Source organism: Rhizobium sp. BK591 (genome assembly GCF_014195045.1).
Classification (GTDB): Bacteria; Pseudomonadota; Alphaproteobacteria; order Rhizobiales; family Rhizobiaceae; genus Rhizobium; species Rhizobium anhuiense.
On record NZ_JACIAZ010000007.1, the window covers coordinates 286,866 to 342,324 of the forward strand.

General features: G+C 61.3%; 56 protein-coding genes and 1 other RNA gene (1 of these 57 running past the window's edge). 25 read left to right on the forward strand and 32 right to left on the reverse strand.

Annotation, left to right across the window (positions count from 1 at the left end; translation table 11 throughout):
- The first annotated feature begins 2 nt into the window (after positions 1-2).
- Positions 3-224, forward strand: coding sequence for a 50S ribosomal protein L31 (rpmE, locus tag FHX10_RS28380; protein ID WP_028755512.1), 222 nt, complete (start codon positions 3-5; stop codon positions 222-224).
- 208 nt (positions 225-432) lie between these two features.
- Here the strand turns inward: rpmE and FHX10_RS28385 are convergent, their stop codons facing one another.
- The 3 genes from FHX10_RS28385 to FHX10_RS28395 form a co-directional block, all read right to left on the reverse strand.
- The gene (locus tag FHX10_RS28385) at positions 433-948 is read right to left on the reverse strand and encodes a DUF1465 family protein (protein ID WP_028755513.1); all 516 of its coding nucleotides are present in this window, start codon (positions 946-948) and stop codon (positions 433-435) included.
- Between the two features lie 388 nt (positions 949-1,336).
- Positions 1,337-1,528: a DUF1192 domain-containing protein gene (locus FHX10_RS28390; RefSeq protein WP_028755514.1), complete on the reverse strand. Its 192-nt coding sequence runs from the start codon at positions 1,526-1,528 to the stop codon at positions 1,337-1,339.
- 76 nt (positions 1,529-1,604) lie between these two features.
- On the reverse strand, positions 1,605-2,903 hold the full coding sequence (locus FHX10_RS28395; RefSeq protein WP_028755515.1) for an MFS transporter: 1,299 nt from the start codon (positions 2,901-2,903) through the stop codon (positions 1,605-1,607).
- A 173-nt stretch (positions 2,904-3,076) separates the two neighbouring features.
- On the opposite strand from FHX10_RS28395, the gene FHX10_RS28400 reads away from it, so the two are divergent.
- Complete coding sequence (locus FHX10_RS28400) at positions 3,077-3,241, forward strand: hypothetical protein (protein ID WP_088930352.1); 165 nt, start codon at positions 3,077-3,079, stop codon at positions 3,239-3,241.
- A 37-nt stretch (positions 3,242-3,278) separates the two neighbouring features.
- Here FHX10_RS28400 and FHX10_RS28405 read toward each other — a convergent pair whose 3' ends face one another.
- The 8 genes from FHX10_RS28405 to tkt all read right to left on the reverse strand — a co-directional run bounded on the left by FHX10_RS28405 (position 3,279) and on the right by tkt (position 13,104).
- The gene (locus FHX10_RS28405) at positions 3,279-4,202 is read right to left on the reverse strand and encodes a PhzF family phenazine biosynthesis protein (RefSeq protein ID WP_028755516.1); all 924 of its coding nucleotides are present in this window, start codon (positions 4,200-4,202) and stop codon (positions 3,279-3,281) included.
- Between the two features lie 135 nt (positions 4,203-4,337).
- Positions 4,338-5,363 (reverse strand): class I fructose-bisphosphate aldolase, encoded by a 1,026-nt coding sequence (locus FHX10_RS28410; protein WP_028755517.1) that lies wholly within the window; start codon positions 5,361-5,363, stop codon positions 4,338-4,340.
- A 224-nt stretch (positions 5,364-5,587) separates the two neighbouring features.
- On the reverse strand, positions 5,588-6,787 hold the full coding sequence (locus tag FHX10_RS28415; RefSeq protein WP_028755518.1) for a phosphoglycerate kinase: 1,200 nt from the start codon (positions 6,785-6,787) through the stop codon (positions 5,588-5,590).
- A 69-nt stretch (positions 6,788-6,856) separates the two neighbouring features.
- Positions 6,857-8,731, reverse strand: coding sequence for a potassium/proton antiporter (locus tag FHX10_RS28420; RefSeq protein ID WP_028755519.1), 1,875 nt, complete (start codon positions 8,729-8,731; stop codon positions 6,857-6,859).
- Between the two features lie 493 nt (positions 8,732-9,224).
- Positions 9,225-9,404, reverse strand: coding sequence for a hypothetical protein (locus FHX10_RS28425; RefSeq protein ID WP_028755520.1), 180 nt, complete (start codon positions 9,402-9,404; stop codon positions 9,225-9,227).
- A 90-nt stretch (positions 9,405-9,494) separates the two neighbouring features.
- Positions 9,495-9,809: a hypothetical protein gene (locus tag FHX10_RS28430; protein WP_028755521.1), complete on the reverse strand. Its 315-nt coding sequence runs from the start codon at positions 9,807-9,809 to the stop codon at positions 9,495-9,497.
- Positions 9,810-10,037: 228 nt separating this feature from the next.
- Positions 10,038-11,048, reverse strand: coding sequence for a type I glyceraldehyde-3-phosphate dehydrogenase (gap, locus tag FHX10_RS28435; protein WP_028755522.1), 1,011 nt, complete (start codon positions 11,046-11,048; stop codon positions 10,038-10,040).
- Between the two features lie 82 nt (positions 11,049-11,130).
- Positions 11,131-13,104: a transketolase gene (gene tkt, locus FHX10_RS28440; RefSeq protein ID WP_028755523.1), complete on the reverse strand. Its 1,974-nt coding sequence runs from the start codon at positions 13,102-13,104 to the stop codon at positions 11,131-11,133.
- Positions 13,105-13,437: 333 nt separating this feature from the next.
- Here tkt and FHX10_RS28445 point away from each other — a divergent pair, with 333 nt between their 5' ends.
- The 3 genes from FHX10_RS28445 to ssrS all read left to right on the forward strand — a co-directional run bounded on the left by FHX10_RS28445 (position 13,438) and on the right by ssrS (position 14,444).
- Positions 13,438-13,713, forward strand: a complete 276-nt coding sequence (locus FHX10_RS28445) for a DUF4164 domain-containing protein (RefSeq protein ID WP_012758879.1) — start codon at positions 13,438-13,440, stop codon at positions 13,711-13,713.
- Positions 13,714-13,838: 125 nt separating this feature from the next.
- A complete protein-coding gene (locus FHX10_RS28450) occupies positions 13,839-14,216 on the forward strand; it encodes a cell division protein ZapA (protein WP_028755524.1) in 378 nt (125 codons plus the stop codon).
- A 69-nt stretch (positions 14,217-14,285) separates the two neighbouring features.
- Positions 14,286-14,444: non-coding RNA, 6S RNA (gene ssrS, locus FHX10_RS28455), on the forward strand.
- Positions 14,445-14,871: 427 nt separating this feature from the next.
- Here the strand turns inward: ssrS and FHX10_RS28460 are convergent.
- The 3 genes from FHX10_RS28460 to FHX10_RS28470 all read right to left on the reverse strand — a co-directional run bounded on the left by FHX10_RS28460 (position 14,872) and on the right by FHX10_RS28470 (position 16,899).
- On the reverse strand, positions 14,872-15,855 hold the full coding sequence (locus tag FHX10_RS28460) for an NAD-dependent epimerase/dehydratase family protein (protein ID WP_063475345.1): 984 nt from the start codon (positions 15,853-15,855) through the stop codon (positions 14,872-14,874).
- Positions 15,856-15,953: 98 nt separating this feature from the next.
- Entirely contained in the window at positions 15,954-16,490 is a 537-nt protein-coding gene (locus FHX10_RS28465) for a helix-turn-helix transcriptional regulator (protein ID WP_063475346.1), read from the reverse strand.
- 76 nt (positions 16,491-16,566) lie between these two features.
- Complete coding sequence (locus FHX10_RS28470) at positions 16,567-16,899, reverse strand: ArsR/SmtB family transcription factor (protein ID WP_063475347.1); 333 nt, start codon at positions 16,897-16,899, stop codon at positions 16,567-16,569.
- 69 nt (positions 16,900-16,968) lie between these two features.
- Here FHX10_RS28470 and FHX10_RS28475 point away from each other — a divergent pair, with 69 nt between their 5' ends.
- Positions 16,969-17,451: an SRPBCC domain-containing protein gene (locus FHX10_RS28475; RefSeq protein ID WP_063475348.1), complete on the forward strand. Its 483-nt coding sequence runs from the start codon at positions 16,969-16,971 to the stop codon at positions 17,449-17,451.
- A gap of 134 nt (positions 17,452-17,585) precedes the next feature.
- A complete protein-coding gene (gene gnd / locus FHX10_RS28480) occupies positions 17,586-18,617 on the forward strand; it encodes a phosphogluconate dehydrogenase (NAD(+)-dependent, decarboxylating) (RefSeq protein ID WP_063475349.1) in 1,032 nt (343 codons plus the stop codon).
- A gap of 36 nt (positions 18,618-18,653) precedes the next feature.
- Here the strand turns inward: gnd and FHX10_RS35295 are convergent, their stop codons facing one another.
- Positions 18,654-18,986 (reverse strand): hypothetical protein, encoded by a 333-nt coding sequence (locus tag FHX10_RS35295; protein ID WP_246781265.1) that lies wholly within the window; start codon positions 18,984-18,986, stop codon positions 18,654-18,656.
- On the opposite strand from FHX10_RS35295, the gene FHX10_RS28485 reads away from it, so the two are divergent.
- Complete coding sequence (locus tag FHX10_RS28485) at positions 18,973-20,937, forward strand: mechanosensitive ion channel family protein (RefSeq protein WP_246781266.1); 1,965 nt, start codon at positions 18,973-18,975, stop codon at positions 20,935-20,937. The genes FHX10_RS35295 and FHX10_RS28485 overlap by 14 nt on opposite strands.
- Positions 20,938-20,941: 4 nt before the next feature.
- Here the strand turns inward: FHX10_RS28485 and FHX10_RS28490 are convergent, their stop codons facing one another.
- A complete protein-coding gene (locus tag FHX10_RS28490) occupies positions 20,942-21,319 on the reverse strand; it encodes a DoxX family membrane protein (RefSeq protein ID WP_028755532.1) in 378 nt (125 codons plus the stop codon).
- A gap of 235 nt (positions 21,320-21,554) precedes the next feature.
- Here FHX10_RS28490 and mprF point away from each other — a divergent pair, with 235 nt between their 5' ends.
- Together mprF and FHX10_RS28500 are read left to right on the forward strand one after the other, a co-directional pair.
- A complete protein-coding gene (gene mprF / locus FHX10_RS28495; protein ID WP_063475351.1) occupies positions 21,555-24,161 on the forward strand; it encodes a bifunctional lysylphosphatidylglycerol flippase/synthetase MprF in 2,607 nt (868 codons plus the stop codon).
- Entirely contained in the window at positions 24,158-25,540 is a 1,383-nt protein-coding gene (locus FHX10_RS28500) for a virulence factor family protein (RefSeq protein WP_063475352.1), read from the forward strand. Before mprF ends, FHX10_RS28500 begins: the two co-directional genes overlap by 4 nt.
- A 140-nt stretch (positions 25,541-25,680) precedes the next feature.
- Here the strand turns inward: FHX10_RS28500 and FHX10_RS28505 are convergent, their stop codons facing one another.
- From FHX10_RS28505 to ruvC, 8 genes are all read right to left on the reverse strand, one after another.
- On the reverse strand, positions 25,681-26,244 hold the full coding sequence (locus FHX10_RS28505; protein ID WP_063475353.1) for a DinB family protein: 564 nt from the start codon (positions 26,242-26,244) through the stop codon (positions 25,681-25,683).
- Positions 26,245-26,282: 38 nt separating this feature from the next.
- The gene (locus tag FHX10_RS28510; RefSeq protein WP_028755536.1) at positions 26,283-26,795 is read right to left on the reverse strand and encodes an NUDIX hydrolase; all 513 of its coding nucleotides are present in this window, start codon (positions 26,793-26,795) and stop codon (positions 26,283-26,285) included.
- 6 nt (positions 26,796-26,801) lie between these two features.
- Positions 26,802-27,704, reverse strand: coding sequence for a metallophosphoesterase (locus FHX10_RS28515; RefSeq protein WP_028755537.1), 903 nt, complete (start codon positions 27,702-27,704; stop codon positions 26,802-26,804).
- Entirely contained in the window at positions 27,705-28,745 is a 1,041-nt protein-coding gene (ruvB, locus tag FHX10_RS28520) for a Holliday junction branch migration DNA helicase RuvB (RefSeq protein WP_003552548.1), read from the reverse strand.
- A complete protein-coding gene (locus FHX10_RS28525; protein WP_049810847.1) occupies positions 28,742-29,146 on the reverse strand; it encodes a PIN domain-containing protein in 405 nt (134 codons plus the stop codon). Before FHX10_RS28525 ends, ruvB begins: the two co-directional genes overlap by 4 nt.
- A complete protein-coding gene (locus FHX10_RS28530; protein WP_028755538.1) occupies positions 29,143-29,427 on the reverse strand; it encodes an AbrB/MazE/SpoVT family DNA-binding domain-containing protein in 285 nt (94 codons plus the stop codon). The genes FHX10_RS28525 and FHX10_RS28530 overlap by 4 nt, the downstream gene beginning before the upstream one ends.
- A gap of 74 nt (positions 29,428-29,501) precedes the next feature.
- Complete coding sequence (gene ruvA / locus FHX10_RS28535) at positions 29,502-30,116, reverse strand: Holliday junction branch migration protein RuvA (RefSeq protein ID WP_028755539.1); 615 nt, start codon at positions 30,114-30,116, stop codon at positions 29,502-29,504.
- 42 nt (positions 30,117-30,158) lie between these two features.
- A complete protein-coding gene (gene ruvC, locus FHX10_RS28540; protein ID WP_028755540.1) occupies positions 30,159-30,668 on the reverse strand; it encodes a crossover junction endodeoxyribonuclease RuvC in 510 nt (169 codons plus the stop codon).
- A 241-nt stretch (positions 30,669-30,909) separates the two neighbouring features.
- On the opposite strand from ruvC, the gene FHX10_RS28545 reads away from it, so the two are divergent.
- Together FHX10_RS28545 and FHX10_RS28550 are read left to right on the forward strand one after the other, a co-directional pair.
- On the forward strand, positions 30,910-33,225 hold the full coding sequence (locus tag FHX10_RS28545) for a methyl-accepting chemotaxis protein (protein WP_047616505.1): 2,316 nt from the start codon (positions 30,910-30,912) through the stop codon (positions 33,223-33,225).
- Between the two features lie 125 nt (positions 33,226-33,350).
- Positions 33,351-34,352 carry an LLM class flavin-dependent oxidoreductase gene (locus FHX10_RS28550; RefSeq protein ID WP_063475354.1) on the forward strand — a complete coding sequence of 334 codons (1,002 nt, stop codon included), beginning with the start codon at positions 33,351-33,353 and terminating at the stop codon, positions 34,350-34,352.
- A 78-nt stretch (positions 34,353-34,430) separates the two neighbouring features.
- Here the strand turns inward: FHX10_RS28550 and FHX10_RS28555 are convergent, their stop codons facing one another.
- Entirely contained in the window at positions 34,431-35,177 is a 747-nt protein-coding gene (locus FHX10_RS28555) for a YebC/PmpR family DNA-binding transcriptional regulator (protein WP_047616509.1), read from the reverse strand.
- Positions 35,178-35,317: 140 nt separating this feature from the next.
- On the opposite strand from FHX10_RS28555, the gene FHX10_RS28560 reads away from it, so the two are divergent.
- On the forward strand, positions 35,318-35,821 hold the full coding sequence (locus FHX10_RS28560) for a pyridoxamine 5'-phosphate oxidase family protein (protein WP_028756321.1): 504 nt from the start codon (positions 35,318-35,320) through the stop codon (positions 35,819-35,821).
- A gap of 132 nt (positions 35,822-35,953) precedes the next feature.
- Here the strand turns inward: FHX10_RS28560 and FHX10_RS28565 are convergent, their stop codons facing one another.
- The 7 genes from FHX10_RS28565 to FHX10_RS28595 form a co-directional block, all read right to left on the reverse strand.
- The gene (locus FHX10_RS28565; RefSeq protein WP_063475355.1) at positions 35,954-36,799 is read right to left on the reverse strand and encodes an MBL fold metallo-hydrolase; all 846 of its coding nucleotides are present in this window, start codon (positions 36,797-36,799) and stop codon (positions 35,954-35,956) included.
- 155 nt (positions 36,800-36,954) lie between these two features.
- Positions 36,955-37,779: a TIGR00282 family metallophosphoesterase gene (locus FHX10_RS28570; RefSeq protein ID WP_047616736.1), complete on the reverse strand. Its 825-nt coding sequence runs from the start codon at positions 37,777-37,779 to the stop codon at positions 36,955-36,957.
- Between the two features lie 3 nt (positions 37,780-37,782).
- Positions 37,783-38,370, reverse strand: a complete 588-nt coding sequence (locus FHX10_RS28575) for a 5-formyltetrahydrofolate cyclo-ligase (protein ID WP_063475356.1) — start codon at positions 38,368-38,370, stop codon at positions 37,783-37,785.
- A gap of 118 nt (positions 38,371-38,488) precedes the next feature.
- The gene (locus tag FHX10_RS28580; protein ID WP_063475357.1) at positions 38,489-39,181 is read right to left on the reverse strand and encodes a hypothetical protein; all 693 of its coding nucleotides are present in this window, start codon (positions 39,179-39,181) and stop codon (positions 38,489-38,491) included.
- Between the two features lie 59 nt (positions 39,182-39,240).
- Positions 39,241-40,158 carry an NAD-dependent epimerase/dehydratase family protein gene (locus FHX10_RS28585; protein WP_047616740.1) on the reverse strand — a complete coding sequence of 306 codons (918 nt, stop codon included), beginning with the start codon at positions 40,156-40,158 and terminating at the stop codon, positions 39,241-39,243.
- Entirely contained in the window at positions 40,155-40,979 is an 825-nt protein-coding gene (locus tag FHX10_RS28590; protein ID WP_063475358.1) for a glycosyltransferase, read from the reverse strand. Before FHX10_RS28590 ends, FHX10_RS28585 begins: the two co-directional genes overlap by 4 nt.
- 30 nt (positions 40,980-41,009) lie before the next feature.
- On the reverse strand, positions 41,010-42,230 hold the full coding sequence (locus FHX10_RS28595) for an NAD-dependent epimerase/dehydratase family protein (RefSeq protein WP_063475359.1): 1,221 nt from the start codon (positions 42,228-42,230) through the stop codon (positions 41,010-41,012).
- A 141-nt stretch (positions 42,231-42,371) separates the two neighbouring features.
- On the opposite strand from FHX10_RS28595, the gene ybgC reads away from it, so the two are divergent.
- The 12 genes from ybgC to FHX10_RS28655 form a co-directional block, all read left to right on the forward strand.
- Positions 42,372-42,827, forward strand: a complete 456-nt coding sequence (gene ybgC, locus FHX10_RS28600; protein WP_012485098.1) for a tol-pal system-associated acyl-CoA thioesterase — start codon at positions 42,372-42,374, stop codon at positions 42,825-42,827.
- A gap of 376 nt (positions 42,828-43,203) precedes the next feature.
- Entirely contained in the window at positions 43,204-43,923 is a 720-nt protein-coding gene (gene tolQ, locus FHX10_RS28605) for a protein TolQ (protein WP_047616526.1), read from the forward strand.
- Positions 43,924-43,941: 18 nt separating this feature from the next.
- Entirely contained in the window at positions 43,942-44,397 is a 456-nt protein-coding gene (tolR, locus tag FHX10_RS28610; protein ID WP_003542730.1) for a protein TolR, read from the forward strand.
- Between the two features lie 8 nt (positions 44,398-44,405).
- Positions 44,406-45,542, forward strand: coding sequence for a hypothetical protein (locus tag FHX10_RS28615; protein WP_063475360.1), 1,137 nt, complete (start codon positions 44,406-44,408; stop codon positions 45,540-45,542).
- Between the two features lie 21 nt (positions 45,543-45,563).
- A complete protein-coding gene (tolB, locus tag FHX10_RS28620) occupies positions 45,564-46,874 on the forward strand; it encodes a Tol-Pal system beta propeller repeat protein TolB (RefSeq protein WP_063475381.1) in 1,311 nt (436 codons plus the stop codon).
- 153 nt (positions 46,875-47,027) lie between these two features.
- Positions 47,028-47,561, forward strand: coding sequence for a peptidoglycan-associated lipoprotein Pal (gene pal, locus FHX10_RS28625; protein WP_018243435.1), 534 nt, complete (start codon positions 47,028-47,030; stop codon positions 47,559-47,561).
- Positions 47,562-47,723: 162 nt separating this feature from the next.
- Complete coding sequence (gene ybgF, locus FHX10_RS28630) at positions 47,724-48,710, forward strand: tol-pal system protein YbgF (protein WP_063475361.1); 987 nt, start codon at positions 47,724-47,726, stop codon at positions 48,708-48,710.
- A gap of 11 nt (positions 48,711-48,721) precedes the next feature.
- A complete protein-coding gene (gene tilS, locus FHX10_RS28635; protein ID WP_063475362.1) occupies positions 48,722-50,143 on the forward strand; it encodes a tRNA lysidine(34) synthetase TilS in 1,422 nt (473 codons plus the stop codon).
- Positions 50,144-50,240: 97 nt separating this feature from the next.
- Positions 50,241-52,172, forward strand: a complete 1,932-nt coding sequence (gene ftsH, locus FHX10_RS28640; protein WP_047616537.1) for an ATP-dependent zinc metalloprotease FtsH — start codon at positions 50,241-50,243, stop codon at positions 52,170-52,172.
- A gap of 241 nt (positions 52,173-52,413) precedes the next feature.
- Complete coding sequence (gene glmM / locus FHX10_RS28645) at positions 52,414-53,766, forward strand: phosphoglucosamine mutase (protein ID WP_047616623.1); 1,353 nt, start codon at positions 52,414-52,416, stop codon at positions 53,764-53,766.
- Between the two features lie 262 nt (positions 53,767-54,028).
- The gene (locus tag FHX10_RS28650; RefSeq protein ID WP_047616539.1) at positions 54,029-54,865 is read left to right on the forward strand and encodes an outer membrane protein; all 837 of its coding nucleotides are present in this window, start codon (positions 54,029-54,031) and stop codon (positions 54,863-54,865) included.
- Positions 54,866-55,055: 190 nt separating this feature from the next.
- Positions 55,056-55,459, forward strand: partial view of a phosphoserine transaminase gene (locus tag FHX10_RS28655; protein ID WP_063475363.1) — the start only. Its footprint extends 775 nt past the window's final position; only the first 404 of its 1,179 coding nucleotides appear in the window; the start codon lies at positions 55,056-55,058; the stop codon falls past the right edge of the window.

Here is a 55,459-nt window from a genome sequence, read left to right on the forward strand (position 1 = left end):
TTATGAAGGCAGGCATCCATCCCGAATATCACATGATCAAGGTGGTCATGACCGATGGCACCGAATACGAAACCCGCTCGACCTGGGGTTCGGAAGGCGCTGTCATGAACCTTGAAATCGATTCCAAGTCGCATCCGGCCTGGACCGGCGGCAGCCAGCAGCTCATGGACCGCGGTGGCCGCGTCTCCAAGTTCAACAAGCGTTTCGGCGGCCTCGGCCTCTAATCGCTTCTGCCCGACGGAATTCGAAGAGAGCCCGGTTTCACCGGGCTTCTTTGCGTGTGCAGTGGCTTACAGCGCCGCGCGTCTTGCCAGACGCGCAAACGGCGCTGGAACAGTTTGAATTATGCAGTCGGCATGCCGGCGTTCGACGACAACAAAAAACCGGCCGCGCAGGACGCAGCCGGTCTCTATCGAATTCTCGCAGATCCGTTCAGTTGTTGCCGAAGGCGGTCTGCAGCAGGGAAAGCTGAGCCTGGACGCTGTTCTGGTTGTCATGAACGATCACGGCTTCGGATGGGCGGTAGATCTCGCGGTCGAGCAGAGCAATGCGGTTCTGCAAACGCAGTGAGCGCTCGACGAGATCGCGGAAGGATTCCGGCAGGTCGCCCCAGCCGGGTGCTGTGCGGTCGACGTTGAAGCCGTCGAGGCGGACCTTGTTCTTTTCGGCCAGCACTTGGTCACGGGACATTTCGCCATTGTTGACGGCGCGCTGCAACAGCAGCCAGGAGGCCATCTGCATCAGGCGGGTGGTGAGACGCATCGATTCCGCGGCGTAAAGAACCGAGGCCATCCGCGGCAGAACCTTGGAGGCTGCGCGGCCCTGGCCGTCGAGATAGGCGGCGGTCTCTTCGACTAGCGACATGCCTTCCGCATAAAGTGCCTTGAACTGCGAGGATGCAGCGGCGCGGCCCGCAAAACTGATCGTGTTCAATCCAACTTCCGACATCGCAATAGTCCCTGTTGCACGCAGCTACTTTATATTCAGGTAACGCCGACACCGACGGAAAAGTTTCCAGGCCCGGTCTTTATGACTTTAAGATGGTATCATTAGCCCAAATGCGCAAGCCGTTTCTTAAGAAAGGGTTAATCTCCACAGTTTCGTGGAAACGCGCCGGCATAGGAAAAAGAAGAGCCGCAAAAGCGGCTCTCAAGGTAAAACAGGGAGAAAAATCAGACCAATTCACCGCTTGGAAAACTGTCTGAGATCCAGAGAAAATCCGGATGAATATAGTAATACCTTATAAAGCTTAATATTTTATTAACACTGTACCGAAGTAAGACTTGAGGCAGGCTCATTTATCCGCCTATAGCCTTGTTTTTCGGGGTTTACCGGATCACGAGCGGAAGAAGCTTTCCGCCGCCTGCCGCCCGGAAGCCTTGCGCGCGGCTTCGGCTTCGAGACGAGCGATCTCCGTCTTCAACAATTCCACCCGCGCCTTCAACTCGTCCACCGAAAGCATGGAGAGATCGGCGCCGATCTCATGGGCGAGTTTCTTCTGCGGCCGGTCGTCATCGATGAAGCTCATGGTTCGTCCTCCGTTTTGCTGTTCTGTCAAAGCAATTCCGGACGCAAAACCGCTGCGCACTTTTGCTGGAACTGCTCTAACCGAACTTTACAGCAGGATCGCCGCTTTCGGGAGACTTTCCGGTGTCGGCAGCCTTGCCGGCGCCGCGATCGGCAAGCGACATGCTCTGTGGTGTCAGCATCGGCGAGGTGCCGGTCGGGATCGTCGTATAGGCGTCGCGGTCGCTGACGGGGACGGCGGCGCGGATACGGCTCCTGATGATGGCATAAACGGTGATCAGCACGTGAGCGATGGCGGTGACAAGGAAAAGCGCATGCGGGGTGATCACCGACATGACGGGGCCGCCGATCGTCGGGCCGATCACCGTGCCGATGCCGTAGAGCAGCAGCAGGCCGCCAGAGACCTTGACGAAGTCCTCCGACGCCGCGAAGTCGTTCGCATGGGCGACGGCGATCGGATAGAGCGTATTGGCCACCGCGCCGTAAAGGACAACGAGCCCGATCAGCAAGCCGGCGGATGTCGGGTGGAGAAAAAAGATCAGCAGGCCGGCAACGGCGGCGATCCCGGACATGGCGGCGAGCACGTAGCGCCGGTCGATACGGTCGGAAAGCCGGCCGGCCGGCAGCTGCATCATGGCGCCAGCGAAGATGGTGGAGCTCATCATGATGGCGATGCTGGTGTCGGAGAGGCCGGCGCCGGCGCCGAATACAGGAGCGAGCGTGCCGTAGGCACCGTTGGCGATGCCGACGAGCAGGATGCCGAGGCAGGAGACCGGCGAGTTGCGATAGAGGGCCGGCAGATCGAGGCGGACCGCCTTCAACGGCTGCGGCGAAGCGGCCGTCGATAGCGTCGTCGGCAGCATGGCGATGCAATAGAAGATACCGCAGATCATGAACAAGACAGGCGTGCGCACATCCTCGAGCGGGATCATCATCTGGCCGCCGACGACGCCGAGCAATGTGATGCCGATATAGAGCGAGAAGATCGCACCGCGGCTCTCGTTGCTGGCGCGCTCGTTCAGCCAGCTTTCGATGATCATCGAGGTGCCGGCGGTGGAGAAGCCGGTGACGGCGCGCAGGATCACCCACCAGATCGGATCGATGATGATGCCGCTGACCAGCGCGATGATGGCGATGATCGAGATGAAGCCGGAAAAGGCGCGCACATGACCGACGCGGCGCACCAATTTCGGCGCCACCAGGCAGCCGATGACAAAGCCCCCAGCCCATGACGTACCGAGCAGACCAAGCGTCGTCGTGGCATAACCTTCGAGATTGCCGCGCACGGGAAGCAGGATGCCCTGCAGGCCATTGCCCATGAAAAGGAAGAGCGTGCCAAAGAGCAGCGCAGCGACGGACAGCAGATTTCTCTTCATTTCCCCAGACTCGGTCTTAAGCGATTTGCATGGACATAAGGCAGGAGCGGCGTCAGCCCAGCCTCAAGATGATTGATTGTGCCCCGGAATGTCTTTACGGCGTGTCGAGATTCTCTTGTTCGCGCGGAAAAATGTCCGTCCTGTGACATTCCGAAAAACGGAAAAAATAAAGCATGACAAAGCTGATAGCCTTGCTGCTCATCCTTGCCATGGCGATACAGCTGATCAAGCCGCTCGGGCTTCCCGGCCTGAGGCGACGGATGGATTTCTGGAAGATCGCGCTGATTGCTTTTGCCGTCTGGGCATTGGCACTGCTTTCGCGCGACTTCCTGATGTAATCCCTGGTTACCTGGGGTACGGCGCGATCTGCGACCGTCAGTCTTGCAAGCCGATTTCTCCGCGCATGACGGGAACGCAGCTTCCCGAGATGACGACATCGGTGACGATGCCGCCTGATTTCACCACATCGAGGGCGATGATGCTGCGGCGGCCCATTTCGACACCTTGCTCGATGGTGATGCGGACATTCATATCGCGATCTGGCGCAAGCGAGACGAGATAGGCGCCAAGGGCGGCGGAAGCGCTGCCCGTCGCCGGATCCTCGGGCACGTTGTCGAGGGGCGCGAACATGCGAGCGCGGATATGCCAGGGATCATCGGATGTTCTGACATAAAGAAAGAGCGAGAAATCGTGGCCGTTCGTCGCCTGGCGGCCAGCCGCCCCCTGGAAACCGGCAAGGTCCGGACGGGCAGCGGCCAGTGCTTCGAGCCCGTTCAGCTCTGAGACGGCGAAGTTCAACCCGACGGACGCAAAGACCGGGGCATGGGTGGTGCTGACGATGACACTGGGATCGATCGAGACGCAGCGCGCAATGGTTTCTGCGGCAATGGTATCGCCGATCGTCAGCGATTGCGGTGCGCGGATGGCGGCAGCAACAACCTTTCCGCCGCTGCGTTTCAGGCTGACCTCGACGATGCCGGCCTTTTCCTCGAAGCGCAGCGTATCGCCGACCGGCTTGCCGAAGATCTTCGCCTGCTGGCCGAGCACATAGGCGGTGCCGACATTCGGATGGCCGGCGAAGGGTATTTCCATCGTCGGGGTGAAGATGCGCACATGAGCGGAGTTTTGCGGGTCTTCCGGCGGCAGCACGAAGGTGACTTCGGAATAGTTGAACTCGGTGGCGATCTTCTGCATCGCCGCATCGCTGAGACCGCGCGCATCGGAAATGACGGCAAGCGGGTTACCCTCGAAACGGGTGGAGGTGAAAACATCGACAGTGACGTAGGAGAGGGTGTTCATGGCGGCTCCCGTTGTGGCAGGCCGCTATGAATAATCACGGTTTTTCAAGGAACGAAGCGGTTTCTTGTCGCCGTGACAATGAGAGGGCAGGAAGCTGTGTTTGCCGCTCCCTGCCCAAATCTCAAGCTTGAAAAATCAGGCTGCCTTTTCCAGGTCTTTCTTCCAGCTGCCCTTGGCGGCGAGGCTGTTCATCTCGGCGCGGTGGGTGAACTCGCGCTGGCCGGCGGCGACGTTTTCCTGTTTGCCGTTCCAGGCCTTGAGCGCGCTGTCCTGCAGGGCGCGGCCGTAGGAGAAGGTAACGAACCAGGGCAGGTCGGCTGTGGCATTGATGGCGGAAAGATGCGCACTCGCCTCTTCGGTCGACTGGCCGCCGGAGAGGAAGGCAATGCCGGGAACCGCTGACGGAACCGTGCGCTTCAGCACCTGCACGGTACGTTCGGCGACTTCCGCGACCGAGGCTTTGCGGGCATTCTTACCGTCGATCACCATGTTCGGCTTCAGGATCATGCCTTCGAGGCTGACGCGGGCATCGGCCAGTTCCTCGAAAACGATGCGCAGCGTGGATTCGGTCACTTCGGCGCAGCGGTCGATAGTGTGGTCGCCCGGCTTGCCGTCCATCAGGCATTCCGGCTCGACGATCGGGACGATCCTGGCCTCCTGGCAGAGTGCGGCATAACGAGCAAGCGCCTGAGCGTTGGCGCGGACGGAACCGCGGGTCGGCAGCGTCGATGAGATGGCGATGACGCCGCGCCATTTGGCGAAGCGGGCACCGGCTTCATAATACCGGGCAAGGCGCTCGCCGAGACCGTCTAGGCCTTCGGTGATGGTTTCGCCAGGATACTTGGCCATCGGCTTGGCGCCGGTATCGACCTTGATGCCGGGAATGGAACCGGCAGCGCGGATGATATCGACGAAAGGCGTGCCGTCCGCGGCCTTTTGGAAGAGCGTCTCTTCGTAAAGGATGACGCCGGAGATATATTTCTTCATCGCCTCGTCGGAGCGGAAGAGCATCTCCCGGTAGTCGCGACGGCTCGTTTCGGTCGATTCGAGATTGATCGTGTCGAAACGCTTCTTGATGGTGGAGGTCGATTCATCAGCTGCGAGCAGTCCCCGGCCGCCCGTAACCATCTGCACTGCAATGTCTTCCAGTCGTTCGCTCATCTCGTTCTCTCCACAGCATTAAACATCGGCGATTAAGAATATAGGACGGCGATAACAGAAGTTTATAGAGAGGAAAATGGAAGGCTAAGTCATTGAAACGATTGAAATCAATTCAATCGTTTGAAAATCTGGGATTTTTTCCGCGCGCTGAGCAAAAGACCGCGGAAAGCGCTTGGCCTCCACGGTCTATCCACATGTAAAACCTGTCAAATCAGGTTTTGCGATTATCTGCCGTTGAGGACGGCGACGCCGGGAAGCTCTTTGCCTTCCATCCATTCGAGGAAGGCGCCGCCGGCGGTCGAGACATAGGTGAAGTCGTCGGCAACGCCGGCATGGTTCAGGGCTGAGACGGTGTCGCCGCCGCCGGCAACCGAGGTGAGCTTGCCGGCGGCGGTGCGCCCCGCGGCGTATTTCGCGGCAGCAACGGTTGCGGCATCGAAGGGTTCGATCTCGAAGGCGCCGAGCGGGCCGTTCCAGACCAGGGTTGCAGCGCGCTCGATCCAGGCGTTGATGGCCTCGACGGATTTTTTGCCGACATCGAGCACCATGGCATCGGCGGGAATAGCGTTGATATCGACCGTCTCGTTGGCAGCACCTGCCTTGAACTCGCGGGCGATCACGCCATCCTCCGGCAGGATGATGGCGCAGCCGGCGGTCGCCGCCTCGATCATGATCTGCTTGGCGGTTTCGGCGAGATCATGTTCGCAGAGCGACTTGCCGACATTGGTGCCGCGGGCGGCGATGAAGGTATTGGCCATGCCGCCGCCGATGACGAGCGCATCGACCTTCTTCACGAGGTTCATCAGGAGGTCGATCTTGGTCGAGACCTTGGCGCCGCCGACGATCGCGACAACAGGACGAGCGGGATCGCCGAGGCCTTTTTCCAGCGCCTCCAACTCGGCCTGCATGGTGCGGCCGGCATAGGCCGGCAGGTGGTGAGCAAGGCCCTCGGTCGAGGCATGGGCGCGGTGGGCGGCGGAAAAGGCGTCGTTGACATAGATATCGCCATTGGCGGCAAGCGCCTTGGTGAAGTCGGCGTCGTTCTTTTCTTCGCCCTTGTGGAAGCGGGTGTTTTCCAGAAGCAGGATATCGCCGTCATTCATCGCGGCGACGGCGGAGGCGGCGGCCTCGCCGATGCAGTCGGAGGCCGTCAGCACGGCATGATCCAGCACTTCCTCGACCGAAGGGGCGATCAGCGACAGCGAGAGATCAGGCGAAGGGCCATCCTTCGGCCGGCCGAAATGGGCCAGCAGGATCACCTTGGCGCCCTTCTCAGACAGTTCGAGGATCGTCGGCGCCACGCGCTCGATGCGCGTCGTATCGGTGACCTTGCCGTCCTTGACCGGAACATTGAGGTCGACGCGGACGAGAACGCGCTTGCCGCGGATGTCGGTGAGGTCGTCAAGGGTCTTGAAAGAAGGCATGGGCAGATCCAGTCTTGGTTGGCGGAAGTTGCGCCGACCATAGCAAGGATCATTCGAGACGCAAGGCGTTCAACGGCCGTTTTCGCGTGTGCCTTCGTCGCGTCCGGCCGCCGTTTTCGGCGCGCTTTCGGCAGCCTTGGTTTCGCGGTTCCGGCGCCCGTTCAACCGGTCGCGGATGCGCTGGATGATGTCCTTGAGGTTGATGAAGATCGGCAGCGTGATCGCCGGCTCGACGGCTTCGAGCGACATGCCGACGGAGGTGATGTGGTCGTGCTCGTCGAGATCGCGGACGATGAGGATGATCGAGCCGAGGCGGACGCGGTCGGCATAATCGGCCTTGCCGCCCAGGCGCTGCCGCATCAATTCGGCGATCGTCAGGCCCTTTTCGGATTCGTTGAGCAGGCCGGGTCCATAGGCGGCGTCGAGATCGGCGGCGGGGCGGGCGGGGGAGAGCGCGAAGGCTCCGAAGAATTCGGCATCGTCGTCATCGACAGGCGCACGGCTGGCGAAGAGCCGGTCGAGCAGGCGGGAATAGCTCGGCACGATGAAGAGATAGACGAGATCGTTCTCGCGCAGCCGCCCGGCATATTGATAACGCATCGACTTGCCGTCGCGGATGACGAGCGAGGGTGTCGCCCAGCGCGGAATACGCTCGCCCCGCAGCACCGGACTATCCTTGATGACGCGGTAGGAGAGCAGTTCGTGGTTGGCAGCCCCCGGCAGGTCGACCTCGACCTTGTCGACGGCGCCGATGCGCGGCGGAATGATCAGACCGAGCTTCTTGGCGACGGGCTTGATCGTCCAGCCCTGGAGGAGCAGCGAGACCAGTACGATGATGAAGGCGGTATTGAAATAGATCTGGCCATTCGGGAGCCCGCCGAGGATCGGCATGATGGCGAGCAGGATGGAAACGGCGCCGCGCAGGCCGACCCACGCGACGAAACCGATTTCCTGCTGCGTGTAATCGAAGGGAAGCAGCGACAGCCAGACCGCCAATGGCCGGGCGACGAAGATCAGGAAGAGGGCGAGCAGGATGGCCGGCACGATGATGACCGGAAATTGCGATGGCGTGGCGAGCAGGCCGAGGACCAGGAACATGATGATCTGCGCCAGCCAGGTCATGCCGTCCTGGAAGCGCTTGATGGTGCCGATCGCCTGCATCTTGCGGTTTCCGGCATAAATGCCGGCGACGTAGACGGCGAGGAAGCCGCTGCCGCCGACCGCGCCGGTGAAGGAGAAGACGAGAAGGGCGAGCGCCAGCACGAAGATCGGCGTCAGGCCACGATCGGTATCGAGCTTGCTGACGATCAGCACGATCATCATGCCGCCGAGTAGGCCGAGGATGACGCCGAGGCCCATCTGCTGCACGAACATGGCGAGCATGCCGATATTGATGCCGGCGTAACGCTCGCCGCTCGCCAGCACCTCGACGAGGGCGATGGTGAGGAAGATCGCCATCGGGTCATTGGTGCCGGATTCGACTTCCAGCGTCGAGCGCACCTTGTCGCGGATGTTGATGCCGCCGATGCGCAGCAGGAAGAAGACGGCGGCGGCATCCGTCGATGCGACGATCGAGCCGAGCAGCAGACCTTCCAGCCAGGTGAAGTTCAAAAGCCACATGGCGGCAAAGGCAAAGAGCGAGGCGGTGATCAGCACGCCGACCGAGGCGAGCGCCAGCGAGGGCACGGCCGCCAGCCGGAAGGCCTGCATCGGCGTGCCGAAGCCGGAATCGAAAAGGATGACGGCCAGCGCGATGGAGCCGAGAATATAGGCGAGATAATTGTTGCTGAACTCGATGCCGAGGCCGTCAACGCCGGCGGCAAGGCCGATCATCAGGAAGAGCAGCAGCAGGGGCGCGCCGAAGCGGAAGGCGAGCAGGCTGGAAAAGGCGGCAAGAAGCACGAGCGCCGTCGAGACCAGCACCACGATATAGAACGCTTCCATGCCCACCCCTTTCCATCGACTGCTTCGCGAATACGGCCACCCCGGACCGATCCGTCCCGTTTCAACCCCTCCACACGCGCGGCGATCCATCAGTAAACGGCAAAACGCCAGAGAAGGGTAGGCCTTGCGGCTTAACCTCGTCGCGATGCTGCATCATGCTGCTGAACGGTTGCCGGACGGCCAACCGATACGGAATGCTACGGGAGAAACTCTCTATAAAGAATGTATAGGAAAATCAGGCGAGAGCAGGGCAAAAGAGCCGGGCACGGATTTTTCCTGCCGGCATCTGCGAATGGCAACAGGATAAGACACGCTCCCTCCTTTCACGCGGCCCGTTTGCGCTGTCCAATGACGGGAAGAATGGATTGCAGGCGCGAATGCGGAGAGCGGGGAAATTGAACGCGGAGATTTTTCGATATCGGGTGGAAATGCCGGCCGCCCAGCGAGAGCAGCCGGCTGTCGTTTCGTGCCAGAAGCGCCGGCTCTTGCTCTGCTATCCCAACGTTGCCTGAAGTATGACGATGGCGAGAAACGAGAGGCCAATGAACGCGGCAACCCAGATGACCAGACGATTGGCCTTTGCCAGCACGGCAGGCCTGACGTCCCGCTTGGGGTGAAACCGCTGCCGCCGTTTGAGGCTGGTGTGGGACAAGCGTTTTTGTGCTTCTGCCATTGATCACCTCCACTTGGCTCATTCTAGCCATTGTGCAGCGCTACGCATTTCCTCAATCTAGCACGCCAAGCCAGCGGATTGCCAACTCGCTCAGTCTTCTGTGTCCTCGCCCTCGTCGGTCAGATCCGCGACCGGGACCAGGAATACGACGAACTCGTCCTCGATCGTCCGTTCAGGATCGTCGTCGAATTCATAGGCGTGCTCGACCTCGCTTGCTTCCTCGGCTGTCGCCTTGCGCAAGCTCAGGGCCGCTTTGCGGTCCCAAAGAGGCTTGCCTTCGGATTCCAGGATGGTCAGGTCGTCGCGAAAGTCTTCCGCCTCGAAGAAATGCGTCGCTTCCTCACTGTTTTCCGAGCGGAAACTGGCAACGGCACGGCCGGCGATTTCAACGGTAAAGTAATCCATTCATCTCTCTTTATCTCCCCGAGACGACGATGCGGCTGCAGGGGTTATGGATGACGCCGTGCCGGCTTGGGAACCGAGCCGGTACTGACGGCCTGTGCATATCGAATGCCCAAGGCCGCTCATCCTACCAGATCCGGTGCTGGAAATGGGAAATGATGCGGCGTGAGCATGTATAGCAAAAAACGGCCCGGTTTCCCGGGCCGCTTACAATAGTCAATCGTCAGGCTCTTAGATGAGCTTGGCGAAGGCGACGGCCGTATCGGACATGCGGCTGGAGAAGCCCCACTCATTGTCGTACCAGGACAGGACGCGCACGAAGTTGCCTTCCATGACCTTGGTCTGATCGGTTGCGAAGATCGAGGAGTGGCTGTCGTGGTTGAAGTCACGGGAGACGAGCGGCTCGTCGGTGTAGCCGAGGATGCCCTTCAGCTTGCCGTCTGCAGCAGCCTTGATGGCTTCGTTGATTTCGCCGACGCTGGTCGCCTTCTTGGCGACGAACTTGAAGTCGACGACGGAAACGTTCGGGGTCGGAACGCGGATCGAAGTGCCGTCGAGCTTGCCCTTCAGATGCGGCAGAACGAGGCCGACGGCCTTGGCTGCACCCGTCGAGGTCGGGATCATAGAAAGGGCGGCCGCGCGGGCGCGATACAGGTCCTTGTGCATCGTGTCGAGCGTCGGCTGATCGCCGGTGTAGGAGTGGATGGTGGTCATGAAGCCGTGGTCGATGCCGACGGCGTCGTCGAGAACCTTCACGACCGGCACCAGGCAGTTGGTGGTGCATGACGCGTTGGAGATGACCAGGTGCTCCTTGGTGAGCTGGTCATGGTTGACGCCGAAGACGACCGTCAGGTCGGCGCCATCGGCAGGAGCCGAGACGATGACGCGCTTGGCGCCGGCCGTCAGATGAGCTGCGGCCTTGTCGCGGGCGGTGAAGATGCCGGTGCATTCCATCGCGATGTCGACGCCGAGTTCGCGGTGCGGGAGCGTTGCCGGATCCTTGATCGCCGTGACCTTGATCGGCTTGCCGTTGCCGACGATGATCATGTCACCCTCGACCTTCACCGTCGCCGGGAAGCGGCCGTGGATCGAGTCGTAGCGCAGCAGGTGGGCGTTGGTTTCGACCGGGCCGAGATCGTTGATGGCAACGACTTCGATGTCGGTGCGGCCGGATTCGACGATGGCGCGAAGGACGTTACGGCCGATGCGGCCGAAACCGTTGATGGCAACCTTGACTGTCATGTGCATTCACTCCCGATAGAGTAGGGCCCGATAAGGCAGGGCCTGGAATTGAGGAGATGGAGAGCGCCTCAAGGCGCCCTCATTAAAGCTTTGCTTCGGCGGCCGCAACGACGGCGTCGGCGGTGATGCCGAAATGCTTGTAGACGTCCTTCACCGGGCCGGAAGCGCCGAAGCTCTTCATACCGATGAAAGTGCCTTCCGGTCCGATGAACGCATCCCAGCCTTCGCGAACCGCGGCTTCAACAGCGATCTTGACCGGCGAATTGCCGAGGACTTCCTTGCGGTAGGCGTCCGGCTGCTCGAAGAACAGTTCCGTGCAGGGAACCGATACGACACGGACGGTCACGCCCTTGGCTTCAAGCGCCGTACGAGCAGCAACGGCGATTTCGACTTCCGAGCCGGAGGCGAAGATCGTCACCTTGGCGTCGGCATTGCCGGCCAGCGTATAGGCGCCCTGTTCGCAGAGGTTCTTTTCGCTGTATTCGGTACGGGCGGCGAGCAGGTTCTGGCGCGTCAGAGCAAGGCCCGAAGGACGGTTGTGCGTCTTGATGGCGATCTGCCAGCATTCCGCTGTTTCCGTGGCGTCGGCAGGCCGGAAGACCATCAGATTCGGGATGGCGCGCAGACCGGCGAGTTGTTCGACCGGCTGATGCGTCGGGCCGTCTTCGCCGACGCCGATCGAGTCATGCGTCAGGACGTGAATGACGCGAATGCCCATCAGCGCCGCCAGGCGGATCGGCGGGCGGCAATAATCCGAGAAGATCAGAAAGCCGCCGCTATAGGGAATGAGACCGCCATGCAGCGCAATGCCGTTCATGGCAGAGGCCATGCCGTGCTCGCGGATGCCCCAATGCACGTAACGGCCGGCGAAATCCGTCGGTGTGATCGAGTGCATCTGGCTAGTCTTGGTGTTGTTCGAGGGTGTCAGGTCGGCGGAGCCGCCGAGCGTTTCCGGCAGGAAGCCGTTGATGACCTCGAGTGCATCTTCCGAAGCCTTGCGGGTCGCAACCGTCGGCTTGGTTTCGGCGACCTTCTTCTTGTATGCGCTGATCGCGGCGTCGAAGCCTTCCGGCAGTTCGCCTGCCATGCGGCGCGTGAATTCGGCCTTGGCGGCGGCGTTGGCGAGAGTTTCCTCCCAGGCCTTGACGATATTGTCAGAGCGAGTGCCAGCTGCGCGCCATGCGTCCAGGACGTCGGAGGGGATGACGAAGGGCTCGTAATCCCAGTTCAGCGCCTTGCGGGTGGCGGCGATTTCCTCGGCACCGAGCGGGTTGCCGTGTACCTTGTGGGTGCCCTGCTTGTTTGGGGCGCCAAAGCCGATGATCGTCTTGCAGGCGATGAAGGTCGGGCGGTCGGACTTGTGGGCGGCTTCGATCGCCTCGGCGATGGCGGCCTGATCGTGACCGTCGATCTCGATGGTGTTCCAGTGAACGGCCTTGAAGCGAGCGATCTGGTCGGTGGAGTCCGACAGCGAAACGGCACCGTCGATGGTGATCGAATTGTTGTCCCAGAAGAGGATCAGCTTGTTCAGCTTCAAGTGGCCGGCAAGCGCGATCGCCTCATGGCTTATGCCTTCCATCAGGCAGCCGTCGCCATTGATGACATAAGTGTAGTGGTCCTGCAGGTCGGAGCCGAACTCCTCGCGCAGCTTGCGCTCGGCAATCGCCATGCCGACGGCATTGGCAATGCCCTGACCGAGCGGGCCGGTCGTCGTTTCGATGCCGGTCGCGTGACCATATTCCGGATGGCCGGCGGTCTTCGAACCGATCTGACGGAACTGCTTCAGATCTTCGACCGTCATGTCGGGATAGCCGGTCAGATACAGCAGCGAATAGAGCAGCATCGAGCCATGGCCGGCCGATAGCACGAAGCGATCGCGGTTCGGCCAGTGCGGCTTCTTTGGATCGAAGCGCAGATATTTGGTGAACAGGACCGTTGCCACGTCAGCCATGCCCATCGGCATGCCCGGGTGGCCGGAGTTCGCCTTTTCGACGGCGTCCATGGCGAGAAAACGGATCGCATTCGCCATCCGGTCGTGTTGTTCGGGAGAGGTCATGGCTTTTCCGCAAGTTCCGGGTGTCGGGGGATGGCCTCGAGCCTCCAAGACCATCGTGTGAAAGCGGCAGAGACATAGCAGTTGGAACGGGCAAGTCAATAAATGGCAGGCTAAATCCGGGCGGACAGCGGCGATTTTTGACATTTGATCGCGCGATTATACAAATGACGAATCTGCTGCGGCGAGCACGTGTAAAGTGCTCATCCACAGGATAGGCCGGTGGGCAAGTGACAGGATTTATTGACGGGCCGTTTGCGAGCGGCATATCCTTTTGAAATCACAGGATCGGCGCGGCGTGCCGATTCGCGGATTCTGTGCGGGAATCGGAAAGACATGATGCCCACAGGCAAAACCATGGAAGCAGCGCTCAACGAATTGAGACAGGCGATTTCGAGCCTCGAAAACGCCGTCGACATGCGCGTCGAGCGGCAGCGCGAGCAGGGTGAGATCGAGGGCGAGGTACGACGCGTGCACGCCGACCGCTCCCGGCTGGCGCAGGAGCTCGATCAGGCCGAATTCCGCGCCAACCGGCTGGAAGAGGTCAATCGCGAGGTATCCCGGCGGCTGGTGACGGCCATGGAAACGATCCGCGCGGTTCTGGATCGCTAGAACAGGATGATTTTGGGCTGTGGCCCAAAATCTGAATCCTGTTCTAATTTAAAAAGTTAGAGCATGATGTCGTCCGAAAACCGCTCACACTTTTCGGCATCATGCTCTTATAGAAAGAGTTTGGTATGGCGCAGGTGACGGTAACGATCGACGGCAAGGCCTATCGCATGGCCTGCGAGGAGGGGCAGGAGGAGCACCTGTCCGATCTCGCCACCCGTTTCGACGGCTATGTCGGCCACCTCAAGGGACAGTTCGGTGAAATCGGCGATCTGAGGATCACGGTCATGGCCGGCATCATGGTCATGGACGAGATTGCCGAGCTGACGCGCCGCGTCGCCGGGCTGGAATCCGAACTCGAGTCGCTGCGCGGCAACCGCGACACGGTGCTTGCGGCCACCGCGCGCACCGAAGAAAACCTTGCGGCAGCACTCAGTGAGGTTTCGAGCCGCATCCGTGGCATCACCGACAAGCTGAACGGCCGCTCCGCCCCGGACCTGAACTGATCTCAATTAAATCAGGACGGTCTGCCACCGCCACTGGCGCGGCAGCGCAAACGTCCTTATATATCGCGATGCGGTCTGCGCCTCTCGACAGGAACCACAATCCCTGGGGCCATACTCGATCCAAAGGGAGCTGTCCCTGGCCAGGCCCGTGGGCCTGGACACACGGCGCCCACCTACGTTTGTAGGCACCCAGGATCGTAAACATCCATCGGTGGTCGTGGATCGCACCTTCCCTTTCATCGTCGGCAGGGACGTCGCATCCGGCGGGCGAACGCCGACCAGGCCCTTGTTGACGAAGGTGAGGCCGCCGCCGACAGCGGAATTTTCGGCCATTGCGACGGCCGGAATGGTGGCGGATGCCGCGAGAGCCGCGGCAAACAGCCGCGATGCTATGGTCTGACATTCTTCATGGAGATACCCTCTCGGTCAAAAGCGCTCTCAAAACGGGCTCAGCCCGCAGGCTGGACACCGCTTCAAATGACACCCCGCCTTGGATTCGATTTCCCGATGGCAGAACACGCCTTGGATTTCGTCGCCCCATATCCCCGTCAGACGGTCTATGACGGGATCATAATATCTGGATGACGCTTTTCGGCGAAAAGGCCATGCCGCGAGGATGCCGGGCTTTCGCCTATCCGTATTCCAGATCGTGGTTCTATCGGACCGGATAAGGCCCTTCGACAAAGGTCTGGTCATGGTAGCCTTTCGAGCCGACATCTAGCGCCAAAGGGCTTCGCCATTCCCTATTCTCGCGTAGGCAATCCAACACGAAACGGAAATCATATCGCGGCTGCCAGCCGAGTTCCCGCTTTGCGCGCGCGTTGACATAGACACGGTCAAGCGCCGGAAACATCTTCCAGCCGCGTGATGCATAGAGGGCGCTCGCACCCGGAAACAGGCGTTCGACGACATCAGGCGCATCGCGTCTGATCTCGGCGAGATCGCCTGATGAAAACGGCGTTGTGGCGGAGATGATGTAGCGGCCGAAGCCGATGGCCGGAGCTTTTTCGAGCGCCAGTAGATGGGCGCCGGCCACATCGCTGATATCGACGCGGCGATGAAGAAGCTCGTTGGCCTGGGCATTCTCCGGCGAATAGCCGTTGCGAATATCAGCATCGTCGTCGTTTTCGGGAAAGAAACGCGATGTCCTGAGAATGACAACCGGCAGGCCGGATTTGCGGGCGAAGAGTTCGCACACGCCTTCGGCGGCGAGTTTGGTGACGCCGTAGATGTTTTTTGCGACCGGAAGCACGTCCTCCGTCACCCATGCCGCCGGTTCGCCGGCAGCCGGCGTCAATGCCGCGCCGAATGTGCTGGTGGTGCTGGTGAAGACGAAGCTTGCGACGTCTGCGGCGACGGCTTCTTCGAGCAGGTTCAGCGTCCCGGCGATATTGATGTCGAGGAAATCGCGATTGTCGTGGGTCGCCACATGCGGCTTGTGCAATGTTGCGGCATGGATGACTTGGCTGATACCAGACATTACCTGCCGGACGAAGGCGCGATCACCGATCGAGCCGACCATATCGGTGAAAGCCGAGGGCTTGATATCGATGCCGCGCACCCAGCGGCTTTGCGCCCTCAAAGTGCGCATCAGCGCCTCGCCGAGATGGCCGGCACTTCCCGTCACCAGTATCGTCATCACATCGTCTCCTGAGCGTTTCGGCGGCCGACGCTATAAAGACCGAGGTTTCCGGACAACGCATAAATTATGCATGGGAATGCAGGAAAGCTGCAGGCTCAGCCGATGGTCGTGACAAGGCGGCCGGCGCTGCCATCGGAAAGCATGATCCTTTCCCAGCTCACGTGCCCGGCCGCAATGGGCAGCTGCGCATTGCCGTTGGCGCCGGTCTCGAGAATCAGCGACGAGAGCCTGCCTGCATGCCAGCCGCGCTCCTCCAGCGACTGCTCGGCCGCGGTGATTTCGGCGGAAGCGTAAGAGAACAGAGAACGGCCGAGAAAGGCAGCGAGCGGCGCCCGCCATTCCGCCTGCCGCGGGCGGGAGGCTGATAGCAGCCGGTGGGTGCGGTCGCAGATCAGATGCACTGGGCGAACGGAATCCTCGACCAGCCGCTTCAGCGCCGCATCGACTGCCGCATGTCGAGGCGCAGCGAAAATCCGTTCCAGCTTGACGGCCTGTTCGGATGAGAGGGCGAGCTGATCGCGCTCCCAGCGTGAGACCGTCGCCTGGTTGACGCCGAGGAGTTCGGCGAGATGTTCCTGCTTCATGCTGCGCAACAGCCGCATGCGGCGTATGCCGGCCCCTGTTATCATCATCTGTCCTGTCCCATGCTTTGCCGCCAGCATAGGGCTGTGGCGGGCCGGGCGACAAGGCGGTTGGACAGTCGGCATTTTATTCGGGCTGGCCTTCGAGATCGCTTCTCAGCCGGTCGAGTATAGAGAGCGCATGGCCGGCATAGGCGCTGATCCAGCGGTCGTAGATGTGCTTGATCGGCAGGCTGTTTAAGTGGTTCCAGCGTTCGCGGCCCTCCTTCCTGGCGATGACCAGGTCTGCCTCCTCCAGCACTTTCAGATGCTGCATCACCGTGCAGCGGTCCATCTGAGGAAACATCTCGCAGAGAGTTCCCGTGGTGCGGGGGCCATTCTTGAGCAGATCGAGGATTTCGCGGCGGCGATGATGCGCCAGCGCTTTGAAAACAGGGTCGTCGGTTGATTCGCTTGACATGTTATATTTTTATAACATAATGAAGCCAAGTACAATGGAACAAGCACAATGGAGAAGAGGAGAAGTGCCATGTCTCTCGGAATCCGCATTTCCGGCCGTATCGGCCGCCCCGTGGCGGAGGTATTCGACGCCGTCGTCAACCCGAAGAAACTCAACAGCTATTTCACCACGATCGGCGGGGCGAGCGCGCCGCTCGTCCAGGGCACGACGGTGACTTGGTGGAAGGATGCGCCAGTCGAAGTGATCGAACTCGTGCCGGAAAGCCGTATCGTGCTGCGATGGGACGGCGGCACCGGCGAAGATGAGGCAAGATACAAGACGCTGGTGGAGATGAACTTCAAGCCGCTGGAGGATGGCGGCACGCTGGTGACCATCGCCGAGACCGGCTGGCGCGAAGACGATGCCGGCCGGCGCGGCACCTATCTCAACTGCGAAGGCTGGACGCAGATGCTTTGCTGCATGAAGGCCTTCGTCGAATATGGCATCAACCTGCGCGAGGGCATGTTCCTCAGCGAAATGAAGGGTGAGCCGGCCAGCGCATCTGACGCTTGACGAAGCATTGGTTTGCAGGAGATCGGCGGCGCAATCGTCGCATCCGCCAATATCACCGAGACTTCGCTTGCCTGTCACACTGCGGGTGCTAATTTCCGGATTCGATACTTCATTTCGGTTTCCAGGAGATTCATATGCAGCTTGGCATGGTTGGTTTGGGCCGCATGGGCAATTATATGGTCCAGCGCTTGATGCGAGGCGGTCACGAATGCGTCGTTTACGACGCCAGGCCGGAAAGCGTCGCCGATCTCACGGGCCTCGGTGCGACCGGCAGTGGTTCTCTCGAGGAATTCGTCTCGAAGCTCACCCATCCGCGGGCGATCTGGCTGATGCTGCCGGCGGCGATCGTCGACAAGGTGCTGGCGAGCCTGGTGCCGCTGCTTGAGAACGGCGATATCGTCATCGACGGCGGCAACTCTTATTACCACGACGATATCCGCCGCGGCGCCGAACTCATCACCAAGGGCATTCATTATGTCGATGTCGGCACCAGCGGCGGCGTCTTCGGCCTCGAGCGCGGCTATTGCTTGATGATCGGCGGCGAGAAAGGCATCGTCCAGCATCTTTCCCCAATCTTCGCGACATTGGCGCCCGGCCCCGGCACGACGGAAGCCTCGCCGAACCGGAGCGCCAAAGCGGCGGCGGCCAGCACCGCCGAACAGGGTTACCTGCATTGCGGCCCACATGGCGCCGGCCATTTCGTCAAGATGGTGCATAACGGCATCGAATACGGTCTGATGGCCGCCTATGCCGAAGGCCTCAATATCCTGAAGCACGCCAATATCGGCGCTGCCTCGCACGAGGTCGATGCGGAAACCGCCCCGCTCGCCCATCCGGAGCACTTCCAGTACGATCTGAACCTGCAGGATGTTGCCGAAGTCTGGCGCCGCGGCAGCGTCATCACTTCCTGGCTGCTCGATCTCACGGCCGATGCGCTGCATGCCGATCCGGCACTATCGAAATATGCAGGCCGCGTTTCCGACAGCGGCGAAGGCCGCTGGACGATCATGGCGGCAATCGACGAAAGCGTGCCGACGCCGGTGCTGAGTGCGGCGCTCTATGGCCGCTTCTCCTCGCGCGACAATGACGAATTCGCCAACAAGGTGCTGTCGGCGATGCGCGCGGGCTTCGGCGGCCACGTGGAAAAACCGGTCCCGAAATCCTGAAGGCCGGCGGTTTCACTCGCCGTTCCGACAAAGCCGTCATCCTGACATAGCGAGCGCGGCGCTTCGTTCGAGGGCGGCGATGTCGGTATCTCCTAGCCATCGGTATGGTTTTCCTACTGCTTGCTGGCGGCAACGGTCACGGGTATCCATTGCAAAATGTTGGGGCTGCTTCATCCAGGCGGCCGACTTTTCATCGGAGGCGGTCATGAAGCGTGGCATGGCAGGGGGCTTGAAGGCCGTCCTATTCGGCATATTGGCATTGCTTGCGCTTTTTTCGGCGGTTTCGCCTGGTTTTTCCCAGACGCCGCCGGCGCAAGTGCCTGCCGCGGCCACCCCGCCGGCGCAGGTGCGTGAGATGATGGAGCTCATGCAGACGCCCGAGGTCAAGCAGTGGATGTCGACGCAGATGGCCGCGACGCCTGCGGCCAACGCAGCGTCTGAAAACCAGATGTCGGTTCTGTCAGGTCTGCTGCAGCATGCCCGCCGGCATGTCTCGATGGTCTCCGATGCGGCGATGACGCTGCCCTCGCAGGTCGGCAATGCCTCCTCACTGTTCTTCGGTGAAATCGCCGTCACCGGCTGGCCGCGGATGGTGGCGCAATTCCTGGCGATTTTCCTGCTCGGCGCGATCGTCGAAAGCATTGCCCGTTATGCCTTCCGCCGCCGTCGCCGCCGGCTGATTGAGATGGAGGGCATGCATCTGGCGCCGCGCGTCATCCCGGCGCTGATCTTCGCGGCGGCGACCATGCTCACGCTTCTCAGCCTCAGCTGGCCGCCGTTCAGCCAAAGCATCGCGATCGTCTGCGTCGTCGCGCTCATCGTCCAGCGCTTTACGATCTGCCTCGGCGGCGTGCTGGTCGATCTCATCGGGCTGGCGCGGGCCGACGAAGAACGGCAGGGTATCACCGGTCCGATCATGCCGGGACGTGACGTCGCGCTCTTCTGGTATCGCCGCTGTGCGACCTTCGTCATCTATTTCATCTTCGGCTGGGCGGCGATCCAGTCGATGGAACCGCTTGGCTATACCTCGAGCGCCCGGCTTCTCGTCGGCTATATCCTCGGCATCGGCCTGTTGCTGATCGCGATCGAGGCGGTCTGGTCACGGCCGCACAAGGACGAGAAGCGCGATCACGGGACCTCCTGGGCGCTCACCGTCTATTTCCTGTTGCTGTGGAGCATCTGGGTTGCGGGCTTCAACTGGCTGCTTTGGCTCGGCATCTATGTGCTGCTGCTGCCGCGCGTACTCGCCGTTTCGACGCTTGCGGTGAGATCGCTGCAGCAGACCGAAGCGAGCTTCTTGGCCACGCGCCGGATTGCGACGGTGCTGCTCGACCGGGGCGTGCGGGCATTGATCATTGCCGTTGCCGCCATCTGGCTTGGCCATATGCTCGGCGTCGGCGCCGATACGATGGCCGCGGGCGACACGATGGTCGACAAGATCGCGCGCGGCGTCATCGGCGGCATCGTCATCCTGTTGGCCGCCGACCTGCTCTGGCATGTCATCAAGGCCTATATCAACGGCAAGCTGCTCGATTCATCCGTGGATGGCGGAACAACGGATGAGGAGAAGGCCAAACGCGCGCGGATACATACGCTGTTGCCAATCTTCCGCAATATCCTTGCCGTGGTGATCGCCGTCATCGCCGTGCTGATGGTGCTGTCGGGCCTCGGTATCGAGATCGGGCCGCTGATCGCCGGCGCCGGTGTGGTCGGCGTCGCTGTCGGCTTCGGCGCCCAGACGATCGTCAAGGACGTCATCAGCGGCATGTTCTATCTCTGGGACGATGCCTTCCGTATCGGCGAATATATCGAGAGCGGCAGCCACAAGGGCGTGGTCGAGGCCTTCAGCCTGCGTTCGGTGAAGCTCAGGCACCATCGCGGCCCGCTGACGACGGTGCCGTTCGGCGAACTCGGGGCGGTCAAGAACCTCAACCGCGACTGGACGATCGACAAGATCAGCCTCAACGTCAAATACGACACCGATCTCGTCAAGGCGAAGAAGGTGATCAAGCAGATCGGCCAGACGCTGCTCGAAAATCCGGAATTTGGTCCGCACATCATCGAGACGCTGAAGATGAAAGGTGTCGAACAATTCGGCGAATTCGCAATCGAAATCCGGCTGTCGATGATGACGAAACCTGGCGAGCAATTCGTCATCCGCCGCAATGCGCTGGCGATGATCCGCAATGCCTTCAAGGAAAACGACATCGAATTCGCAGTGCCGACCGTGCAGGTGGCGGGCGATCGCGACGCGGAGGTTGATGCCGCCGTGGCGCGCTACGCCGCGCATGCACGGGCGGGCAGCGAGCCGGCGGCGTAAACCCTCACATCGCCCCGGCGGCTGCAATCAGCAGGCCACCGATGATCGCCATGTTGGTTTTCCAGGTATTGATCGCGCTGTCGCGCGCCGTACCCTGCATGTCCCAGAAATTCAGCAGCATGATGGTGGCGGCAAGGGTGAAGACGATGAGGCCGAATGCCGCCGCCGCGACGAAAAGTCCCAGCATCAGCAGGAGGCCGGCCGCGATCTGGAACAGGCTGCCCGAGAGCAGTACCCATTTTGCAAAGGGAACGCCGCGGGCTTCGATTGCCGCGGTCAACGGCACGATGACGAAAAAATGATGAATCCCGCCCGCGACATAGAGGCCGCCCAGCAATAGGCGTCCGAGGACAAGCATCATGAGGGCCGGACTATCCTGCATATCGAACCGTTCTCCCGGATCTCAAATCCCATCGTAGGGCCAAGTTCTTTCGAAGCTTACGAAAATGCAATGTGCCGCGACGCCGGCCTGCGCAAATTCGCCCCAATTGAGGATGATTGAGGCGCAAAGGGCGGGGCGGGGTAGCGGCGGCATGGCTTCATAGAGCTTCCATGCCTCCTATGTTACGTCTTTCAAAAATGATTCCCGCCACGCTAGCAGTTGCGACAGGTACGAGATGTCGGGTCACGGCAATTTGGAAAATATAGAAGAATCGGACGGCGGGTTTTCTTTTCGCGGGCTATTCAGACGGTACAGAACGCCGCTGACGGCCGCGGCGACACTCGTGGTCTTCTGCCTTGTCGGTTATGCGATCATGCAGCTGACCAACGAGGTGCGCTACGATGACGTCGTCGACGCGCTGGCGGCAACCCGGCCGAGCGCCATCCTGCTTGCTCTGTTCTTCACGGGGCTGAGTTTTCTCTCGCTGATCTTCTACGACCTCAACGCGATCGAATATATCGGCAAGAAACTGCCTTTTCCGCATGTGGCGCTGACGGCGTTCAGCGCCTATGCGGTTGGCAATACCGCCGGCTTCGGCGCGCTTTCAGGCGGTGCGATCCGTTACCGTGCCTATACGCGTCTCGGGCTCTCGCCGGAGGATATCGGCCGCATCATCGCCTTCGTCACGCTGTCCTTCGGTCTCGGGCTTGCGGGCGTCGCGGCGATCGCCCTCATCATCATCGCCGACGAGATCGGCCCGCTCATCGGTGTCAGCGCCTTCCTCCTGCGATTGATCGCCGGTTCGATCGTCGCCATCCTGGGCGCGGTGATGATCATCGGCCGTGACGGGCGCGTGCTTGATCTCGGCCCTGTGGCAATCCGCCTGCCGGATTCGCGCACCTGGTCGCGCCAGTTCCTCGTCACCGCCTTCGATATCGCCGCCTCGGCGTCGGTGCTCTACGTGCTGCTGCCGCAGACGGCAATCGGCTGGCCGGTCTTCCTCGCCGTCTATGCCATCGCCGTCGGTCTCGGCGTGCTCAGCCACGTTCCGGCCGGCCTCGGCGTGTTCGAGACCGTGATCATCGCGTCGCTCGGCAGCGCGGTGAACATCGATGCCGTGCTCGGATCGCTGGTGCTCTACCGGCTGGTCTACCATGTGCTGCCGCTGCTGATCGCCGTGCTCGCGGTGTCGGCGGCGGAGCTGCGTCGTTTCGTCGACCATCCGGCCGCCTCCAGCGTGCGGCGCATCGGCGGACGGCTGATGCCGCAGCTGCTCTCGGCTCTTGCGCTGCTGCTCGGCGTCATGCTGGTGTTTTCGAGCGTCACGCCGACGCCGGACCAGAACCTAGAATTCCTCTCCAACTATCTGCCGCTGCCGATGGTCGAAGGGGCGCATTTCCTCTCCAGCCTGCTGGGGCTGGCGCTCGTCGTCGCCGCACGCGGCCTCGGCCAGCGGCTCGACGGCGCCTGGTGGGTGGCGGTGTTCTCGGCTGTCGCCGCGCTGACCTTGTCGCTGTTGAAGGCGATCGCGCTGGTTGAAGCCGCTTTTCTCGCCTTCCTCATCTTCGGGCTCTTCGTCAGCCGCCGGCTCTTTACCCGCCATGCCTCGCTGCTCAACCAGGCGCTGACGGCGTCCTGGCTGATGGCGATTGCCGTCATTGTCGTCGGCGCCGTCGTCATCCTGCTCTTCGTTTATCGTGACGTCGAATACAGCAACCAGCTCTGGTGGCAGTTCGAATTTACCGCCGAGGCGCCGCGCGGGCTGCGCGCCGTGCTCGGCATCACCATCATCTCGTCGGCGATCGCCATCTTCAGCCTGCTTCGGCCGGCGGCCTTCCGGCCGGAACCGGCCACGGACGAGGCACTGGCGCGTGCCGTCGAGATCGTCATGAAGCAGGGCAATGCCGACGCCAATCTGGTGCGCATGGGCGACAAGAGCATCATGTTCTCGGAAAAAGGTGACGCCTTCATCATGTATGGCCGGCAGGGCCGCTCCTGGATCGCACTGTTCGACCCGGTCGGCGAGCATCGCGCCGTGCAGGAGCTCGTCTGGCGTTTCGTCGAAGCGGCGCGCGCCGCCGGCTGCCGGGCGGTGTTCTATCAGATCTCACCGGCGCTGCTTTCCCATTGCGCCGATGCAGGCCTTCGCGCCTTCAAGCTTGGCGAACTGGCGGTTGCCGATCTCAGGACCTTCGAGATGAAGGGCGGCAAATGGGCGAACCTTCGCCAGACGGCAAGCCGCGCCCAGCGCGACGGGCTGGAATTCGCCGTCGTCGAGCCGCAGGACATAGCCTCGGTCATCGATGATCTCGCCGCCGTTTCCGCCGCCTGGCTCGAGCATCACAACGCCAAGGAAAAAGGCTTCTCGCTCGGCGCCTTCGATCCCGATTACGTTTCATCGCAGCCGGTCGGCATCCTGAAAAAGGACGGCAGGATCGTCGCTTTCGCCAATATCCTTGTCACCGAATCCAGGGAGGAGAGCACGATCGATCTGATGCGCTTCTCGCCGGACGCACCGAAGGGCTCGATGGACTTTCTCTTCGTGCAGATCATGGAATATCTGCGCGGACAGGGTTTCACCCACTTCAATCTCGGCATGGCGCCTCTTTCCGGCATGTCGAAACGCGAGGCGGCGCCCGTCTGGGACCGCATCGGCAGCACTGTTTTCGAACACGGCGAGCGCTTCTATAACTTCAAAGGCCTTCGGGCATTCAAATCCAAGTTTCATCCGCACTGGCAACCGCGCTATCTTGCGGTCTCAGGAGGGGGCAATCCGATGATCGCGTTGATGGACGCGACATTTCTGATCGGGGGCGGATTGAAAGGGGTAGTGAGAAAATGATCAGGACAATCCTTCTTGCCACGGCATGCGCCTGCATGCTCGCGGCCGCACCGGCTAATGCCGCCGAGGAAACCAAGCAGAGCTTCGAAACCGGGCTCATTCCGTCGCCGCACATCTTCCTGCCGGAAGGAGAGGTGAAAGGCACGGTGATGCTGATCTCGGATGCCGCCGGCTGGGGCGACTATGAGAAGGCCGAGGCCGACAGGCTGGTCGCCGAAGGCGCCGTCGTCATCGGCATCGACTTTCCCTCCTACATCCAGGCGCTCAGCCGGTACGACGTCAGCCTCAACGACGGCTGCATCTACATGGTCTCGGATATCGAATCGCTGAGCCAGCAGGTGCAGCGCGCGACCGGCAACAGCGCCTATCATCTGCCGATCGTCGCCGGCATCGGCGAGGGCGGAGCCTTGGCGCTGGCGATCGCGGCGCAAACGCCGGATGCGACGATCGGCCAGACGCTTGCCGTCGATCCGGTCGCCGGCATTCCGCTCACCCAGGCACTTTGCACGCCGGCTTCCAAGCAGGTGGTTGGTCAACGCACAGTCTATGGACTCAGCGACGGCGTTCTGCCGGACCCTGTGATCACCGTCTTCACGCCTAATGCCAACAAGGATGGCCGGGCGCATGCCGAGGCATTGAAGAAGGCCCATGCCGAGATAGAAATCCGCGATTCCACCGATGATGCGCAGACGGTGTTTGCCGATACGCTCGACGATCTCGTCACTGCCTCCGGTGCCTTCGGCAACCCGCTCGGCCTGCCGTTGGCGGTGCTCGAGGCGACGCCCGCCTTCGATACGATGGCGGTGATCTATTCCGGCGACGGCGGCTGGCGCGACATCGACAAGGAGGTCGGCGGCACGCTGCAGAAGGAAGGCATTCCTGTCGTCGGCGTGGATTCGCTCCATTATTTCTGGTCCGAGCGTAAGCCGGAGGAGACAGCCGGCGATCTTTCGAAGATCATCGACTTCTACCGCAAGCAGTGGAAGGTGAAGCATGTGCTGCTCGTCGGTTATTCCTTCGGCGCCGATGTCGTACCCGCCACTTATCAGCTCCTCAAGCCGGCTGAAAAGTCGGCGGTGGCGCAACTGTCGCTGCTGTCGCTGTCGCACGAAGTCGACTATGTCATTTCCGTTCTCGGCTGGCTCGGCCAGAAGACGGAAGGGGCGGGAGGCGATCCCGTCAGCGATGTGAAGAACATCGATCCGAAGCTCGTGCAATGCATCTACGGCAAGGACGACGATGACGATGTCGCCTGTCCGGCGCTGAAGGATAGCGGCGCCGAAGTCATCGAACTGCCCGGCGACCATCACTTCGACGAGAATTACGACCTTCTCACCAAGACGATCATCGACGGGCTGAAGAGGCGACTGCAGGACTAGAGCAATTCCAGGAAAAGTGCGAAGCGGTTTTCCGTCCGGAATTGTGTAAACAAAAGTTAGAGCGGTTCTGCGCTTCTGCGAAAAGCCGAACCGCTCTAAAGCGCAGCGCGTCCGATAGGACGCGCTGAGGACGCTGATTATCAGCGCATCAGCGTCTCTTCGCTCCAGCCGAGTTCGGCGAGTTCTGTGCCACGGAACCGCGCATCGTCGGCGACGATGAACTCGTCGAGTTGCGGCGGAGCGACGCTGGTGCCGGAAAGCATCGCATGCACCTGGCCGCGATGATGGGTCTGATGCTGGAAGAGGTGGGCGAGCACGTCTTCCATCCGCTCCTCCTGGATGCGAGCGCCGCGATGGAGGCGGACGGTGGAGACCAGCTTCTCCGGCGTCAGGGCCTCGCAAAGCGCTATCAGGCGCTGATCGACCTTCGCCTGCGCCTCTGCCAGCGAGGAAACGTCATCGAAGGGTTCGTCGACCTCGAAGGCCTGGAACCCGAGCGTGCCGCCTTCCAGGCCATCGACATAGAACCAATCGACCGTGATGATATGGTTCAAGGTTTCCTTGAGCGAGGGAAAGAAGCTGGTGCGCGGGGCCTCGAATTCACCGGGCTTCAATGCCGCGCAGGCCTGAAGCAGACGGCGGTTGGCAAGCGCATTGTTATAGGCAAGTTTGCGAAACGGCCTGACGGGATCGAAGGTCGGCATAGGCACATCTCCTCTTCACACGTGCTGGAATGTTTGCGTCAGTCCTCGTCATCGAGATTGCCGTCCCGCCAGACGAGGTGACGGGGCGCGGCGGGCAGGTTCTCGATTTCATCGGCGATGAAATAGGGCGGGATGTCGAGCGCGGTCAGGGCCGTGCGCGTCGCCGACACCCATTTGAATTCGAGATGATTGTCGCCGTCTTCGACGCGATGGATGATTTCGTGTGACTGAAAAGGGAAGTCCGGCGGAATCTCCATCAGATAATAGAGGCCGAGCTCATGCCAGTCGCGCTGCTCATAGTGGAAAAAATTCTCGACGATCCAGAGCAGGCGGGAGACGGTGACGTCGACGCCCAGTTCTTCCATCATCTCCCGTTTCAGCGTCTCCTCCGACGTCTCGCCTATTTCCGCCCTGCCACCCGGAAAGGTCCAGAAGGGTTCATGCACGGCGCGATGAACGAGCACATGGCCATTGCGAAAACCGAGGCCGGCGATGCGATAGTTGAAACGCTCGGCGCCCGCATTCAGGCGGATGAGAGTGCGCTTGGTCATGCCATTCTATCCAAGATCGATCACGACGATTTCCGGCGGCACGCCGAAGCGCACCGGTGCAATGGAACAGCCGAGGCCGCCGGACACGATGATATTACGCCCCTCCTCAACCATATGGCCATAGGCGTAGCGATTGCCGTAACGCGAGGGCACGACCGGCGAACGGCCCAGCAGCCGGATCTGTCCGCCATGCGTGTGGCCCGATAGCGTTAGCGAGACGCGCTCTGGCACGCGCGGGAAGATATCGGGTTCATGGGCGAGCAGGATGACAGGCGCATCGTCGGTCACCTGAGCCATCGTTCCCTCGAGATCGTCGAGGCCGAGCATATGCGTGCGGCCCCACTTCCGGCCGGGCAGCAGCGCCAACTGATCTTCGAGGCCTGCGAGCCAAAAGCCGCGGCCATCCTTTTCGAGCCGAACGGCGCGGTTGCCATAGACCGGGATTCCGACATCGGCGAGAGCCCGGTGTCCGAATGTTTCCATCCCGCCGTTCTTCTGGGCGGTGCGGTCCTCCCACCAATCGTGGTTGCCCATGACCGCATGGACTCCGAGAGGAGCCCGCAAGGTGGCGAGCGCCTTCGACCATTGGCCCGAATGCACGTATTGGGTCACCATGTTCATGCCGGCGGCATAATCGCCGAGCAGAATGGTCATATCGCCTTCGAGTTCATTTGCCCTGTGGCAGATCGCGGCAATGCGACTTGCCGACATCCAGGGTTCGCAGGCGTGCAGATCGGCGAGCGCGACGATGCGGAGCTTCAGCCCCGGTGTCCATCCCGGCGGTGTCAGCCGGTAGCGGGTGATGGCGAGCCGCGCGAGCGGTTCATAGGCGAAGGCATAACCACCGAGTGACATGACGCCTGCGACACCGCCGCCGAGAACCTTGAAAAATCCGCGGCGGGTGATCACTCAGTTATCCTCCTGAAACAGCCGGAACTGCGCAGCCTCCATATCCTTAGGTGGTTGCATTCCCAGATGTTTCCACGCGATTGCGGTCAGAACGCGGCCGCGTGGCGTGCGCTGAATGAAACCCTGCTGGATCATGTAGGGCTCGATGATGTCCTCGATCGCGTCGCGCGGCTCGGAAAGGCCGGCGGCAATGGTTTCAATGCCGACTGGGCCGCCGCCGAAATTGACCGCGATCATGTTAAGGTAACGTTTGTCGAGCTGGTCAAAGCCGACATTGTCGACCAGCAGGCGGGTCAGCGCCTCGTCGGCGATCTCGCGGGTGACGGCCTCTGCCCTTGCCACCTCGGCAAAGTCGCGCACGCGCCGCAACAGCCGGCCGGCGATGCGCGGGGTGCCGCGGGCGCGTCTTGCGATCTCGCGGGCGCCCTCTTCGGTGATCGGCAGGTTCATCAGCCGCGCGCCGCGGCGCACGATGAGTTCCAGTTCCTCGACGGTGTAGAAGCTCAAGCGGACCGGAATGCCAAAGCGGTCGCGCAGCGGCGTCGTCAACAGTCCGAGGCGAGTGGTGGCTGCCACCAGCGTGAATTTCGACAGGTCGATCTTCACCGAGCGAGCTGCAGGGCCTTCCCCGATGATCAGGTCGAGCTGAAAATCCTCCATGGCCGGATAGAGGATTTCCTCGACGGCGGGGTTGAGGCGATGGATCTCGTCGATGAAGAGCACATCTCGCTCCTCGAGGTTGGTGAGCAGGGCGGCGAGATCGCCAGCCTTGGCGATCACGGGACCCGACGTCGAACGGAAGTTGACGCCGAGCTCCTTCGCCATGATCTGCGCCAGCGTCGTCTTGCCGAGGCCGGGCGGGCCGACGAAGAGCACGTGGTCCAGCGCTTCGCCACGGTTTTTCGCCGCCTCGATGAAGACCTTGAGATTGGCGCGCGCTTCCGCCTGGCCGGTGAACTCGTCCAGCGATTGCGGGCGCAAGGTGATATCTAGGTCTTCGCCCCGCTTTTCCGGTGATATCAGGCGGGCGGGTTCGCTCATGTCAGAAGCTCCATACCTGGCACAGTCTTGAACGCGTGCCGGTCAAATGTCTTGGTCGCCTGGCATCCCTCATCCGCGGCGCGGTAGCCAATCAAGGCATCGGCAAAATCTGCGTTTCGCGTTTCCACGGCCCTCAGGGCCTTGATCACCAGGGTCTGGTTCTCGATGTCCAATCCTCTGACGCGTGTCAATTTGCCGATTGCCTCGACAACATCCTTTTTCTTGAAGCCGAACCGGGCGCGCAACGCCCAATCCAGTTCCAAGAGATTCAGAAGCGAGAGAAATCCACGATAGTCCCTGCCGATACCTTCACCGAACTTCAGCGCGGCAGCCCTTTGCTCCGGATCGTCGTCGACAATAAGCCTCAGCAGGACGTTTGTATCCACACCATACGCAATCATGCGGCGACATCCGATTTCGACCGCGTGGCTTCGTCGACCACATCGCTGCCCGCAGCATCGGTCACCGTTGCGTCGATCTCCTCCAGGGAAGCACGTCCATTTGGAGGCGATCCGAGAAGGCCTGCGAGATCGTTGAAGTTGATCGATTTTGGTGTGATCACGACCTCTCCGTCGATGATGGAGAAAACAAGCTGATCGCCGGGCTGAAGACCGAGAGCATCCCGCAGTTCCTTCGGAAGCGTTATCTGGCCTTTGGGTGAAAGCGTAAATTCTCCCCACATCGATCAGTAGTCCTATTTTGGTGAGTGAGTCGGAAAATTTGTCATTTGTCGGAAAATCGACAGTTTATCCTACTCTACCGCGCCAGTTCCTTCAATCCCAATCGGATCAGCTTGGCGCTGTCTGCACCATCGCCTGCCGTCTTCATGGCTGCGGCAATCGCATTCGCCGCCTGGTCGCGGGAATAGCCGAGGTTGGTCAGTGCGGAAACCGCATCGGCGACAGGTGCTGCCGCGACACCTTCGCCGAGTTCCTGTTTGAGGCCGATATTGATCGCTTCGCCGGCAAAGGCCGGCGCCCGGTTCTTGAGCTCGGTGACGAGGCGCATCGCCACTTTCGGACCAACGCCCGGTGCGCGGGAGACGGCGGCGCGGTCCTGTAGGGCGATCGCATTGGCAAGTTCGCCCGGCGTCAACGTCGACAGCACGGCGAGTGCCACCTTGGCGCCGACGCCCTGGACGCTCTGGAGCAGGTTGAACCATTCCCGCTCCAGCGCGCTCATGAAGCCGAAGAGCTTCAACTGGTCCTCGCGCACATAGGTCTCGATGAACAGCACGCAGGCCTCGCCGGCCGAGCCGAGCTTGGACAGGGTGCGGGCCGAACAATGGGCGACGTAGCAGACGCCGTGCACATCGACGAGCACATAGTCTTCGCCGATCTCGTCTATGGTGCCTTTCAGCTTGCCGATCATGGGTCGCGGTCTCTCAGCAGATGGGAACAAGTCAAGTATAGATTAACCGGCCAGTGCCTGGCGCATCCTGTTACTGCCGCGATTATGCGCGTGGCAGATGGCGATCGCCAGGGCGTCGGCAGCATCGTCGCCCTTGAATTCGACTTTCGGCATCAGGATCTTCAGCATCATGTGGATCTGGTGCTTTTCGCCATGGCCGACGCCGATGACGGCCTTTTTTACGGCGTTCGGGGCATATTCCGAAACCGGCAGGCCGGCACGCGCCGGCACCAGCATGGCGATGCCGCGGGCCTGGCCAAGCTTCAAGGTCGCCACCGCATCCTTGTTGACGAAGGTCTGTTCGACGGCGGCTTCATCCGGCTTGTAGCTATGGACAATCTCCGCCAGGCCGTCGTGCAATTGGCAAAGGCGGGAGGCAAGGTCCATGTCGCCATCGGAGGTCACGGTTCCAGACGCGACAAACCGCAGGGAATTGCCCAGCGTGTCAATGATTCCCCAGCCGGTGCGGCGAAGTCCGGGATCAATACCGACAATGCGAATCGTATTTTGCATGGTTCAACCTATAGCGATCGCGAAATAAGTGCCATCGATATGTGAACAAAACAAAAACACTCCCGGATTTAGGCCCCGCTATTTACCGCGAATTAAAACAGATGCCCGAATTCTAGTCGTCAATACGAGAGGGGCGTCTTTTCACGAAGATTAAGCCCCCGATGTTCTGTTTACAGGTCAGTCGATCGGGCATGCGCTGCATGCCAGGCCGGCAAGCGCGTTCAGAAGGGGTTCGTCGTACATGGCACAGAGATTTCAATCCCTGTCCTTCAAGGTCATCGTCACATTCATTCTGCTGACCGTGCTGTCGATCGCGGTCATCGACGTACTCGCCTATTTCGCCAGCAGCCGCATCTCCGACGAGCAGGCGCTGAAGGCCAAGGAAAGCGTGCTGATCTTCCGCGGCGACATGCTGCAGGACCAGCTGGCGCAGCTTGAAAACCAGGCCAACTCGATTGCGCGCATCGAGGCGCTGCAAATGTCGATCACCAGCCTGAAGAGCGGCTGGAAAACCATCGAGAAGACCTCGGGCGACGCTCGTGCCGAGCTGAAGAAGGTTTTCATATCGAACAATCCCAACCCGGCCGACCAGCGCGAGAAGCTTATGAAGCCGGAAGGGCCGAGCGGCTTTTATTATTCGAACCATGAGAAGACGCAGGGCGAAGTCGCCCGCGACCTCGAGGATACCGCCTTCAGCGACCTGCTGATCGCCGATCTCGAGGGCACGGTCCTCTATTCCTATAAGAAGGAGGACGATTTCGCCGAGAACCTGAAGTCGGACGCCTGGAAGGCAACCGGCGCCGGCATCGCTTTCGCCAAGGCGATCGAGAATACCGCCAAGGCGACCGATGATGCCGCGCCGACAGGTTTCTCCGGCCTTCGCGTCGATGCCGGCAGCGGCAAATCGGCGATCTTCTATGCCGTGCCGATCATCAAGCTCGGAGCGGCCAAGGGCATCATCCTCTTCAAGGTGCGCGACGACATCGTCACCGGCATCCTTGCCAAGGGCATCGTCCAGGGCAGCACGGCACGGGCGGCGATCGTCTCCGGCGATGGATCGGCTATCGGTCTCGATGCGGCCGGCAAGCTTGCCATGCTCGATGCCACACCCTTCACCTTCATCCAGAGCGCACTTGCCAGTTCGGCGATGACGGTTGCCGATTTCAACCGGGCGGATGGTGCCGCCCGTGCCTATGTCCGCGGCATCGACTATCGCGGCGACCGCTTCCTGGTGGTCGAGAGCGTGCTGCTCAGCGAACTCAATGCCGGCTCGATCGAGATCGCCACTCTGCTGACGATGATCGGCATCGGCGTGCTCGTCGTCATGGCGGTCGCGACCGGCCTCGTCACCAATTTCCTGTTTTCGCCGCTTGCGCGCCTTGCCGGCGTCACCCGCGATGTCGCGGACGGCAAACTCGACAGCGAGATCGGCAGCCTGAACCGCAAGGACGAAATCGGCACGATGGCCAACGCGCTCGCCCGCTTCCGGCAGTCGCTGATCGAAGGCCGCGAGCTCGAAGCCGCCAGTGAAGAGACGCGCCTGCAGGCCGAGCACGACCGCCAGCAGAATCTGGCCGAGCGCGAGGCAGAGGCGAAGACGCTGCAGCAGGTGGTCGAGGCGCTCGACGAGGGCCTGCATCATCTGGCGAACGGCGATCTCGCCTACCAGATCGATACACGCTTCCCGAACGAGCTCGAAAGCCTGCGGGTCAATTTCAACGAAGCGCTGGCGACGCTCAGCGAAACCATGACGGCAATCGGCGGCAACTCGATGGCGGTGCGCGCCGGCTCCGAGGAGATGCGCACCGGCGCCGACGAGCTTGCCGGGCGCACCGAGCGCCAGGCCGGCTCGATCACCGAAACGGCGAATGCGATCAGCGCCATCACCCAGTCGGTCCGTCAGCAGATCGAGCGGGCCGAACAGGCCGAGCGCATCGCTCGCGACGCCAAGAAGGAAACGACGGGCTCCGGCCAGATCATGCAGGAGACGATCGCGGCGATGGAGGCAATCCAGGCTTCCTCGCGCCAGATCAACACGATCATCTCGGTCATCGACGACATCGCCTTTCAGACCAACCTCCTGGCGCTCAATGCCGGCGTCGAGGCGGCGCGCGCCGGTGAATCCGGCAAGGGCTTCGCCGTCGTCGCCATGGAAGTGCGCGAGCTCGCCCAGCGCTCATCGAGCGCGGCGAAGGAGATCTCCAACCTGCTGCAGAAATCGACGCATGAGGTCGAAAGCGGCGTTACGCTGGTGGAAAGGGCGGGCGTTGCTCTCACGGGCATCGGCGCCCATGTCGAGGCGATCAACGGACAGATCAACGAGATCATGGGCGCGACCCGCGAGGAGGCCAATACGCTGCGTGAGATCAATAGCGCTGTCGCCGAACTCGACGCGATGACGCAGCAGAACGCCTCGATGGTCGAGGAGACGACGGCGGCGATCCACCGGCTGGCGACGGAAGCCCTGGAAATGGACCGCCAGCTCGGCAATTTCACGCTGCCGCAAGGCCACCACCAGCCGAGCGCCGAGGTGCATGTGCTGCGCCGTCACCGCTAAGCTATCGCTTCCAGCATCTGGCAGGGTCGCGCTCGCGCGGCCCTTTTTGTTTGCGCGCATGGTTTGGAATGGCGCGAGGGCGAACCTACATAGGCTGCATCCTTCAACTGCCCGGCAGGTTTTCCATGGTTCCCTTCTCCATACTCGACCTTTCCCCCGTTGCCGAAGGCAGCACCGTGCGTCAGTCCCTCGAAAGTTCGGCGCGGATGGCTGAGAAGGCCGAGGAGTTCGGCTACAAGCGCTTCTGGCTCGCCGAACATCACGGCATGCCGGGGATCGCCAGTGCCGCCACATCAGTCGTCATCGGCCATGTCGGGGCTGCGACCAAGCGCATCCGCATCGGCTCGGGCGGCATCATGCTGCCCAATCATTCGCCGCTCGTCATCGCCGAGCAGTTCGGCACGCTGGAGGCGCTTTTCCCCGGCCGCATCGATCTCGGCCTCGGGCGCGCGCCGGGAACGGATATGCGCACGGCACAGGCGCTGCGGCGCAACCTCGAAGCCGGCGCAAACAGCTTCCCCAACGACGTGGTGGAATTGCAGCAACTCCTTGGCACGCCGGTCGAGAACCAGGCGATCCTCGCCGTTCCCGGCAATGGCTCGCATATCCCGATCTGGCTGCTCGGTTCCAGCCTTTACAGTGCGCAGCTCGCCGCCATGCTCGGGCTTCCATATGCCTTCGCCTCGCATTTCGCACCCGACATGCTGCTCGATGCGATCGCCATCTACCGTGACCGTTTCCAGCCTTCGGCGACACTCGACAAGCCCTATGTGATGGTCGGCGTCATGGGCGCGGTGGCGGCGACGGACGAGGAGGCGCGGTACCATTTCACCTCCGCCCAGCAGCAGTTCGTCAATCTGCGCCGCAATGTCCGCGGGCCGTTCCCGCGTCCGGTGGCCGATATGGAGGACTTCTGGTCGCCGATGGAGAAGATGAATGTCGAACACACGCTGCGTTATGCCGTCGTTGGCTCGCCAAAGACGGCCGAAGCGAAACTGACGGAGTTTCTGCGGGAAACAGAGGCCGACGAGGTGATCATCTCGATGCCGATCCATGACATCGAGGCGCGGCTGAAATCGGTGGAGCTCTTCGCGGGGCTGGGGAGCTTCATGCGAGCCGCCGCTTAGGATCTACACAAGGATCTTGCCCGCAAGAAAAAATCCGGCGTTGCGGCCGGGTTTTATTTAACGCGTGTCTGAGGAAACTCAGGCGGAGAGCTTCGCCAGCACTTCTTCCGAGACTTCGAAGTTGGAATAGACGTTTTGCACGTCGTCATCGTCTTCGAGCGAGTCGATGAGCTTCATCAGCGACTGGGCTTTTTCCTCGTCCACCGGCACGTTGTTCTGAGCACGCCAGATGGCCTTGACGGTTTCGGCTTCGCCGAGGCTCGATTCCAGCGCCTTCGCCACTTCGCCGAGGGCTTCGAAGCCACAAGTGATGTAGTGGCCGTCTTCGTCGGTCTCGACGTCGTCGGCGCCGGCTTCGATCGCGGCTTCCATCACCTTGTCGGCATCGCCGACGGAAAGCTTGTAGGTGATTTCGCCGACATGGTCGAAGGAGAAGGAAACGGAACCGGTTTCGCCGAGAGCGCCGCCGGCCTTGGTGAAGATCGAGCGGACGTTGGAGGCGGTGCGGTTGCGGTTGTCGGTGAGCGCCTCGACGATGATCGCCGTGCCGCCCGGGCCATAGCCCTCGTAGCGGACTTCATCGTAGTTTTCGCCGTCGGCGCCGGCTGCCTTCTTGATGGCGCGGTCGATATTGTCCTTCGGCATGGACTGGGCCTTGGCGTTCTGGATCGCCAGGCGGAGGCGGGCGTTCATCGTCGGGTCGGGCAGGCCGGCCTTGGCGGCAACGGTGATTTCGCGTGCGAGCTTGGAGAACATTTTCGACCGCACGGCGTCCTGACGGCCCTTGCGGTGCATGATGTTTTTAAACTGTGAATGGCCAGCCATGGCACCCCTGTTCACGTCTCATTGTTCGGAATGGGCCGCCTTATAAGAGCGAAACGGCACCCGTTCAAGGAAAAAGCAGTTCGGAACAAAGGCGAGGGGATGACGTTTCAATCGAACTCCACCCAACGAAAGGAACGGTCATGGCAAGTCTCAGCGAGGCGCAGGAACATCCAGCACGTCAGCTCTGGGATCAGGTCAACGATGTTCATGCCGGCATGCTCGGAATTTCGGGGCTGGACATGCACATGCAGCCGATGGCGCCGCATGCCGATCCCACCACCAATACCATCTGGTTCTATACCAAGACCGATGCCGACATCGTGCGCGCCATCAAGCCCGGCAGCCGCGCACATTTCTGTGTCATCGGCAAGGATCACGATTATCACGCCTGCCTTGCCGGCGTGATCGAAGTGCGCCCCGACCCTTCCAAGATCGAGGAGTACTGGAGTTCGATCATTGCCGCCTGGTACGACGGCGGCAAGAAGGACCCCAAGCTCACCATGCTTTCCCTCCACGTCGACGATGCCGAGATCTGGGTTTCCACAGGCAACAAGCTGAAATTCGGCTGGGAAATCGCCAAGGCCAATCTCGACGACGACAAGATGCCGGATGTCGGCATCAAGCGTCATCTGCAATTCGCCTGACGCGCAAGGCTCCTGCATAATTCTTAAATCGGAACTGATTTAAGGATAAAATTGCAGCAATTCACAGTGCTACAGCGTCCTTTGCGCGTCTAAAAGACGCGCGGCGCTGCAGGAGGGAAACCGCCGGGCCTTTTACCGCACGCCCTTCAGCACATAGATCAGCGGTTTTTTCGGCAGCGTGCGCATCGAGACGGTGATGCTGTCGTCGGGCGCATAGGCGACGTCGAAATCCTTGCCGAACATCGAAACGAAGGCATCGACCGGCGGGCCGCGGCGGTGCATCGGCAGGATCAGCGACGAGCGCAGCCGCTTGATGACGCGGCTCATGCTGTCGGCGCCCATGGTCAGGCCGCCATCGACCGGCACCATGACGACATCGAGGCGGCCGATCTCGATATAATGGGTATCCGTCAGTTCGTAATGCAGGTGGCCGAGATGGCCGATGCAGAGGCCGGCGATCTCGAAAATGAAGATGGAATTGCCGTTCTCCTGCGAGCCGCCGAGGCCGTAGCTGAAGCGGATATCCGTCGGAACATTGCGGATATAGGCATCGCCGACGACGAGATCGATGTCGGCCTTTTCGCCGGGAACGTCGCTCCACCCATGCAGAACATGTTTGATGCCGGGATCGGGAGTCAAGGTGAAGTGGGTGGTGTGCGCCTTGTTCATGGTCACCACATCGGGCAACGTCGCCGGCCTGTACCAGCCGTTATAGTCTGTGGCGATGATGATGCCGCCGGGCGTGTCGATTTCGAAGGTGGAATGGCCGAGGAAGGTGAATTTGACGTCTTCGCCCTCGGAGACAGCAGGTATCGGCGGCGGGGCGCCGGAAAAGCTTGCAAAGGTCGCCTTGGGGAGAGTCTGCGCGATCGCCTGGCATTGGCTGACGGGCGTTCGCTGCTCCTGTGCCCTGGCAGGACCCGGCGCGGCGAAGGCTGCAAGGCATGCGATAGCGAGGACAAGATATTGCGGCTTCATGCCACCCCTCCGGCGCTTTCACAGAGAGCGCCGCACGTCCGAAGGGCGCGCTAACGACGCTCGATCACTTTGAATTGGCGGCCGGAGAATGCGGCAAGTGGTCGCAGGGGTCTAGACTGGGGATGCTCACAATTGCGTGTTGGTCGCGGGATGAATTACCGCCAGAACTCCGGCACCGTCTCGGCCAACCGCGGTCCGAGCCGGAGCGGCCCGATCTTTTCGGCCAGTCCGGTGCTGTCGGAAATCTCGACGCCGACGCCGCAGATCGTCGCGGGGCCGTTGGCTGCTTCCATGCGGCCCTTCGGCATCTTGGAGATGAAGCGGTTGAGCGGCTCCTCCTTGTCCATGCCGAGGGAGGAGTCGTAATCGCCGCACATGCCGGCATCCGACATATAGGCCGTGCCGCCGTTCAGGATCTGCGCATCGGCCGTCGGCACATGCGTGTGGGTGCCGACGACGAAGCTGGCGCGGCCGTCGACGAAGTGGCCGAAGCACTGCTTCTCGCTGGTCGCTTCCGCATGGAAATCGAAGATGATCGCATCGGCCTGCTCCTTCAGCGGGCAGGCGTCGAGGATCGCCTCCGCCGATTTGAAGGGATCGTCGAGTTCCGGGTGCATGAAGACCCGGCCCATGACGTTGGCGACGAGCACACGCGCGCCGTTCCGGGCATAGAAAAGGCCGGAGCCGCGGCCGGGCGTGCCTTGCGGATAGTTGGCCGGCCGCAGGAATTGATCGTGCCGCCCGGCAAAAGCAACGGCTTCCTTCTGGTCCCAGACATGATTGCCTGTCGTCACCACATCGGCGCCGGCATTGATCGTCTCCAGAAAAATGTCCTCGGTGATACCGAAGCCGCCGGCGGCGTTCTCGCCGTTGACGACGACGAAATCGAGCTTGAGGTCGGAGATCAGGCCGGGGAGGCGGTCCCAGACCGCCGTGCGTCCCGTCTTGCCGACCATGTCACCCAGAAAAAGCAGCCGCATTCCCTATCCAATCCAAGAGGCAAAAAAGCGAAGGCCGCTTTCTGTCAGGATGGCATCCAAGCTTATGTCGTGCGGCTCAGCGGGCACATGTGCCACTTCCTGGCAGTCGAATGCAATGCCGATAAGCTTCGGATGCAGGCCTTTTTGCCTTAGCCGGCTGATGGCGCGGTCGTAGTGGCCGGCGCCATAGCCGATACGGTGGCCGCGGACATCGAAGGCCGAAAGCGGCACCAGCATGATTTCGGGATCGAGAATGGCGGCATCGGCGCCGGGGCCGACCGTACCGAAACCGGTATCGACAAGCGGCGCATCTTCGGCCAGCTCGCGAAAGACGATGGTCTGCCGGTCGAGGATCGCCGGTACGCAGAGCCGCGCACCGCGCACGGCAAAGCGTGCCATCAGCGGCCTGAGATCGGCCTCCGAACGGATCGGCAGGAAGCCGGAGATGATCGTACCCAGCGCAAAACCAACGGCCTCGCCGGCATGATCGGCCATCGCGAGACTTTTGGCGGCACGTTTTTCGGCGGGGATGGCGTCGCGTGCGGACAGCCGTTCGTTGCGCAGCTGCGCTTTCAATTCTTTCGCGGTCATTCGATCTGCCGGTTCTGAGAGATTTGGCCGAGCATAGACGGCTGGATCTCCGATGCAAATGCCGGATGCGACAGCATCACGCCGGTTTCACGCCTCGCCCGCCGGCGGCTGCGGATCGTCAGACGACGATGCTTGTCGGTATCGTCGCGGCGGCGATGGAGAAGCCAGCGATGTCGGGAATGGCATTGACCCCGGCCTGCCGGTTCTGCTGCAGATCGCGCATCGCCTTTTCGAGCAGCTGTTTGAGTTCGCGCACAACCGCCTTGAACGCTTCCATCGTTTCGCGATCACCAGCCGAGATGTTGGAGAATTTCGGGGCATCCTCGGCAACGCTTTCATAGGCTTTGCGGGCGTTGGCTGCGGCGTCCGGTTCCTGCGAGCCGGTCTCGCCGGTCCGAGTGTCTCCTGAGATATCCGTCAGCGCGGCATCGGTCCCGCTGGTTGCGACCGCCGCTGTATCCACCGGAACCGCGGTTGCCGGACTGCCGGTCGCGACTGATGATGCGAATTCGGAGGCGGCGGTGCCGACCTGGCGCGCCAGTTCGACGGCCAGCCGGGTGACCACCTCAGGCGGCATGTTGGAACTGCGCAGCATCTGCAACTGCTGCTGTGCCTCTTCGAGCTTGCGTTGCGCCTTCGCCTTGGCTTCATCCCCCGAGTTCGCCAGGGTCTGGCGCATCTGCTGCAGCGCCTGAGTGGTGCGCTGCAGCTTGAGCACACCCTGACCGGCCTCGCTTCCGGCGACCGATGTGGCTGCCGTCGAAGGCGCGCCGCGCAAGATGATGGAGGCAGACATGGTTGCGACCTGCATGGACAATCCCCCGATTTTCAATTCGGGCTCCCGATTGCAATTCGGCGCATTCTGCAACGTCAGGCTTGTGTGGACCTGTGTCTGCGGGACGTCGGCAATACAGCGGCCAGCCGCTGCATCGTCTCTTCGAACAGAGAGGTTCCCCCGGGCATCCAGCCGAGCGCGCGGATTTTCGCTGTGCTCATGGGGTTGAGCGCCGCCCTGTCGGCAGGAGCCGGCGGCGCGTGTCGACAGCTCGTCTCGCGGCGAATAGCGGAAAGGATATCGTGCGTGTCGATCGCGATGTCCGAGACGTTGAAGACCTCGCCGGAGATGCGGGTGCTTTCCGTCTCCAGCATCAGCCGTACCGCCCGCCCGAGGTCGCGGCCGTGAACCTCCGTTCCCACGCGGGCGACAACCGGTTGGCCGGCGAGGTAGTCGGCGATGAGTCCGTCCCATTTGTTCGGCGAGAGATCGCCATAGACGCCGGTCGCCCTCAGGCTGACGCCGGCAAAACCGGGTGCTGCGAGGTGGGCGAGTGCGCGTTCGGCATCGAGCTTGACCTGGCCGTAGAGTGTTTCGGGCTTGGCCAGCATCGTCTCCGCCAGTTCGGTTCCCCCGGGATGTTCGCCATAGGCGGCGCGGCTGGACAGGAAGATGCAGCGGCGCGTGCCGGCGCGTTTGGCGGCTTCGAAAAGCCGGACGGTGCCGTCAAGGTTCAACCTGTGGAAGGTCTTGGGGTCGTCACCCTCTCCGCCGCGATACTTGCCCGGAACATGGCTTAAGGCGGCATGGACGAAGAAATAGGCATCGTCGAAAGCGTCGATCTGATCCTTGTCGGGATCGAGCGAAAGCGCTGCGAACTCGACCGGGCGGGAGAAGAGGCGGGGCAGCGGCGCGCGGCGCCCGCCAACGATCACCTGATATCCGGCGGCCAGCAGTTCCTCGACGACATACCGGCCGACGAGACCCGTTCCGCCAGATACCAATACCTTCATGCTGCCCCTTCCGGATTGTTCAGCGCCGTGATCTCAGGCACATCATCGTCATCGTGGAAACGGTGCCACAGATCGATCAAAGGTTGTAGTCGCACTGCCTTGGGATGATCCTTTTCCCACGGTTTTTCATACTGGTAATGCAGGATCGAAATGCTCTTCCAGTCCCAAAGCTCCGGCATGGTGAACCATACATATTGCAGCATGTTGAAATAAACCGGCAGGCCGTGCCAATCCGGGAAGAACGTCTCAAGAAACGTCTGATCGGTGCGCCGCCAGAAAGCGTCCGGCCTGTCGAGCCTTTCGAGCATGTGCCGGAATGTGTCACGCGAGGGCGTGGCGACGAAGACGCCGGAATTCATGCGGCGGAAGTCGGCGAGGCTTTCATAGACATTGGGGGCGGCGGAAAATTCCGGATAGAGGAAGAGCCTGTCGACATTCTTCAGCACGAGGGCGTCGGCATCAATGAAGACGCAACGCTCGTATTCGACGAGCTGCCACAGCCTGAGCTTGCAGAAATTGTCGAGCGGCGAATGGAAATCCGGCTTGCGGCCCTTGGTAAAGGGGGCTGCGGAATGGAGCTGGCGACGCGCATGGCGTTCGTTGAAGGCGTCGGAGAGCGGCAGGTGCTGGACCTCGATCAGGCGACAGTCGAGCGCTTTCAGGGGGGCGAGGGCGCCTGCATCGACGCCGCCGGTGTGGAGGACGACGATGTCGGCGCTTGTGCCCGTGCGACGAAGCGAATTTGCCAGGGCGGTGGCGCCCTTGGCGTAGTCGGCATTGGTGACGAGGGTGACATAGGCGAGGTTTGAGGTAAAAGTCATCGCTGGAGGGGCTTCACCATAAGATACCGCTCATGAAACCGACTTCAGCCGTTTGCCTTCCGGATCGTGATTGATCGTCGCGGCGATGTCCTTGGTCCAGGCGGAGACGGCCGGAACGCGCGAGCGGTCGACGCGATAGGCGAATTTCTTCGCCACGTCGACGATCTCGCCGAGCAGGCCCGCTTCCAGCGTGATCGGCTCGAGGCCGAGATTGCGGAATTTTTCGTTCCGGACGATCAGATCGTTTTCAGCGGCTTCCTTGCGCGGGTTCGGCAGCCAGGCAATCTGGGCGCCGCTCATCCTGGCAATCATCTCGGCGAGGTCGCGTACCCGGTGGGTTTCCGTCATCTGGTTGAAGATCTCGACACGCGCGCCGCGCGCCGGCGGGTTCTCGAGCGCCAGTTCGATGCAGCGCACCGAATCCTGGATATGGATGAAGGCGCGGGTCTGGCCGCCGGTGCCGTGCACCGTCAGCGGATAGCCGATCGCCGCCTGGATGAGGAAGCGGTTCAGCACCGTGCCGTAATCGCCGTCATAGTCGAAACGGTTGATGAGCTGCGCGTGGCGGCGCGTCTGCTCGGTATGTGTGCCCCAGACGATGCCCTGGTGCAGATCGGTGATCCTGAGGCCGTCGTTCTTGGCGTAGAACTGGAAGAGAAGCTGATCCAGGCACTTGGTCATGTGATAGATCGAGCCGGGATTGGAGGGATAGAGGATCTCCTGGCTGGCCGTCTCGCCGCCTGTGGTTTCGATGTCCACCGGCAGGTAACCTTCGGGGATCGCCGCGCCGACCGTCGAATAGCCGTAGACGCCCATGGTGCCGAGATGGATGAGATGGGCGTCCAGGTTAAGTTCCGTCAGCGCGTTCAGCAGGTTATGCGTGGCGCTGACATTGTTGTTGACGGTGTAGTTCTTGTGGCGGTCGCTTTTCATCGAGTAGGGCGCGGCCCGCTGTTCGGCGAAATGGATGACGGCGTCCGGGCGGTGTTCGGAAAGCCAGTTCTTCAGAAGTTCGTAATCCCTGGCGAGATCGATCAGATTGAAGTGGATGCGGCGTCCGGTTTCGGCATGCCAGATGCGGGTGCGCTCCTGGATCGAATCCATCGGGGTCAGCGACTGAACGCCAAGTTCGGTGTCGATCCAGCGGCGTGAGAGGTTGTCGAGGATATGAATGTCATGCCCGGCATCGGAGAGATGCAGCGACGTTGGCCAACCAATGAAACCGTCTCCGCCCATAACCGCAATCTTCATCACATCGTCTCCTGATCGGTCGCTCATTATCGGGAATAGTTAGGAATTATGACAATCATTCAATGCCTGCCTGCCGGGCATTCAATGCTTGCCTGTCGGGAAGCGTTGCGCCAAAGAGGGCACCTCAGTTTGGAGAAAATTATGACGGAACGCCCTTTTTCCATTTCGGGAGAGTTGACGGAGGCCGGACATCGCCTCGTCCAGCGGGTCTATTATGAAGATACGGACTTCTCCGGCCTGGTCTATCACGCCCGTTACCTGCATTTCCTGGAGCGCGGCCGCACCGACTATCTGCGCTGCCTCGGCGTCGAGCAGCGCGAGCTCGTCAGCGCCGACGAGGAGGGCCTCGTTTTCGTCGTCCACCGCATGGAGATCGACTTCAAGAGCCCGGCGCGCATGGATGATGTGCTGACGATCCTGACGCACACGGAAAAGGCCGGCGGCGCCAAGATGGTGCTCAATCAGCAAATCCGCTCCGGCGAGACGCTGCTGATCGCCGCCAAGGTGATCATCGCCGTCATCAACGCTCGGGGGCGCCCGAGGCGACTGCCGGAAACACTGGCGGCGAAATTCCTGGAAGGCAGCACGCCGCTATAGCCACGAATCGCCCAGATTTCAGGCTTGTCAAAACTTGAACTTTATGTGAAGGAATTCCCGCGCCGCAGGATGAGCGCTCTTTCGGCAGCCGGACCTTGCTCCGGTCAAGTAATCCATGGACGAAAATCTTCCAAAACCAGGCTTACTGTCACAGTCCGGCACTAACGATCTATTAACCATAATAGTGTCTTACTGGGAAAGTCAGAGTTTGTGCGGTGCACGCCTTCCTTTGACCAAATTTGACGGCAAGAAGGCGGAAGATGAGCTTGGAAGTTTGACCAGGGCTTTGGGCGGCGGCCGCCGGAACACTTCTTGCGAGATCACTTTGTGCCGCCCGGTCTAGCACCGGGCGTTTGGATTCGGGGATTTTGGATCAATGGAACAAGTAGGATTGGCAGCAGCAACGGCGGACGTCAGCCTCTGGTCGCTTTTCATGCAGGCCGGCATCGTCGTCAAGCTCGTCATGCTCGGGCTCATCGCGGCCTCGGTGTGGACGTGGGCGATCGTCATCGACAAATACCTGGCTTATGGCCGCGCACGGCGCCAGTTCGACAAGTTCGAGCAGGTCTTCTGGTCGGGCCAATCGCTGGAAGAACTCTACCGTTCGCTGTCGGAACGCAACAATACCGGGCTGGCTGCGATCTTCGTGGCGGCCATGCGGGAGTGGAAGAAATCCTTCGAACGCGGCGCCCGCTCCCCGATCGGCCTGCAGATGCGCATCGACCGCGCGATGGACGTCACGCTCGCCCGTGAGACCGAATATCTCGGCGCCCGCCTCGGATCGCTCGCAACCATCGGCTCGGCCGGTCCGTTCATCGGTCTCTTCGGCACGGTCGTCGGCATCATGACCTCATTCCAGGCGATCGCCGGTTCGAAGTCGACCAACCTTGCGGTCGTCGCGCCCGGCATCGCCGAAGCGCTGCTTGCCACGGCGATCGGCCTTGTCGCCGCTATCCCGGCGGTTATCGCCTACAACAAGTTCTCTGCCGATGCCGGCAAGCTTTCGGGCCGCATGGAAGGTTTCGCGGATGAATTCTCCGCCATACTTTCGCGCCAGATCGACGAGAAGCTGCAGCCGCGCGCTGCCGCTCAGTAACCAACGGAGTATTCTGACATGGGTATGGCTGTTGGAGGCAATGGCGGCGGGGGCGGCGGACGCCGCCGTCGCGGCGGTCGGAACAGGGCCGTGATCTCCGAAATCAACGTGACGCCGCTCGTCGACGTCATGCTCGTGCTTCTGATCATCTTCATGGTCGCGGCACCGATGATGACCGTTGGCGTGCCGATCGACCTGCCGGAAACGCAGGCCAAGGCGCTGAATTCCGAGACGCAGCCGATCACCATCTCCGTCAAGAACGACGGCGAGGTGTTCCTGCAGGAAACGCCGATCCCGGCTGCGGAGATCGCCGCCAAGCTCGAGGCGATCGCCACCACCGGTTATAACGAACGTATCTTCGTGCGCGGCGACGCGACCGCGCCTTACGGCGTCATCGCCGACGTCATGGCCCGTATTCAGGGCGCAGGCTTCAAGAATATCGGCCTCGTGACGCAGCAGAAGAAGGACCAATAGCGCTCAAAATGAAGGCCAGTGTCATCACATCTGCTGTTTTGCATGGCCTGGTGCTAACCTGGGCGATGGTGTCGCTCAGTGCCCCGGAATCCTTCAAGGTGGAGGATTTCGAGGCGATGCCGGTCGATCTCGTGCCGGTGGAATCCATCACCCAGATGCAGCAGGGCGATAAGAAGGCTCCGAAGAAGGAGACTTCCGCGCCCGTGCCGACGACGCGGCCACCGATCGCACAGCCGGCCGAGAATGCCGGCGACAACAATGTCGACCTGAAGACGCCGCCGGTCCCGAACGCCAAGCCGAGCACCACCGAGGCTGCGGCAGCGAATTCGAGCGAAAAGCCGATGCCTAAGACCGATCCTGTCCCAAACGATGTCAAGGACATCGTCAAGGAGGAAACGGAAGTCGAGCAGCCGAAGGAGGTCGCCTCCATTCCGCCGCCGAAGCCGGTCGAAGTGACGCCGCCGAAGCCGGAAGAAAAGCCACATGAGGAGCAGGCCAAGCCCGAGGAACCGCCGAAGCCGGATGCGGAAGCATTGCCGGACAATGTGCCGACCCCTGTTGCCAAGCCGCAGGTGAAGCCGCCGGAACCACAGAAACCCGCAGAAAAGCCACCGGAAAAGACCCAGGACCAGCCGAAGGCCGCCGAAATACCGACCGAAAAGAAGAAGTCGGATCAGAAGCAGGAGACGGCGAAATCCGCCTCATCGATGAAAAGCGATTTCAATGCCGACGAGGTTGCGGCGTTGCTGAACAAGACGGACCCTTCCGCCGGTGGCGCCAAGCGCTCGACGCAGGAGGCATCGCTCGGTGCGAAGAAGAGCAACGGTGGCTCCAAGCTATCTTTGAGCGAGATGGATGCGCTGAAGAGCGCCATCGCTGGCAACTGGTCGGTTATTCCTGGCATGGAAGGCATGAGCGACGTACGCATTAAGGTGCATATGAAGCTTGATCAGGACGGCAATATCGTCGGCGAACCTGACGTAGAGGCGGTCGGTGGTGACAATGAATCCACTCGACGGGCGCTGGCCGGGGGGGCCTATCGCGCCATCATGAAATCGGCACCCTTCTCGTCGCTTCCGAAAGACAAATATGATGCCTGGAACGAAGTCGTGGTCAACTTCGATCCCAGCGATCTAGGAATTTAAATGCTGAAAGGCCTTTACTCCATGAACAAGTTTTCCTTCATCCGCGCTATTGCGGTCGCTGCTGGTCTCATGACCATTGCGGCGTTCGCCTCGCCTGCAAATGCTCTCGTCGAAATCAACATCAACAAGGGCAATGTGCAGCCGCTGCCGATTGCGGTGACTGACTTCCTTCAGGGCGACATGGGTGCGCAGGTCTCGCAGGTCATCGCCGCAGATCTTCAGCGTTCCGGGTTGTTTGCACCGATCAGCAAGACGGCCTTTATCGAGAAGATCTCCAATCCGGATGCGTCGCCGCGCTTCGAAGACTGGAAGGTCATCAATGCCCAGGCGCTGGTGACTGGCCGCGTTACCCAGGAAGCCGATGGTCGCCTTCGTGCCGAATTCCGTCTCTGGGACACGTTCGCCGGGCAGCAGATGACCGGGCAGCAGTTTTACACCCAGCCGGAGAACTGGCGCCGCGTGGCCCATATCATTGCCGATGCGATCTACAAGCAGATCACCGGCGAGGAAGGTTATTTCGACACCCGCGTCGTCTTCGTTTCCGAATCCGGCACCAAGCAGCAGCGCAAGCGCCAGCTGGCGATCATGGATCAGGACGGGTTCAACGTGCGCATGTTGACCGATGGCAGTGATCTCGTGCTGACGCCGCGCTTCTCGCCGAACCGGCAGGAAGTCACCTACATGTCCTTTGCCAACCAGCAGCCGCGGGTCTATCTGCTGCAGCTCGAGACCGGGCAGCGCGAGGTCGTCGGCAATTTCCCCGGCATGACCTTCTCGCCGCGTTTTTCGCCGGATGGCCAGAAGGTGATCATGAGCCTGCAGCAGGAAGGCAATTCCAACATCTACACGATGGACCTGCGCTCGCGCACGACGACGCGGTTGACCTCGACGGCTGCGATCGACACCTCGCCCTCCTATTCGCCCGACGGTGCCCGTGTCAGCTTCGAAAGCGACCGCGGCGGGAAGCCGCAGATCTACGTGATGAATGCCGACGGCTCCGGCCAGACGCGCATTTCCTTCGGCGATGGTTCCTATTCGACGCCGGTCTGGTCGCCGCGCGGCGATCTGATCGCCTTCACCAAGCAGGCCGGCGGCAAGTTCTCGATCGGCGTGATGAAGCCGGACGGCTCGGGCGAGCGCATCCTGACGACGGGCTTCCACAATGAGGGCCCGACCTGGGCGCCAAACGGCCGCGTTTTGATGTTCTTCCGCCAGGCGGCGGGGTCCGGCGGCCCGCAGCTCTATTCGATCGATCTGACCGGTTACAACGAGCAGTTGGTCAAGACGCCGACCTACGGTTCAGACCCGGCCTGGTCGCCGCTTCTGGAGTAGGCGATGTGGTGCTGCCTTCATGTCGCCTCAAAGTCATGGAAACCGGGCGACTACGGGACAAATCAGTAAATCGTTAACCATAATCTTTGAGGGGCGGTTAACCGAGTGCGGTTACTGTCCGGAAACCCTGATGAAATCGCAAGGAGACCGGCCATGAGCCGAATTCATACCCCGGCAATGAGCCGCATGCAGAATTTCGCCCGCAACCCCGTCATGATCGCGCTTATCGCCGGCCTCGCGCTCGCAAGCTGCGCCAAGAAGCCGCCGAACAGCGCCGGCGACCTCGGCCTCGGCACCGGTGCTGGTGGGGCTGCAACGCCGGGCTCTGCCCAGGACTTCACGGTCAATGTCGGCGACCGCATCTTCTTCGACACCGACTCCTCGTCGATTCGCGCCGATGCTTCGCAGACGCTCGACCGTCAGGCCCAGTGGCTCGCCCGCTACCCGAATTACCAGATCACCGTTGAAGGCCATGCTGACGAACGCGGCACGCGCGAATACAACCTCGCGCTCGGCGCCCGCCGTGCGGCTGCCGCCAAGGATTACCTCGCTTCACGCGGCGTCCCGGCGCAGCGCCTGAAGACGATCTCTTACGGCAAGGAACGTCCGGTCGCCGTCTGCGACGACATTTCCTGCTGGTCGCAGAACCGCCGCGCGGTTACCGTGCTCGGCGGCGCCGGTATGTAACTTCCGGCAACAATTCGCTTTTTCGACGGGCGGTCCCATCAGGGGCCGCCTTTTCTTTTTGACCACACTTTGGCCAGACTCCGTTGCTTTTTGAAAGCAATTGGAAAAATCTCCTGTTCGTGCCATCGAGGTGCGAAGAATCACTGGGACAGGACGATACATATGAAGAAACTTGTCGTGGCAGGCATGCTGTGCCTCGCGGCTGTGACCGGGAGCGAACGAGCGGCCTATTCCGCTTCGTTTTTCGGGCTGCATCTTGGCGGCCGATCCGCGGAAAACCAGGCGGCGCCACCTGTTGTCAAGGTGCAGAGCGGCGACGCGGAGGTCCGTGTGCAGCAGCTCGAAGAGCAACTGCGGCAGCTGAACGGCCGGATCGAAGAGATGAGCTTTCAGCTTCTGCAGATGCAGGAGACGATCCGCAAGCAGCAGGAAGACAATGAATTCCGCTTCCAGCAGCTGGAAAAGACGGGCGGCGGCGGTGCCGCCAAGGCTCCGGTCAAGAAGAGTGAGACCGATGTCGCGCCGGCTGCTTCCGGCGGCGACGACATCGCCAGGGTGATTCAAGCACCGCAGGGAGCCGAAACGGCTCCCTCCACCAACGTACCCGCCAATACCGGCCTCGGCCAGCCACCGAAGGAGCTCGGCTCGATCGAGTTCGATCAGAACGGCAATCCGATCGGCGGAAGCGTGGATGAAAATGCCACCATCGGCTCCGGCCCGATTCCCGATGCCAATCCCGGGACGCCGCAGCAGACCGCCTCGCTCGGCAGCGAGGCGGACCAGTACAAGGCGGCTTATGGCCACGTGTTATCGGGCGATTACAGCACGGCCGAGCAGGAATTCACGCAGTACATCACCCGCTACCCGAGCAGCGCGCGGGCGGCGGACGCCAATTTCTGGCTCGGCGAAGCGCTCTATTCGCAGGGCAAGTACAATGAGGCGGCCAAGACTTTCCTCAATGCGCACCAGAAATACGGCACATCCGAAAAGGCGCCGGAAATGCTGTTGAAGCTCGGCATGTCGCTCGCCGCCCTCGACAATACCGAGACGGCATGCGCCACACTGCGCGAAGTCTCGAAGCGTTATCCCAAGGCCTCGCGTGCGGTCATAAGCAAGGTTGCGAGCGAACAGAAGCGCCTCGCCTGCTAAGGTCTTCCGGCATGTCTCCGGAAGCCTCATCGCCGCAACAGGCGATCCTCCAGTTTCTTATTTCGCTTCAAAGCCCTGCGCGCATCCTCGTCGCGATCTCGGGCGGCAGCGATTCCACCGGCCTGCTTCTTCTCCTCGATGAAGCCGTAAAGGCCGCGCCCGATCTCAAGATTTCCCTTTGCGCCGCGACCGTCGATCATGCGTTGCGCGCCGGCTCCGCAGACGAGGCGCGCGAGGTCGCTGCCCTCTGCGCATCGCTCGGCATTCCCCACACCATCCTGATCTGGCAGGGCGACAAGCCGAAAACCGGCATCATGGCTGCGGCCCGCGAGGCTCGTTATGACCTGCTGGCAGCCGCCGCCCAAAATTTCAAAGCCGATCTCATCGTCACCGGCCACACCTTCGACGACCAGCGCGAAACGCTTGCCATGCGGGGTCTGCGCTCCGAACAGGTTTCGACCGGCATCGCCGATGCGGTGCTGTTCGACCGTCATATCTGGATCATGCGGCCGCTGCTCGGCAGTCGGCGGGCAGATATCCGCGCTTATCTGAAGACAGGTGGGATTTCCTGGCTCGACGATCCGAGCAACGAGGATGTGACCTATGAGCGGGTGCGCATGCGCCAGCGGCTCGCGGAGGAGGTGGCTTCCAAGGCAGGGGCGGAGACCGAAGGGCAACGTCTTTTGCTCGCGGCAGATGCAGCCGCTTGGCTCGATCTGCATTTCCGGCTGCATGGCGGTGTGCTTGGTCATATCTCTCCCGACGGCCTGAGGGCCGAAGCAACTGTATTGAATTACGCGCTTGGCCGTCTTGCCGCCGTTTTCGGCGGCCGGGATTTTCCACCGGGCGGCAAGCAGATGGACGGCATTCTCGCCTTTATCGCAGCGGCCAAGGCAGGGCGGATGACGGCGGGCAGGGTGGTGTTCGATCTCAGACGTAGCGGGCTCTATCTCGCCCGCGAAAGCCGCGGCATCCTCCCGCTGTCATTGCAGCCGGGTGAGCGCAGCGTCTGGGATGGACGTTTCGAGGTTGTGAACAATTCCCCGTTCGGCGTCAGGATCGAGGCGGCCGGGATGAATGCAGGACCGGGTGCGGCTGGGTCACCAAAGCGTGAAGAAGAGTGTTCCGCGTCCATAGAGTCCCGCCGATCGGGTTCCTACGACGAGCACCGCATTGCGGTGAGATGGGATGATACCCTGCCAAAAGCGGCATTGAAGCGCGCAACTGCTGCGTTGCCGGTCGTTTTGCCAATGGCTGACATTATTTTTTCCGACGATTTGGCCGGCCGGGTGCGCCTCACGCCTTATTCCGCGCCGTTCGACCGCTTTTTGACACGATTTGATTTCATCTTTGCCAACAGGCTTTCGGCGGTTTTCGCGACGGCGCCCTATGCGAGGCTGCCTTTAAGAAGTATTGACGGAAAAACCATCTGACATGGGGCGTCGCCTTGGCAACGGCACGGCGCAACCCTATGTTAGAAACGAATAAGACGGTCGCCATGAGGCGGCTGTTCCAGTGCTGGGGAGTTCAATGAACCCTAACTTACGTAATTTCGCCTTGTGGGCGATCATCGCGCTTCTGCTGATCGCCCTTTTCAGTATGTTTCAGACGGCGCCGGCGCAGACGGGCTCCCGCGAAATCCCTTATTCGCAGTTTCTGCGTGAGGTCGATGCGGGCCGCGTGAAGGAAGTCGTGGTCACGGGCAACCGTGTCTCCGGAAGCTATGTTGAAAATGGCACCACCTTCCAGACCTATTCGCCTGTGATCGACGACAGTCTGCTCGATCGCCTGCAGTCGAAGAACGTCCTGGTTTCCGCCCGTCCTGAAACGGACGGCTCTTCGGGTTTCCTCAGCTATCTCGGCACGCTTTTGCCGATGCTTCTGATTCTCGGCGTCTGGCTGTTTTTCATGCGGCAGATGCAGGGCGGCTCGCGCGGCGCGATGGGCTTTGGCAAGTCCAAGGCCAAGCTTTTGACCGAAGCGCATGGCCGCGTGACTTTCGAAGACGTCGCCGGTGTCGACGAGGCCAAGCAGGATCTCGAGGAAATCGTCGAATTCCTGCGTGATCCGCAGAAATTCCAGCGTCTCGGCGGCAAGATTCCGCGCGGCGTGCTGCTCGTCGGCCCTCCGGGTACCGGCAAGACACTGCTCGCCCGCTCGGTCGCCGGCGAAGCCAACGTGCCCTTCTTCACCATTTCGGGCTCCGACTTCGTCGAAATGTTCGTCGGCGTCGGTGCAAGCCGCGTGCGCGATATGTTCGAGCAGGCCAAGAAGAATGCTCCCTGCATCATCTTCATCGACGAAATCGATGCCGTCGGCCGCCATCGCGGCGCCGGTCTCGGCGGCGGCAACGATGAACGCGAGCAGACGCTGAACCAGTTGCTGGTTGAGATGGATGGCTTCGAGGCGAATGAGGGCGTGATCCTGATCGCCGCCACCAACCGTCCCGACGTTCTCGATCCGGCGCTGCTGCGTCCCGGCCGTTTCGACCGTCAGGTCGTGGTGCCGAACCCCGACATCGTCGGCCGCGAGCGTATCCTCAAGGTGCATGCCCGCAACGTTCCGCTGGCGCCGAATGTCGATCTCAAGGTTCTCGCCCGCGGCACGCCCGGTTTCTCCGGCGCCGACCTGATGAACCTGGTCAACGAAGCCGCCCTCATGGCCGCCCGCCGCAACAAGCGCGTCGTCACCATGCAGGAATTCGAAGACGCCAAGGACAAGATCATGATGGGCGCCGAGCGCCGTTCTTCGGCGATGACCGAGGCGGAAAAGAAGCTCACCGCTTACCATGAGGCTGGACACGCCATTACCGCGCTCAATGTCGCCGTCGCCGATCCGCTGCACAAGGCGACGATCATTCCGCGCGGCCGTGCGCTCGGCATGGTCATGCAGCTTCCCGAGGGCGATCGCTACTCGATGAGCTACAAGTGGATGGTTTCGCGCCTCTGCATCATGATGGGCGGCCGCGTCGCCGAGGAGCTCACCTTCGGCAAGGAGAACATCACCTCAGGTGCCTCCTCCGACATCGAACAGGCGACCAAGCTTGCCCGCGCCATGGTCACGCAGTGGGGCTTCTCCGATCAGCTCGGTCAGGTCGCCTATGGCGAGAACCAGCAGGAAGTCTTCCTCGGCCACTCGGTTTCGCAGTCGAAGAATGTTTCGGAAGCAACCGCGCAGAAGATCGACAATGAAGTGCGCCGCCTGATCGACGAAGCCTATACGCAGGCCCGCACGATCCTGACGGAAAAGCACGACGAATTCGTCGCCCTTGCTGAAGGTCTGCTCGAATACGAGACCCTGACCGGCGAAGAGATAAAGGCGTTGATCCGCGGCGAGAAGCCTTCCCGCGATCTCGGCGATGATTCGCCGCCAAGCCGCGGCTCGGCCGTTCCGAAGGCCGGCGCTCGGCCCGCCACCAAGGGTGACGAGCCGGAAGGCGGTCTCGAACCGCAGCCGCATTAACTGCGTCGACCAACTCGAACAAGGCCGGATTTCCGAAGTGGGAGATCCGGCCTTTTCTATTGGTAACGGGATATAATCATTTTTCTTGCTAATTTACGTGCCGATCGCCGCATTTTGTGGCATTCCGCTGAATTGAGGCAAGCATGAATCACGCTCGTGAATTGACGAGATCTCACCGAAGCCGGATTCGCTTGGAAGAATGCGCTGCCTTGAATGGCGCGCCGAGAGCACAGGAGTGCAGATGAAAAGACGCTATTTCGGTACGGATGGCATTCGCGGCCAATCCAACGTCTTCCCGATGACGCCGGATCTCGCCATGCGGGTCGGCATCGCCGCCGGCACGATCTTCCGCCGCGGCAACCACCGCCACCGAGTCGTCATCGGCAAGGATACGCGCCTTTCCGGCTATATGCTTGAGAATGCCATGGTCGCAGGCTTTACCGCCGCAGGCCTCGATGCCTTTATTCTCGGCCCGATCCCGACGCCTGCCGTCGCCATGCTGACGCGCTCGCTGCGCTGCGATATCGGTGTGATGATTTCGGCCTCGCACAATCCGTACGAGGATAACGGCATCAAGCTCTTTGGCCCCGATGGTTATAAGCTTTCCGACGATATCGAGGCCGAGATCGAGGATCTGCTCGAAAAGGACCTGAACGCGCAGCTCGCCAAATCCGACGATATCGGCCGCGCCAAGCGCGTCGACGGCGTGCATGACCGCTACATCGAACATGCCAAGCGCACCTTGCCGCGTGATGTGACGCTGCAGGGCCTGAGGATTGCGATCGACTGCGCCAATGGCGCCGCCTATAAGGTGGCGCCCGCCGTGCTCTGGGAGCTCGGTGCTGACGTCGTCACCATCGGCAACGAGCCGAACGGCACCAATATCAATCTCAATTGCGGCTCCACCAGCCCCGTCGCGCTGCAGAAGAAGGTGGACGAGGTTCGTGCCGATATCGGTATCGCCCTCGACGGCGATGCGGATCGCGTCATCATCATCGACGAAAACGGTTCGATCGTCGACGGCGATCAGCTCATGGCGGTCATCGCCGAGAGCTGGGCCGAGAGCCAGCAGTTGCGCGGCAATGGCATCGTCGCCACCGTGATGTCCAACCTCGGCCTCGAGCGCTTCCTCGACGACCGCGGCATGGCGCTTGCCCGCACGAAAGTCGGCGACCGCTATGTCGTCGAGCATATGCGCCAGAATAATTACAATGTCGGCGGCGAGCAGTCCGGTCATATCGTGCTGTCGGATTACGGCACGACCGGCGACGGTCTCGTCGCTGCTCTGCAGATCCTGGCCGCGGTCAAGCGCACCGGCCGGACCGTCAGCGAAGTCTGCCGCCGTTTCGAGCCGGTGCCGCAGCTCCTGCGCAATGTCCGCATCAGCGGTGGCAAGCCGCTGGAAGATATCCAGGTGCAAAAGGCGATCGCCGATGCCGAAGCCGAACTCGCCAGGAACGGCCGGCTCGTCATCCGCCCCTCGGGCACTGAGCCGTTGATCCGTGTCATGGCCGAAGGCGACGACCGTGCCCAGATCGAACGCATCGTCAACGAGCTGATCGGCACGATCTCGAACGTCCGGACCGCCGCCTGATCCAATGAGGAAAGAATAACGAAAAAGCCGGTGCATCAGCGCCGGCTTTTTCGTTATGCATGCCCGCTATCGTGAGCCGATTACTGCCAAGCCGCTCCCCACGATCCAAACTGATCTATGCTCGGGCCGCGAATGCCTCGGCATCTAGGTAAATGATCGTGGTTAAGCAGCTTTTAACGTTTCCCATTCATTATCCATCCGAAGCGTATCAGATTGGCAGCGACTGAGCCTGCCGACGCAACGGGATTTTGGAGTGGGATCCATGAAAAGAAGCTTGTCCGGCATCTTCGCCGCATTGTTGATCGCGACAAACGCCTATTCCGCGGACCTCGCCCCTGCCGAGCCGATCCCGGAGCAGCCGCCCGAGGTGGCGGTCAGCGAAGCGACGGGCTGGTACTTGCGCGGCGATGTCGGTTATGCCTTCACCGATCTGCGTGGCGCCCGCTATTTTCAGGGCAGCAATGCGACGGAGGTCGATTTCGACCGTGCCGACCTCGACGACGCATGGACGGTCGGCGGTGGTGTCGGTTATCAGATCAACAGCTATCTGCGCACCGACCTGACCTTCGACTATCTCACGCAGGCGGATTTCCACGGTTCGACGGTCGGACAGTGCGGCTTCCCGCTGGTGGATTGCACCTCGAGCGACCGCTCCTCGCTAACCGCCTACACATTGCTCGCCAACGCTTACGTTGATCTCGGCACCTACGGCTATGTCACGCCTTATGTCGGCGCCGGTATCGGCGGTTCCTACGTCAAGTGGAAGAACCTGCGCAACGTTGCCTGCGCCGATGACGGCAGCTTCTGCGACGACGAGGTCACCCATGGCGGCAAGGGCAACTGGCGCTTCACCTACGCGCTCATGGCCGGCGCCTCGATCGACGTCACCTGCAACATCAAGGCCGATGTCGGTTACCGTTACCTGCATATCGACGGCGGCAACATGTTCGGCTATTCGGACAATGGCGGCCCGGGCCGTGACAAGGGCCTCAGCGCCCATGAAGCCCGCGTCGGCGCCCGTTATCTCTTCGGCGGATGCGCCCAGGCGAGCTATGAGCCGCCGCCGGAAATTCCGCTGCAGCAGCCGGTCTACAAATAAGTTCGATCCAGCCACCAGATCAGAAAGCCGCCCTCGCTCCGGGCGGCTTTTTCATTTTGGCCACCTCTCCTGCGTCAAAATATCCTCTCTCTGCGACACTTCCATCTTGACTATGACGCGTCCGATCCATACACACGGCGGCGGGACACCCTTCCCCAACGAAGGGCTTTCTATCTGAGAGGATAGCATCATGGCGAAGACCGCAAAGCCGGACATCCGTCCGCACAATACTCATTTTTCTTCTGGCCCTTGCTCGAAGCGTCCCGGTTGGTCGCTCGAAGCCCTTTCCGACGCGGCTCTTGGCCGTTCGCACCGCGCGAAGGTCGGCAAGACCAAGCTGAAGCAGGCCATCGACCTTACCCGTGAAATTCTCGAAGTGCCGGCAGATTACCGCATCGGCATCGTCCCGGCTTCCGATACCGGCGCCGTCGAAATGGCGCTCTGGTCGCTGCTCGGCGAACGCGGCGTCGATATGCTCGCCTGGGAAAGCTTCGGCGCCGGCTGGGTCACCGATGTCGTCAAGCAGTTGAAGCTCAAGGACGTGCGCAAGCTCGAAGCCGGTTACGGCGAGCTTCCCGATCTCGCGACCGTCGA

Bases quoted from the DNA above. Each gene is read 5' to 3' on its own strand.
- rpmE (WP_028755512.1), top strand. From the start codon at position 3: ATGAAGGCAGGCATCCATCCCGAATATCACATGATCAAGGTGGTCATG.
- FHX10_RS28385 (WP_028755513.1), bottom strand. From the start codon at position 948: ATGTCGGAAGTTGGATTGAACACGATCAGTTTTGCGGGCCGCGCCGCT.
- FHX10_RS28390 (WP_028755514.1), bottom strand. From the start codon at position 1,528: ATGAGCTTCATCGATGACGACCGGCCGCAGAAGAAACTCGCCCATGAG.
- FHX10_RS28395 (WP_028755515.1), bottom strand. From the start codon at position 2,903: ATGAAGAGAAATCTGCTGTCCGTCGCTGCGCTGCTCTTTGGCACGCTC.
- FHX10_RS28400 (WP_088930352.1), top strand. From the start codon at position 3,077: ATGACAAAGCTGATAGCCTTGCTGCTCATCCTTGCCATGGCGATACAG.
- FHX10_RS28405 (WP_028755516.1), bottom strand. From the start codon at position 4,202: ATGAACACCCTCTCCTACGTCACTGTCGATGTTTTCACCTCCACCCGT.
- FHX10_RS28410 (WP_028755517.1), bottom strand. From the start codon at position 5,363: ATGAGCGAACGACTGGAAGACATTGCAGTGCAGATGGTTACGGGCGGC.
- FHX10_RS28415 (WP_028755518.1), bottom strand. From the start codon at position 6,787: ATGCCTTCTTTCAAGACCCTTGACGACCTCACCGACATCCGCGGCAAG.
- FHX10_RS28420 (WP_028755519.1), bottom strand. From the start codon at position 8,731: ATGGAAGCGTTCTATATCGTGGTGCTGGTCTCGACGGCGCTCGTGCTT.
- FHX10_RS28425 (WP_028755520.1), bottom strand. From the start codon at position 9,404: ATGGCAGAAGCACAAAAACGCTTGTCCCACACCAGCCTCAAACGGCGG.
- FHX10_RS28430 (WP_028755521.1), bottom strand. From the start codon at position 9,809: ATGGATTACTTTACCGTTGAAATCGCCGGCCGTGCCGTTGCCAGTTTC.
- gap (WP_028755522.1), bottom strand. From the start codon at position 11,048: ATGACAGTCAAGGTTGCCATCAACGGTTTCGGCCGCATCGGCCGTAAC.
- tkt (WP_028755523.1), bottom strand. From the start codon at position 13,104: ATGACCTCTCCCGAACAACACGACCGGATGGCGAATGCGATCCGTTTT.
- FHX10_RS28445 (WP_012758879.1), top strand. From the start codon at position 13,438: ATGATGCCCACAGGCAAAACCATGGAAGCAGCGCTCAACGAATTGAGA.
- FHX10_RS28450 (WP_028755524.1), top strand. From the start codon at position 13,839: ATGGCGCAGGTGACGGTAACGATCGACGGCAAGGCCTATCGCATGGCC.
- FHX10_RS28460 (WP_063475345.1), bottom strand. From the start codon at position 15,855: ATGACGATACTGGTGACGGGAAGTGCCGGCCATCTCGGCGAGGCGCTG.
- FHX10_RS28465 (WP_063475346.1), bottom strand. From the start codon at position 16,490: ATGATGATAACAGGGGCCGGCATACGCCGCATGCGGCTGTTGCGCAGC.
- FHX10_RS28470 (WP_063475347.1), bottom strand. From the start codon at position 16,899: ATGTCAAGCGAATCAACCGACGACCCTGTTTTCAAAGCGCTGGCGCAT.
- FHX10_RS28475 (WP_063475348.1), top strand. From the start codon at position 16,969: ATGTCTCTCGGAATCCGCATTTCCGGCCGTATCGGCCGCCCCGTGGCG.
- gnd (WP_063475349.1), top strand. From the start codon at position 17,586: ATGCAGCTTGGCATGGTTGGTTTGGGCCGCATGGGCAATTATATGGTC.
- FHX10_RS28485 (WP_246781266.1), top strand. From the start codon at position 18,973: ATGATGGAGCTCATGCAGACGCCCGAGGTCAAGCAGTGGATGTCGACG.
- FHX10_RS35295 (WP_246781265.1), bottom strand. From the start codon at position 18,986: ATGAGCTCCATCATCTCACGCACCTGCGCCGGCGGGGTGGCCGCGGCA.
- FHX10_RS28490 (WP_028755532.1), bottom strand. From the start codon at position 21,319: ATGCAGGATAGTCCGGCCCTCATGATGCTTGTCCTCGGACGCCTATTG.
- mprF (WP_063475351.1), top strand. From the start codon at position 21,555: ATGTCGGGTCACGGCAATTTGGAAAATATAGAAGAATCGGACGGCGGG.
- FHX10_RS28500 (WP_063475352.1), top strand. From the start codon at position 24,158: ATGATCAGGACAATCCTTCTTGCCACGGCATGCGCCTGCATGCTCGCG.
- FHX10_RS28505 (WP_063475353.1), bottom strand. From the start codon at position 26,244: ATGCCGACCTTCGATCCCGTCAGGCCGTTTCGCAAACTTGCCTATAAC.
- FHX10_RS28510 (WP_028755536.1), bottom strand. From the start codon at position 26,795: ATGACCAAGCGCACTCTCATCCGCCTGAATGCGGGCGCCGAGCGTTTC.
- ruvB (WP_003552548.1), bottom strand. From the start codon at position 28,745: ATGAGCGAACCCGCCCGCCTGATATCACCGGAAAAGCGGGGCGAAGAC.
- FHX10_RS28525 (WP_049810847.1), bottom strand. From the start codon at position 29,146: ATGATTGCGTATGGTGTGGATACAAACGTCCTGCTGAGGCTTATTGTC.
- FHX10_RS28530 (WP_028755538.1), bottom strand. From the start codon at position 29,427: ATGTGGGGAGAATTTACGCTTTCACCCAAAGGCCAGATAACGCTTCCG.
- ruvA (WP_028755539.1), bottom strand. From the start codon at position 30,116: ATGATCGGCAAGCTGAAAGGCACCATAGACGAGATCGGCGAAGACTAT.
- ruvC (WP_028755540.1), bottom strand. From the start codon at position 30,668: ATGCAAAATACGATTCGCATTGTCGGTATTGATCCCGGACTTCGCCGC.
- FHX10_RS28545 (WP_047616505.1), top strand. From the start codon at position 30,910: ATGGCACAGAGATTTCAATCCCTGTCCTTCAAGGTCATCGTCACATTC.
- FHX10_RS28550 (WP_063475354.1), top strand. From the start codon at position 33,351: ATGGTTCCCTTCTCCATACTCGACCTTTCCCCCGTTGCCGAAGGCAGC.
- FHX10_RS28555 (WP_047616509.1), bottom strand. From the start codon at position 35,177: ATGGCTGGCCATTCACAGTTTAAAAACATCATGCACCGCAAGGGCCGT.
- FHX10_RS28560 (WP_028756321.1), top strand. From the start codon at position 35,318: ATGGCAAGTCTCAGCGAGGCGCAGGAACATCCAGCACGTCAGCTCTGG.
- FHX10_RS28565 (WP_063475355.1), bottom strand. From the start codon at position 36,799: ATGAAGCCGCAATATCTTGTCCTCGCTATCGCATGCCTTGCAGCCTTC.
- FHX10_RS28570 (WP_047616736.1), bottom strand. From the start codon at position 37,779: ATGCGGCTGCTTTTTCTGGGTGACATGGTCGGCAAGACGGGACGCACG.
- FHX10_RS28575 (WP_063475356.1), bottom strand. From the start codon at position 38,370: ATGACCGCGAAAGAATTGAAAGCGCAGCTGCGCAACGAACGGCTGTCC.
- FHX10_RS28580 (WP_063475357.1), bottom strand. From the start codon at position 39,181: ATGCAGGTCGCAACCATGTCTGCCTCCATCATCTTGCGCGGCGCGCCT.
- FHX10_RS28585 (WP_047616740.1), bottom strand. From the start codon at position 40,158: ATGAAGGTATTGGTATCTGGCGGAACGGGTCTCGTCGGCCGGTATGTC.
- FHX10_RS28590 (WP_063475358.1), bottom strand. From the start codon at position 40,979: ATGACTTTTACCTCAAACCTCGCCTATGTCACCCTCGTCACCAATGCC.
- FHX10_RS28595 (WP_063475359.1), bottom strand. From the start codon at position 42,230: ATGAAGATTGCGGTTATGGGCGGAGACGGTTTCATTGGTTGGCCAACG.
- ybgC (WP_012485098.1), top strand. From the start codon at position 42,372: ATGACGGAACGCCCTTTTTCCATTTCGGGAGAGTTGACGGAGGCCGGA.
- tolQ (WP_047616526.1), top strand. From the start codon at position 43,204: ATGGAACAAGTAGGATTGGCAGCAGCAACGGCGGACGTCAGCCTCTGG.
- tolR (WP_003542730.1), top strand. From the start codon at position 43,942: ATGGGTATGGCTGTTGGAGGCAATGGCGGCGGGGGCGGCGGACGCCGC.
- FHX10_RS28615 (WP_063475360.1), top strand. From the start codon at position 44,406: ATGAAGGCCAGTGTCATCACATCTGCTGTTTTGCATGGCCTGGTGCTA.
- tolB (WP_063475381.1), top strand. From the start codon at position 45,564: ATGAACAAGTTTTCCTTCATCCGCGCTATTGCGGTCGCTGCTGGTCTC.
- pal (WP_018243435.1), top strand. From the start codon at position 47,028: ATGAGCCGAATTCATACCCCGGCAATGAGCCGCATGCAGAATTTCGCC.
- ybgF (WP_063475361.1), top strand. From the start codon at position 47,724: ATGAAGAAACTTGTCGTGGCAGGCATGCTGTGCCTCGCGGCTGTGACC.
- tilS (WP_063475362.1), top strand. From the start codon at position 48,722: ATGTCTCCGGAAGCCTCATCGCCGCAACAGGCGATCCTCCAGTTTCTT.
- ftsH (WP_047616537.1), top strand. From the start codon at position 50,241: ATGAACCCTAACTTACGTAATTTCGCCTTGTGGGCGATCATCGCGCTT.
- glmM (WP_047616623.1), top strand. From the start codon at position 52,414: ATGAAAAGACGCTATTTCGGTACGGATGGCATTCGCGGCCAATCCAAC.
- FHX10_RS28650 (WP_047616539.1), top strand. From the start codon at position 54,029: ATGAAAAGAAGCTTGTCCGGCATCTTCGCCGCATTGTTGATCGCGACA.